General features: G+C 66.1%; 63 protein-coding genes (2 of these 63 running past the window's edge). 48 read left to right on the forward strand and 15 right to left on the reverse strand.

Going from position 1 to position 53,153, the window contains the following annotated elements; all coding sequences use genetic code 11:
• Positions 1–416 carry the end of a LysR family transcriptional regulator gene (locus E5CHR_RS01815; RefSeq protein WP_162578112.1) on the forward strand. Its footprint begins 487 nt before the window's first position, so the window shows 416 of its 903 coding nt (coding positions 488–903); its start codon lies off the left edge, out of view; the stop codon is at positions 414–416.
• A 12-nt stretch (positions 417–428) separates the two neighbouring features.
• Here E5CHR_RS01815 and E5CHR_RS01820 read toward each other — a convergent pair whose 3' ends face one another.
• Entirely contained in the window at positions 429–1,232 is an 804-nt protein-coding gene (locus tag E5CHR_RS01820; RefSeq protein ID WP_162578113.1) for an exodeoxyribonuclease III, read from the reverse strand.
• 13 nt (positions 1,233–1,245) lie between these two features.
• Between E5CHR_RS01820 and pyrE the strand changes: the two genes are divergently transcribed.
• Positions 1,246–1,938 (forward strand): orotate phosphoribosyltransferase, encoded by a 693-nt coding sequence (gene pyrE, locus E5CHR_RS01825; RefSeq protein ID WP_443083054.1) that lies wholly within the window; start codon positions 1,246–1,248, stop codon positions 1,936–1,938.
• Positions 1,939–1,971: 33 nt separating this feature from the next.
• Positions 1,972–2,628, forward strand: coding sequence for a DUF4124 domain-containing protein (locus tag E5CHR_RS01830; protein WP_162578114.1), 657 nt, complete (start codon positions 1,972–1,974; stop codon positions 2,626–2,628).
• Positions 2,629–2,635: 7 nt separating this feature from the next.
• On the opposite strand, the gene gatB is transcribed toward E5CHR_RS01830, so the two are convergent.
• The 3 genes from gatB to gatC are packed head-to-tail and all read right to left on the reverse strand — an operon-like array spanning position 2,636 to position 5,899.
• On the reverse strand, positions 2,636–4,114 hold the full coding sequence (gatB, locus tag E5CHR_RS01835; protein WP_162578115.1) for an Asp-tRNA(Asn)/Glu-tRNA(Gln) amidotransferase subunit GatB: 1,479 nt from the start codon (positions 4,112–4,114) through the stop codon (positions 2,636–2,638).
• A 1-nt stretch (position 4,115) separates the two neighbouring features.
• The gene (gene gatA / locus E5CHR_RS01840; RefSeq protein WP_162578116.1) at positions 4,116–5,603 is read right to left on the reverse strand and encodes an Asp-tRNA(Asn)/Glu-tRNA(Gln) amidotransferase subunit GatA; all 1,488 of its coding nucleotides are present in this window, start codon (positions 5,601–5,603) and stop codon (positions 4,116–4,118) included.
• Positions 5,600–5,899, reverse strand: a complete 300-nt coding sequence (gene gatC, locus E5CHR_RS01845; protein WP_162578117.1) for an Asp-tRNA(Asn)/Glu-tRNA(Gln) amidotransferase subunit GatC — start codon at positions 5,897–5,899, stop codon at positions 5,600–5,602. The genes gatA and gatC overlap by 4 nt, the downstream gene beginning before the upstream one ends.
• A 237-nt stretch (positions 5,900–6,136) precedes the next feature.
• Between gatC and E5CHR_RS01850 the strand changes: the two genes are divergently transcribed.
• From E5CHR_RS01850 to mrdA, 4 genes are all read left to right on the forward strand, one after another.
• A complete protein-coding gene (locus tag E5CHR_RS01850) occupies positions 6,137–7,180 on the forward strand; it encodes a rod shape-determining protein (protein WP_028249609.1) in 1,044 nt (347 codons plus the stop codon).
• A 129-nt stretch (positions 7,181–7,309) separates the two neighbouring features.
• Entirely contained in the window at positions 7,310–8,320 is a 1,011-nt protein-coding gene (gene mreC, locus E5CHR_RS01855) for a rod shape-determining protein MreC (protein WP_162578118.1), read from the forward strand.
• Entirely contained in the window at positions 8,317–8,838 is a 522-nt protein-coding gene (gene mreD, locus E5CHR_RS01860; RefSeq protein ID WP_162578119.1) for a rod shape-determining protein MreD, read from the forward strand. Before mreC ends, mreD begins: the two co-directional genes overlap by 4 nt.
• A 55-nt stretch (positions 8,839–8,893) precedes the next feature.
• Positions 8,894–10,861 (forward strand): penicillin-binding protein 2, encoded by a 1,968-nt coding sequence (gene mrdA / locus E5CHR_RS01865; protein WP_162578120.1) that lies wholly within the window; start codon positions 8,894–8,896, stop codon positions 10,859–10,861.
• A 320-nt stretch (positions 10,862–11,181) separates the two neighbouring features.
• Here mrdA and E5CHR_RS01870 read toward each other — a convergent pair whose 3' ends face one another.
• Positions 11,182–12,816, reverse strand: a complete 1,635-nt coding sequence (locus E5CHR_RS01870) for a GMC family oxidoreductase (RefSeq protein WP_162578121.1) — start codon at positions 12,814–12,816, stop codon at positions 11,182–11,184.
• Positions 12,817–12,950: 134 nt separating this feature from the next.
• On the opposite strand from E5CHR_RS01870, the gene E5CHR_RS01875 reads away from it, so the two are divergent.
• The 5 genes from E5CHR_RS01875 to E5CHR_RS01895 are packed head-to-tail and all read left to right on the forward strand — an operon-like array spanning position 12,951 to position 17,223.
• Positions 12,951–14,120: an MlaE family ABC transporter permease gene (locus tag E5CHR_RS01875; protein ID WP_162578122.1), complete on the forward strand. Its 1,170-nt coding sequence runs from the start codon at positions 12,951–12,953 to the stop codon at positions 14,118–14,120.
• A gap of 34 nt (positions 14,121–14,154) precedes the next feature.
• Positions 14,155–15,012, forward strand: a complete 858-nt coding sequence (locus E5CHR_RS01880) for an ABC transporter ATP-binding protein (protein WP_232061923.1) — start codon at positions 14,155–14,157, stop codon at positions 15,010–15,012.
• Positions 15,013–15,017: 5 nt separating this feature from the next.
• A complete protein-coding gene (locus tag E5CHR_RS01885) occupies positions 15,018–15,995 on the forward strand; it encodes an MlaD family protein (protein ID WP_162578124.1) in 978 nt (325 codons plus the stop codon).
• Positions 15,996–16,007: 12 nt separating this feature from the next.
• The gene (locus E5CHR_RS01890) at positions 16,008–16,688 is read left to right on the forward strand and encodes an ABC-type transport auxiliary lipoprotein family protein (protein ID WP_174255680.1); all 681 of its coding nucleotides are present in this window, start codon (positions 16,008–16,010) and stop codon (positions 16,686–16,688) included.
• Between the two features lie 10 nt (positions 16,689–16,698).
• Complete coding sequence (locus E5CHR_RS01895) at positions 16,699–17,223, forward strand: metallophosphoesterase family protein (protein WP_162578125.1); 525 nt, start codon at positions 16,699–16,701, stop codon at positions 17,221–17,223.
• A 4-nt stretch (positions 17,224–17,227) separates the two neighbouring features.
• On the opposite strand, the gene E5CHR_RS01900 is transcribed toward E5CHR_RS01895, so the two are convergent.
• Together E5CHR_RS01900 and E5CHR_RS01905 are read right to left on the reverse strand one after the other, a co-directional pair.
• The gene (locus tag E5CHR_RS01900; RefSeq protein WP_162578126.1) at positions 17,228–17,884 is read right to left on the reverse strand and encodes a MarC family protein; all 657 of its coding nucleotides are present in this window, start codon (positions 17,882–17,884) and stop codon (positions 17,228–17,230) included.
• Complete coding sequence (locus tag E5CHR_RS01905; RefSeq protein WP_162578127.1) at positions 17,884–18,630, reverse strand: SDR family oxidoreductase; 747 nt, start codon at positions 18,628–18,630, stop codon at positions 17,884–17,886. The genes E5CHR_RS01900 and E5CHR_RS01905 overlap by 1 nt, the downstream gene beginning before the upstream one ends.
• Before the next feature lie 73 nt (positions 18,631–18,703).
• Between E5CHR_RS01905 and E5CHR_RS01910 the strand changes: the two genes are divergently transcribed.
• From E5CHR_RS01910 to E5CHR_RS01920, 3 genes are all read left to right on the forward strand, one after another.
• Positions 18,704–19,306, forward strand: a complete 603-nt coding sequence (locus E5CHR_RS01910) for a 2-hydroxychromene-2-carboxylate isomerase (RefSeq protein WP_162578128.1) — start codon at positions 18,704–18,706, stop codon at positions 19,304–19,306.
• A gap of 32 nt (positions 19,307–19,338) precedes the next feature.
• On the forward strand, positions 19,339–20,022 hold the full coding sequence (locus E5CHR_RS01915) for a dienelactone hydrolase family protein (RefSeq protein ID WP_162578129.1): 684 nt from the start codon (positions 19,339–19,341) through the stop codon (positions 20,020–20,022).
• A 224-nt stretch (positions 20,023–20,246) separates the two neighbouring features.
• Entirely contained in the window at positions 20,247–20,615 is a 369-nt protein-coding gene (locus E5CHR_RS01920) for a DUF4148 domain-containing protein (RefSeq protein ID WP_162578130.1), read from the forward strand.
• A 67-nt stretch (positions 20,616–20,682) separates the two neighbouring features.
• Here the strand turns inward: E5CHR_RS01920 and E5CHR_RS01925 are convergent, their stop codons facing one another.
• Both E5CHR_RS01925 and hemB read right to left on the reverse strand, forming a co-directional pair.
• Positions 20,683–21,816 (reverse strand): magnesium transporter CorA family protein, encoded by a 1,134-nt coding sequence (locus tag E5CHR_RS01925; RefSeq protein WP_162578131.1) that lies wholly within the window; start codon positions 21,814–21,816, stop codon positions 20,683–20,685.
• 19 nt (positions 21,817–21,835) lie between these two features.
• On the reverse strand, positions 21,836–22,840 hold the full coding sequence (hemB, locus tag E5CHR_RS01930) for a porphobilinogen synthase (RefSeq protein ID WP_162578132.1): 1,005 nt from the start codon (positions 22,838–22,840) through the stop codon (positions 21,836–21,838).
• Positions 22,841–23,139: 299 nt separating this feature from the next.
• On the opposite strand from hemB, the gene E5CHR_RS01935 reads away from it, so the two are divergent.
• The 23 genes from E5CHR_RS01935 (at position 23,140) to E5CHR_RS02045 (ending at position 39,998) form a co-directional block, all read left to right on the forward strand.
• Entirely contained in the window at positions 23,140–23,568 is a 429-nt protein-coding gene (locus E5CHR_RS01935; RefSeq protein ID WP_162578133.1) for a CopD family protein, read from the forward strand.
• A 3-nt stretch (positions 23,569–23,571) separates the two neighbouring features.
• A complete protein-coding gene (locus E5CHR_RS01940) occupies positions 23,572–24,684 on the forward strand; it encodes a VanZ family protein (RefSeq protein ID WP_162578134.1) in 1,113 nt (370 codons plus the stop codon).
• Positions 24,685–24,728: 44 nt separating this feature from the next.
• Positions 24,729–25,082: a (2Fe-2S) ferredoxin domain-containing protein gene (locus E5CHR_RS01945; protein WP_162578135.1), complete on the forward strand. Its 354-nt coding sequence runs from the start codon at positions 24,729–24,731 to the stop codon at positions 25,080–25,082.
• A gap of 3 nt (positions 25,083–25,085) precedes the next feature.
• Entirely contained in the window at positions 25,086–25,718 is a 633-nt protein-coding gene (locus E5CHR_RS01950) for an alpha/beta hydrolase (RefSeq protein ID WP_162578136.1), read from the forward strand.
• A gap of 23 nt (positions 25,719–25,741) precedes the next feature.
• On the forward strand, positions 25,742–26,908 hold the full coding sequence (locus tag E5CHR_RS01955; protein WP_162578137.1) for a D-alanyl-D-alanine carboxypeptidase family protein: 1,167 nt from the start codon (positions 25,742–25,744) through the stop codon (positions 26,906–26,908).
• Between the two features lie 202 nt (positions 26,909–27,110).
• On the forward strand, positions 27,111–27,488 hold the full coding sequence (rpsL, locus tag E5CHR_RS01960) for a 30S ribosomal protein S12 (protein WP_028249584.1): 378 nt from the start codon (positions 27,111–27,113) through the stop codon (positions 27,486–27,488).
• 145 nt (positions 27,489–27,633) lie between these two features.
• Positions 27,634–28,107 (forward strand): 30S ribosomal protein S7, encoded by a 474-nt coding sequence (rpsG, locus tag E5CHR_RS01965; RefSeq protein WP_077002363.1) that lies wholly within the window; start codon positions 27,634–27,636, stop codon positions 28,105–28,107.
• Positions 28,108–28,190: 83 nt separating this feature from the next.
• Positions 28,191–30,290 (forward strand): elongation factor G, encoded by a 2,100-nt coding sequence (gene fusA, locus E5CHR_RS01970; RefSeq protein ID WP_162578138.1) that lies wholly within the window; start codon positions 28,191–28,193, stop codon positions 30,288–30,290.
• A gap of 150 nt (positions 30,291–30,440) precedes the next feature.
• Positions 30,441–31,634, forward strand: coding sequence for an elongation factor Tu (gene tuf, locus E5CHR_RS01975; protein WP_162578139.1), 1,194 nt, complete (start codon positions 30,441–30,443; stop codon positions 31,632–31,634).
• A 20-nt stretch (positions 31,635–31,654) separates the two neighbouring features.
• Positions 31,655–31,969 (forward strand): 30S ribosomal protein S10, encoded by a 315-nt coding sequence (gene rpsJ / locus E5CHR_RS01980; RefSeq protein ID WP_106560600.1) that lies wholly within the window; start codon positions 31,655–31,657, stop codon positions 31,967–31,969.
• A 125-nt stretch (positions 31,970–32,094) separates the two neighbouring features.
• Complete coding sequence (locus E5CHR_RS01985; RefSeq protein WP_162578140.1) at positions 32,095–33,699, forward strand: hypothetical protein; 1,605 nt, start codon at positions 32,095–32,097, stop codon at positions 33,697–33,699.
• Between the two features lie 43 nt (positions 33,700–33,742).
• Positions 33,743–34,225: a hypothetical protein gene (locus E5CHR_RS01990; RefSeq protein WP_162578141.1), complete on the forward strand. Its 483-nt coding sequence runs from the start codon at positions 33,743–33,745 to the stop codon at positions 34,223–34,225.
• A gap of 182 nt (positions 34,226–34,407) precedes the next feature.
• On the forward strand, positions 34,408–35,079 hold the full coding sequence (gene rplC / locus E5CHR_RS01995; RefSeq protein ID WP_162578142.1) for a 50S ribosomal protein L3: 672 nt from the start codon (positions 34,408–34,410) through the stop codon (positions 35,077–35,079).
• Between the two features lie 12 nt (positions 35,080–35,091).
• On the forward strand, positions 35,092–35,712 hold the full coding sequence (gene rplD, locus E5CHR_RS02000; RefSeq protein WP_162578143.1) for a 50S ribosomal protein L4: 621 nt from the start codon (positions 35,092–35,094) through the stop codon (positions 35,710–35,712).
• 5 nt (positions 35,713–35,717) lie between these two features.
• On the forward strand, positions 35,718–36,044 hold the full coding sequence (rplW, locus tag E5CHR_RS02005) for a 50S ribosomal protein L23 (protein ID WP_174255769.1): 327 nt from the start codon (positions 35,718–35,720) through the stop codon (positions 36,042–36,044).
• A gap of 2 nt (positions 36,045–36,046) precedes the next feature.
• On the forward strand, positions 36,047–36,871 hold the full coding sequence (gene rplB, locus E5CHR_RS02010) for a 50S ribosomal protein L2 (protein WP_162572536.1): 825 nt from the start codon (positions 36,047–36,049) through the stop codon (positions 36,869–36,871).
• 11 nt (positions 36,872–36,882) lie between these two features.
• The gene (gene rpsS, locus E5CHR_RS02015; protein ID WP_162578145.1) at positions 36,883–37,161 is read left to right on the forward strand and encodes a 30S ribosomal protein S19; all 279 of its coding nucleotides are present in this window, start codon (positions 36,883–36,885) and stop codon (positions 37,159–37,161) included.
• A 9-nt stretch (positions 37,162–37,170) separates the two neighbouring features.
• Positions 37,171–37,503 (forward strand): 50S ribosomal protein L22, encoded by a 333-nt coding sequence (rplV, locus tag E5CHR_RS02020; RefSeq protein WP_019657678.1) that lies wholly within the window; start codon positions 37,171–37,173, stop codon positions 37,501–37,503.
• 15 nt (positions 37,504–37,518) lie between these two features.
• Positions 37,519–38,433 carry a 30S ribosomal protein S3 gene (gene rpsC, locus E5CHR_RS02025; protein ID WP_162572537.1) on the forward strand — a complete coding sequence of 305 codons (915 nt, stop codon included), beginning with the start codon at positions 37,519–37,521 and terminating at the stop codon, positions 38,431–38,433.
• 29 nt (positions 38,434–38,462) lie between these two features.
• The gene (gene rplP, locus E5CHR_RS02030; RefSeq protein ID WP_068674864.1) at positions 38,463–38,879 is read left to right on the forward strand and encodes a 50S ribosomal protein L16; all 417 of its coding nucleotides are present in this window, start codon (positions 38,463–38,465) and stop codon (positions 38,877–38,879) included.
• 57 nt (positions 38,880–38,936) lie between these two features.
• Positions 38,937–39,140 carry a 50S ribosomal protein L29 gene (gene rpmC / locus E5CHR_RS02035; RefSeq protein ID WP_068674931.1) on the forward strand — a complete coding sequence of 68 codons (204 nt, stop codon included), beginning with the start codon at positions 38,937–38,939 and terminating at the stop codon, positions 39,138–39,140.
• Positions 39,141–39,149: 9 nt separating this feature from the next.
• Positions 39,150–39,419 (forward strand): 30S ribosomal protein S17, encoded by a 270-nt coding sequence (gene rpsQ / locus E5CHR_RS02040; RefSeq protein ID WP_162578146.1) that lies wholly within the window; start codon positions 39,150–39,152, stop codon positions 39,417–39,419.
• A gap of 72 nt (positions 39,420–39,491) precedes the next feature.
• Positions 39,492–39,998 (forward strand): peroxiredoxin, encoded by a 507-nt coding sequence (locus E5CHR_RS02045; RefSeq protein ID WP_162578147.1) that lies wholly within the window; start codon positions 39,492–39,494, stop codon positions 39,996–39,998.
• A gap of 20 nt (positions 39,999–40,018) precedes the next feature.
• Here E5CHR_RS02045 and E5CHR_RS02050 read toward each other — a convergent pair whose 3' ends face one another.
• Together E5CHR_RS02050 and E5CHR_RS02055 are read right to left on the reverse strand one after the other, a co-directional pair.
• Positions 40,019–40,609 (reverse strand): GNAT family N-acetyltransferase, encoded by a 591-nt coding sequence (locus E5CHR_RS02050; protein ID WP_162578148.1) that lies wholly within the window; start codon positions 40,607–40,609, stop codon positions 40,019–40,021.
• A complete protein-coding gene (locus E5CHR_RS02055) occupies positions 40,606–41,319 on the reverse strand; it encodes a cytochrome b/b6 domain-containing protein (RefSeq protein ID WP_162578149.1) in 714 nt (237 codons plus the stop codon). The genes E5CHR_RS02050 and E5CHR_RS02055 overlap by 4 nt, the downstream gene beginning before the upstream one ends.
• 155 nt (positions 41,320–41,474) lie before the next feature.
• On the opposite strand from E5CHR_RS02055, the gene E5CHR_RS02060 reads away from it, so the two are divergent.
• Positions 41,475–41,921: a c-type cytochrome gene (locus E5CHR_RS02060; RefSeq protein WP_162578150.1), complete on the forward strand. Its 447-nt coding sequence runs from the start codon at positions 41,475–41,477 to the stop codon at positions 41,919–41,921.
• A 44-nt stretch (positions 41,922–41,965) separates the two neighbouring features.
• On the opposite strand, the gene E5CHR_RS02065 is transcribed toward E5CHR_RS02060, so the two are convergent.
• Positions 41,966–42,463, reverse strand: coding sequence for a TlpA disulfide reductase family protein (locus tag E5CHR_RS02065; protein WP_162578151.1), 498 nt, complete (start codon positions 42,461–42,463; stop codon positions 41,966–41,968).
• 114 nt (positions 42,464–42,577) lie between these two features.
• Between E5CHR_RS02065 and E5CHR_RS02070 the strand changes: the two genes are divergently transcribed.
• From E5CHR_RS02070 to E5CHR_RS02110, 9 genes are all read left to right on the forward strand, one after another.
• Positions 42,578–43,123: a hypothetical protein gene (locus E5CHR_RS02070; protein ID WP_162578152.1), complete on the forward strand. Its 546-nt coding sequence runs from the start codon at positions 42,578–42,580 to the stop codon at positions 43,121–43,123.
• Positions 43,124–43,229: 106 nt separating this feature from the next.
• Positions 43,230–43,685 (forward strand): PTS sugar transporter subunit IIA, encoded by a 456-nt coding sequence (locus E5CHR_RS02075; RefSeq protein ID WP_162578153.1) that lies wholly within the window; start codon positions 43,230–43,232, stop codon positions 43,683–43,685.
• Positions 43,654–43,923, forward strand: a complete 270-nt coding sequence (locus E5CHR_RS02080) for an HPr family phosphocarrier protein (protein ID WP_162578154.1) — start codon at positions 43,654–43,656, stop codon at positions 43,921–43,923. Before E5CHR_RS02075 ends, E5CHR_RS02080 begins: the two co-directional genes overlap by 32 nt.
• The gene (ptsP, locus tag E5CHR_RS02085; RefSeq protein WP_162578155.1) at positions 43,920–45,731 is read left to right on the forward strand and encodes a phosphoenolpyruvate--protein phosphotransferase; all 1,812 of its coding nucleotides are present in this window, start codon (positions 43,920–43,922) and stop codon (positions 45,729–45,731) included. The genes E5CHR_RS02080 and ptsP overlap by 4 nt, the downstream gene beginning before the upstream one ends.
• A gap of 100 nt (positions 45,732–45,831) precedes the next feature.
• Positions 45,832–46,296: a Spy/CpxP family protein refolding chaperone gene (locus E5CHR_RS02090; RefSeq protein ID WP_162578156.1), complete on the forward strand. Its 465-nt coding sequence runs from the start codon at positions 45,832–45,834 to the stop codon at positions 46,294–46,296.
• Positions 46,289–46,762: a DUF4260 domain-containing protein gene (locus E5CHR_RS02095; protein WP_232061924.1), complete on the forward strand. Its 474-nt coding sequence runs from the start codon at positions 46,289–46,291 to the stop codon at positions 46,760–46,762. The genes E5CHR_RS02090 and E5CHR_RS02095 overlap by 8 nt, the downstream gene beginning before the upstream one ends.
• Positions 46,763–46,877: 115 nt before the next feature.
• Entirely contained in the window at positions 46,878–47,564 is a 687-nt protein-coding gene (locus E5CHR_RS02100) for a response regulator transcription factor (RefSeq protein ID WP_162578157.1), read from the forward strand.
• Positions 47,561–48,856 (forward strand): sensor histidine kinase, encoded by a 1,296-nt coding sequence (locus tag E5CHR_RS02105; RefSeq protein ID WP_232061925.1) that lies wholly within the window; start codon positions 47,561–47,563, stop codon positions 48,854–48,856. The genes E5CHR_RS02100 and E5CHR_RS02105 overlap by 4 nt, the downstream gene beginning before the upstream one ends.
• A 95-nt stretch (positions 48,857–48,951) precedes the next feature.
• Complete coding sequence (locus E5CHR_RS02110) at positions 48,952–49,995, forward strand: NADP-dependent oxidoreductase (RefSeq protein ID WP_162578158.1); 1,044 nt, start codon at positions 48,952–48,954, stop codon at positions 49,993–49,995.
• A gap of 20 nt (positions 49,996–50,015) precedes the next feature.
• Here the strand turns inward: E5CHR_RS02110 and E5CHR_RS02115 are convergent, their stop codons facing one another.
• The 3 genes in view from E5CHR_RS02115 to E5CHR_RS02125 are tightly spaced (at most 57 nt apart) and all read right to left on the reverse strand, a layout consistent with a single transcriptional unit that may run on beyond the window.
• Positions 50,016–50,867, reverse strand: a complete 852-nt coding sequence (locus E5CHR_RS02115; RefSeq protein WP_162578159.1) for a DMT family transporter — start codon at positions 50,865–50,867, stop codon at positions 50,016–50,018.
• Between the two features lie 57 nt (positions 50,868–50,924).
• Positions 50,925–52,043: an SLC13 family permease gene (locus E5CHR_RS02120; RefSeq protein WP_162578160.1), complete on the reverse strand. Its 1,119-nt coding sequence runs from the start codon at positions 52,041–52,043 to the stop codon at positions 50,925–50,927.
• Positions 52,024–53,153, reverse strand: the 3' portion of a protein-coding gene (locus E5CHR_RS02125; RefSeq protein WP_162583520.1) for a class I adenylate-forming enzyme family protein. The gene runs 394 nt beyond the window's last position; the window shows 1,130 of its 1,524 coding nt (coding positions 395–1,524); the start codon falls outside the window, past its right edge; it ends in the stop codon at positions 52,024–52,026. The genes E5CHR_RS02120 and E5CHR_RS02125 overlap by 20 nt, the downstream gene beginning before the upstream one ends.

A 53,153-nucleotide genomic window follows, 5' to 3' on the forward strand; every position in this document is an offset into this window, starting at 1 on the left:
GCCGTTTCCAGCTGATGCGCGTGACGCCGGCGCAGGACGACGCGACGCTGCCCGTCGGCAGCGCCCCTTGGTCCTCGCTGCGTGGCGCGCAGTTGCTGGGCCTGCCCCAAAGCAACCCGATCCAGAAGCTGATCGACGCCCACCTGGCCAGCCTCGGCCCGGCCGATCCGGACCGCCCGGCCTTCAATTTCTTCGGTACCCTGATCTCGATGGTCGAGGCCGGCTTCGGCAGCGCTGTGATGCCGACATTCGCACTCGCGGCCTGCCGGCGGCACCGGGTACGCACCGATCTGCTGGTCAAGCCGAAAGTCGAACTGGACTTCTACCGCATCACCAAGCGCGGCGTGCAGGAAACCCAGGCCATGCAGGCCTTCTGCAAGTCGCTGGTCAAGGCGTTGCCGGCCCTGTCGCGATAGCTCGCGTCGCCGTCAGAGCGCCAGGTCGTAGTCGACCGTGATCGGCGCGTGGTCGCTGAACTTGATGGTCTTGAAGATCTGCTCGTTGCGCGCGAGTTTGGCGATCGCCGGCGTAGCCAGGTGGTAGTCCAGCCGCCAACCCACGTTCTTCGCGTACGCTTGGCCGCGGTTGCTCCACCAGGTGTAGGCCTCGTCGGTGGTGTCGGGCTTGAGCAGGCGGTAGACGTCGACGAGGCCGGCACCCTCGGCGCCCTCGTCAAGCAGCCTCGTCATCCAGGCCCGCTCCTCGGGCAGGAAGCCGCTGTTCTTCTGGTTGCTGCGCCAGTTCTTGAGGTCGATTTCCTTGTGCGCGATGTTGATGTCGCCGCACAGCACGAACTCCCGCTCGCGCTTGAGCGCGATGAGATGCGGGAAGAAGCCCTTGAGGAATCGGTACTTCGCCGCCTGCCGTTCCTCGCCCGAAGAGCCGCTCGGGAAGTAGCAGCTGATCACCGAGAACTTGCGCTGCGGTGTGTCGAAGCGCAGCTCGAGGTAGCGGCCTTCGGCGTCGAATTCCCTGTCGCCCCAGCCCACCACGACTTCGCTCGGCGCGTGCCTGCTGTAGATCGCAGTGCCCGCGTAGCCCTTCTTTTCCGCAAAATGAAAGTAGCCCCTGAGGCCGGCCATGGCCTCGAAGCGGCCCTCGATGTCGCTCGCCTGGACGCGGATCTCCTGCATGCAAATACAATCCGGCGCCAGTTCGGCCACCCAGTCGGCGACGCCCTTGGTCGCAGCCGAGCGCAGGCCATTGAGGTTGAGGCTGGTGAGTTTGAACACGAGGACGTTCCAGATGGCTGAAAAGATGGCAATGACGGGAGAGGACGGCGCGCTGGCCCAGGCATTCGTGCAGTTCGCGCTCGAATCCGGGGTGCTGCGATTCGGTCAGTTCAAGACCAAGGCCGGCCGCCTGAGTCCCTACTTCTTCAACGCGGGGCTGTTCGACGACGGCGCCAAGCTCGCGCGGCTGGCGGCATTCTATGCAGACCGGTTGATCGCCAGCGGGCTCGAATTCGACATGATCTTCGGCCCGGCCTACAAGGGCATCCCGCTCGGCGCCACCCTGGCCGCCGAGCTGGCCAGGCGCGGGCGCAACGTGCCCTTTGCCTACAACCGCAAGGAAGCCAAGGACCACGGCGAAGGCGGAACGCTGGTCGGTGCGCCACTGTCGGGGCGGGTGCTGATCGTCGACGATGTGATGTCGGCCGGAACCGCGGTGCGCGAGTCGATCGCCGCCATCCGCAGCGCGGGCGCTACCCCGCACGCCGTCGCCATCGCACTGGACCGCCAGGAGAAGGCGACCGAGAACGGCGTCGATGTCGACCACAGCGCCGTGCAATATGTCCGCCAGCAGCTCGGAATGCAGGTGGTGGCAATTGCTACGCTTGACGACTTGTTACAGTATCTGTCGGGGCGCGCAGACGACGAGCTGCGCGCCTACCGGCAGGGAGTGCTGGACTATCGGGCCCGCTACGGCGCGGGTTGACCTCAACCGCTTGAAGGATCGACGGTGGCGCGCATGCAGTACACACGCATCGGACTACTCGCGCTGCTGCCGCTGGTTGCGGCGGGCGTGGTCCATGCCCAGCAGTCCACCGGCGGTGCCGGCATCTACAGCTGCACCGACGCCCGGGGACGCACGATCACGGCCGACCGGCCCATCCCCGATTGCGCCGACCGCGAACAGCGTGAGCTCAGCCCCAGCGGAAGCGTGCGGCGCAAGCTCGAACCCACCTATACGGCGCGCGAGCAGGCCGAACGCGAGGAGCGCGAGCGGCAGGTCCAGTTGCAGGCAGCCCGCCAGCGTGAGGAGCAGCGGCGCGAGCGTGCGCTGCTTATCCGGTATCCCAGCCCCGCCGCGCACGACCGTGAGCGCGCGGAGGCGCTGGTACAGATCGACGCGGTGATCACCGCCGCCCGCAAGCGCCTCAGTGAGCTCACCGAGGAGCGCCGCAAGATCGACGACGAACTCGAGTTCTACGCCAAGGACATTTCCAAGGCGCCGGCATCCCTTCGGCGAAAGGTCGAAGACAACACCAAGAGCATGACGGTGCAGAACCGGTTCATTGCCGAGCAGGACGACGAGAAGAAGCGCGTCAACGCGCGCTTCGACGAAGAGCGCGCGCGCCTGCGGCCGCTCTGGGCCGGCACCGCGCCGGCCATCACCACACGCTGACGCCTCGCTATTGCAGCTTGGCCTTCAGAAGCGCGTTGACCTGCGCCGGGTTGGCCTTGCCCTGGCTGGCCTTCATGACCTGGCCGACCAGGGCGTTGAAGGCCTTGTCCTTGCCCGCGCGGTATTCCTCGATGTTCTTCGGATTGGCGGCCAGCACCGTGTCGACGATCTTCTCGAGCGCGCCGGTGTCGCTGATCTGCTTCAGGCCCTTGGCGTCGATGATCGCGTCGACGTCGTGTCCCTCGCAAGTCCAAAGGGCATCGAAGACCTGGCGCGCGGCGTTGTTCGACACGGTGCCGTCGGCGATGCGCCCGATCAGCGCGGCGACCTGGATGGCCGTGACCGGTGCCTGGGCGATATCGATGTCCTGCTGGTTCAGGCGGCGGGCGATCTCGCCGGTGATCCAGTTGCTCGCAAGCTTGGGCGCCGCGCCCGCGCGCACGGCCTCGTCGAAGTAGCGCGCCAGAGCCGGGCTCTGGGTGAGCTGCGCGGCGTCATAGTCCGACAGCCCGTGCTCGCGGACGTAGCGCTCGGCCATGGCGCGCGGCAGCTCGGGCATTGCGGCGCGCACGCGCTCGATCCACTCGGGTGCGATCGCCAGCGGCGGCAGGTCCGGGTCGGGGAAGTAGCGGTAGTCGGCCGCGTCCTCCTTGGTGCGCATGGCGCGGGTTTCGCCGGTGTCGGGGTCGAATAGCACGGTGGCCTGCTGGATCGCGCGGCCGTCCTCCAGCTCGCCGATCTGCCAGCGGATCTCGTAGTCGATCGCCTGCTGCATGAACTTGAAGCTGTTGAGGTTCTTGATCTCGCGCCGCGTGCCCAGCGGCGCGCCGGGCCGCCGCACCGAGACGTTGGCGTCGCAGCGGAAGCTGCCTTCCTGCATGTTGCCGTCGCAGATGCCGATCCAGGTCACGATCTTGTGCAGCTCCCGCGCATAGGCCACGGCCTCGGCGGTGGAGCGCATGTCGGGCTCGGTCACGATCTCCAGCAGCGGCGTGCCGGCGCGGTTCAGGTCGATGCCGGACTGGCCGACGAAGTCCTCGTGCAGCGACTTGCCCGCGTCTTCCTCCAGGTGGGCGCGCACCAGGCGCACGGTCTTCTTCTCGTCGCCCAGGAAGAAGCTCACCGAGCCGCCCTGCACGACCGGGATCTCGTACTGGCTGATCTGGTAGCCCTTGGGCAGGTCGGGATAGAAGTAGTTCTTGCGCGCGAACACGCTGCGCGGCGCGATGTGCGAACCGAGCGCCAGCCCGAGCTTGATGGCACGCTCGACCGCGCCCTTGTTCATCACCGGCAGCGTGCCGGGCAGCGCCAGGTCGACCGCGCTGGCCTGGGTGTTCGGCTCGGCGCCGAACGCGGTGGAGGCGCGGCTGAAGATCTTGCTGGCGGTCGAGAGCTGCGCGTGGGTCTCGAAGCCGATGATGACCTCGTAGCCGTGCACCAGCGGGCCGGTCGGCCGGCCTTCCTGCATCTGTTCGAAGGAGTTCATGTCAAAAGCCTTGCGGCGTGCGCTGGTGCCAGTCGGTGGCTTGCTGAAAGCGGTGCGCCGCATTGAGCAGCTTTGCCTCGCCGAAGTAGTTGCCGATCAGCTGCAGGCCCACCGGCATGCCGCCGTCGAAGCCGGCCGGCACGCTCATGCCGGGCAGCCCGGCCAGCGAGGCGGGCAGGGTGAAGATGTCGGCCAGGTAGTCGGCCACCGGGTCGCCGCCATGCTCGCCCAGCTTCCACGCGACCGTGGGCGCCACCGGACCTGCGATCAAGTCGCATTGCGCGAAAGCCTGCTGGAAGTCGTCGGCGATCATCCGGCGCACTTTCTGCGCCTGCAGGTAGTAGGCGTCGTAGTAGCCATGCGAGAGCACGTAGGTGCCGATCATGATGCGGCGCTTGACCTCGTCGCCGAAACCTTCCTCGCGCGTCTTGGCGTACATGTCGGCCAGATCGCGGTAGTTGGTCGCGCGGTGGCCGAACTTGACTCCGTCGAAGCGGCTGAGGTTCGAGCTCGCCTCGGCCGCCGCGATGATGTAGTAGACGGGGATCGAAAGCTCGGTGCGCGGCAGGGTCACGTCGACGCGCTTGGCGCCCAGCTTCTCGTACTCGGCCAGCGCTGCCTCGACGGCGGCGCGCACGCCGGGTGCCACGCCGTCGCCCAGGAACTCGCGCGGCAGGCCGATGCGCAGGCCCTCGAGCGAATCGCCCAGGCCGCGGGTGAAGTCCTCGGCCGGCTTGTCGAGCGAGGTCGAGTCGCGCTCCGGGTCGGGACCGCAGAGCGCCGACAACATCAGGGCGCAGTCCTCGGCCGAGCGGGCGAAGGGGCCGGCCTGGTCCAGGCTGGAGGCGAACGCCACCATCCCATAGCGCGACGCGCGTCCGTAGGTGGGCTTGATGCCCGTGACGCCGCAGAAGGAGGCGGGCTGTCGGATCGAGCCGCCGGTGTCGGTGCCGGTGGCCGCCGGCACCAGGCGCGCAGCGACCGCGACGGCGCTGCCGCCGGACGAGCCGCCGGGGATGCGCGCACGATCCCACGGATTGCGCACGGGCACGGCATGGTCGAAGCCCACGGCGGGTACGGCCACGTTCTCGTTGGCCGAGCCCATCGCGAACTCGTCGCAGCTGAGCTTGCCGAGGTTGACGGCCCCCGCCTCGGCCAGCTTGCGCACCACGGTCGCGTCGAAGGGCGAGCGGTAGCCGGCCAGCATGCGCGAACCGGCGGTGGTCGGCAGGTCGGCGGTGACGAAGATGTCCTTGTGAGCGATGGGCACGCCGGCCAGCGGCGGCGCGTTGCCGGCCGCCAGGTGCGCATCGGCGGCCCGCGCCTGGGACAGGGCGAGATCCTCGTCCAGGGCCACGAAAGCGCCGAGATCCTGATGCTGCCGGATGCGGGCCAACTGGTGCTGGGCGGCCTCCACGGCCGAGACCTTGCGCTCGTGCAGTGCGCGGGCCAGCTCGGCCACGCCCATCTGGTGGAGTTCTGCGGTCATTCGATCACCTTCGGCACCAGGAACAGGCCGTTCTCGACGGCGGGCGCGCTGCGCTGGTTGAGTTCGCGCTGGTTCGGCTCACTGGCCAGGTCGTCGGCCAGGCGCAGCGTCACGTCCTGGATCGCCGCCACCGGATGGGACAGCGGCTCGAGGCCGGTGGTGTCGATGGCGCGCATGCGCTCCACCAATTCGAAAAAACCGTTGATCTGGCCGAGCATTCGTTCGCTCTCGTCGGGCGCGAGTTCGAGCCGGGCGAGCGATGCGATGCGCGCGATATCAGAAGAATTGAGGGGCATCGGAAACAGCGGGAAAGTGCAGAGCCCCCGGGTGCGCCAAAGGTCATGCTTTGCACCGTGGGAGGGTGCGCCGGAGGCGGGATGCGGAGGGGATTCGGGTATTATCCCGCCTTTGCCGCAACCCCCGCGAACGCGCCGGCATTTGCTGCAAAAACGTCCATCCATCCCGTCCAAAAACGACCCAGCAAGAGGGCGACGACATGCCGGCGCGCATGCCGTGCTCCAGAGGATTCCAGAATGTTCGGAGCTTTCCGTCGGTACTTCTCGACCGACCTCGCGATCGACCTCGGCACCGCCAACACCCTGATCTTTGCCCGCAACAAGGGGATCGTGCTCGACGAGCCTTCGGTCGTCGCCATCCGCCACGAAGGCGGGCCGCACGGCAAGAAGGTGATCCAGGCGGTCGGCCGGGAAGCCAAGGCGATGCTCGGCAAGGTACCCGGCAACATCGAGGCCATCCGTCCCATGAAGGACGGCGTGATCGCCGATTTCGTGATCACCGAGCAGATGATCAAGCAGTTCATCAAGATGGTGCACCCGCGATCGCTGCTCACGCCCAGCCCGCGCATCATCATCTGCGTGCCCTGCGGCTCGACCCAGGTCGAGCGGCGCGCCATCAAGGACGCGGCAGAAGCGGCCGGGGCCACCTCCGTCTACCTGATCGAGGAACCCATGGCCGCCGCCATCGGCGCCGGCCTGCCGGTCTCGGAAGCCAGCGGCTCGATGGTGGTGGACATCGGCGGCGGCACCACCGAGGTGGGCGTGATCTCGCTGGGAGGCATGGTCTACAAGGGCAGCGTGCGCGTCGGCGGCGATCGCTTCGACGAAGCCATCATCAACTACATCCGCCGCAACTACGGCATGCTGATCGGCGAGCCGACCGCGGAAGTGATCAAGAAAAGCATCGGCTCGGCCTTCCCCGGTTCCGAGGTCAAGGAGATGGAAGTCAAGGGCCGCAACCTCAGCGAGGGCGTGCCGCGCAGCTTCACCATCAGCAGCAACGAGGTGCTGGAGGCGCTGACCGATCCGCTCAACAACATCGTCTCGGCCGTCAAGAATGCCCTGGAGCAGACCCCGCCCGAGCTGGGTGCCGACATCGCCGAGCGCGGGATGATGCTGACCGGCGGCGGCGCCCTGCTGCGCGACCTGGATCGCCTCCTGGCCGAGGAAACCGGCCTGCCGGTCCTGGTGGCCGAAGACCCCTTGACCTGCGTGGTGCGCGGCTGCGGCATCGCCCTCGAGCGCATGGACCGCCTCGGCAGCATCTTCACGAGCGAGTAATGTTGCTCGCCCCCAGGTCGCGCGCACTTCGTGTCGCGCTCCCACCCCCGCCCGGGGGCGGCGCCTGCGGTCCGGCGAAGCCGGTCCCGCGGCACCCCCCGAACGGTCCGGCCCGTGGCATAAAGCAGCATGCCGCTCGGCACCCTTGACCGCACTGCGCCGCCCCTGTTCAACCAGGGACCCTCGGCACTCAGCAAGCTGATCTTCTTCAGCGCACTGGCGCTGTTCCTGATGGTGGCCGATGCCCGCTTCAACATCGTCCAGCCGCTGCGCGCGGCCCTCGGAGCGGTGCTCTATCCGGTGCAGTGGCTCGCCCTGAAGCCGGTGCAGCTCGCAATGGGCGGCGGTCGCTACCTCGAAGACCTGCAGACCGCGCAGGCCAAGGAGGCCGATGCGCGCAAGGCCCTCGCGCTGCAGTCCGAGCGCGCCAGCCAAGCCGACACCCTGGCCCAGGAGAACGCCCGGCTGCGCTCGCTGCTCGAGCTGCGCCAGATCACGCAGACGCCGGGCCGCGCGGCCGAGGTGCTGTACGACGCGGCCGACCCTTACACCCGCAAGCTGGTGATCGACCAGGGCCTCACCCACGGCATTGCGGCCGGCTCGCCGGTGATCGACGAGCATGGCGTCGTGGGGCAGGTCACGCAGGTCCAGCCCTTCACCAGCGAGATCACGCTGGTGATCGACCGCGACCTGTCGATCCCCGTGCAGAACGTGCGCACCGGCGCGCGCAGCGTGGCCTTCGGCGATGCGAGCGCCCATGGCGGCGGGCTGGAACTGCGCTTCACGGCCGCCAATGCCGACGTGCAGGAAGGTGACCTGCTCACCACCAGCGGCGTCGACGGCGTCTACCCGCCGGGCTTGCCGGTCGCGAAGATCGACCGCATCGACCGCCGCGCGGATTCGGCCTTCGCCCGCATCCACTGCTTACCCATGGCCCATGTAGCGGCCGCGCGCTATGTGCTGGTGCTGTCGCCCACCGGCAACCAGATGCCCAAGCCGGCGCCCCCCGCGGCGGCCGACGCCAATGCGGCAACGAAGAAGAAGGCGGATCGCGCCGGCGCCAAGGCGGAAAAGGCCGACAAGGCGGGAAAGGCGGGCAGGGCCGACAAGGCAGAGAAGAAGGAGGGCCGCACCCCATGATCATGCGTCCCGGCCACCAGCAGCTGCTGCTGCCCGTCAACCCCCTGTTCATCTGGTCGAGCCTGATCGTGGCGCTCCTGATCAACATGGTGCCGATCGGCCGCGCCGCGTGGCTGCCTGACCTGCTGGCGTTGGCCATCGTGTTCTGGAGCGTGCACCAGCCGGCGCGCATCGGCATCGGCGCGGCCTTCGCGTTCGGACTGCTGATGGATGTGCATCAGACCGCGCTTCTGGGGCAGCACGCGCTGTCGTACACCACGCTGGGCTTCTTCGCGATCATGGTCCACCGGCGGCTGCTCTGGTATCCGCTGCTCTCGCAGGCACTGCAGGTGCTGCCCCTGTTCGCCATCTCGCATCTGATCGAGGTGGCCATCCGCCTGATTGGCGGTGGGATCTTCCCCGGCTGGGGCATCCTGATCGCGCCGGTGGTCGAGGCGGCCCTCTGGCCCTTCGTGACCTTGCTGCTGCTGGCGCCGCAACGACGCGCCCCGGAACCCGATGCCAACCGGCCGCTGTAACAGCCCCGCTCGCCGTCTTGCTACGTGGCCGTGGGCAGCGTAGGCTTCGCGCGCCATGACCGAACTCCGCAACGTCGCCGCCGATCTCGCGCGCTTCAGGCACCGCGTGCTGGTGATCGGCCTGGTGGTGCTTGTGGCCTTCGGGCTGCTGTGCGCGCGCCTGTTCTTCCTGCAGGTGGTGCGGCACGAGGACCTGGCGGAGCAGGCCGAAAGCAACCGCACGGCAGTGGTGCCCGTGGTGCCGAACCGTGGCCTCATCCTGGACCGCAATGGCATCGTGCTGGCTTCCAACTACTCGGCCTACACGCTGGAGATCACGCCTTCCAAGGTCGACAACCTGGAGGACACCATCGACAGCCTGGGCGAGGTGGTGGAGGTCTCGCAGCGCGACCGCCGCCGTTTCAAGCGCTTGCGCGAAGACTCGCGCAGCTTCGACTCGATCCCCCTGCGCACCCGCCTGAGCGACGAGGAAGTCGCCCGCTTCGCGGCCCAGCGCTACCGCTTTCCCGGCGTCGAGATCAAGGCGCGCCTGTTCCGCAACTATCCCAACGGCGAGCTCGCCTCCCACGTGCTCGGCTACATCGGCCGCATCAACCAGCGCGAGAAGGCCGCGATGGAGGACTGGAGCGAGGAAGACCAGGCCAACTACAAGGGCACCGACTACATCGGCAAGCTGGGGATCGAGCAGAGCTACGAAAAGACGCTGCACGGCCAGACCGGGGTCGAGCAGATGGAAACCTCGGCGGGCGGCCGCGCAGTGCGCCGCCTCGGCAGCCATCCGGCCACGCCGGGCAACACAGTCAAGCTTTCGCTCGACATCAAGCTGCAGAAGCTGATCGAAGACATGTTCGGCGAGCGTCGCGGCGCGCTGGTGGCGATCGATCCCAACTCCGGCGAGATCCTGGCCTTCGTTTCCAAGCCCACCTTCGATCCCAATCTGTTCGTGGAGGGCATCGACAGCGAGAGTTGGCAGGCGCTCAACGAGTCGATCGACAAGCCGCTGCTGAACCGGGCGCTGCGCGGCACCTATCCGCCGGGTTCCACCTACAAGCCTTTCATGGCGCTCGCTGCGCTGCAACTCAACAAGCGCGCGCCCAGCCTGGTCGTCAACGATCCCGGCTTCTACACCTTCGGGGGCCACACTTTCCGAAGCCACGAGGGTGGGCTGGGCGGCGTGGACATGCACCGCGCCATCCAGATGTCGAGCAACACCTATTTCTATTCGCTCGCGGTGGACATGGGCGTCGATGCCATCCACGACTTCATGAAGCCGCTGGGTTTCGGCCAGATCACCGGCATCGACCTCCAGGGCGAGGTGCGGGGCCTGCTGCCCAGCACGACCTGGAAGCGGGAGGCCTACAAGCGTGCCGAGATGAAGAAGTGGTATCCGGGCGAGACCGTATCCCTGGGGATCGGCCAGGGCTACAACAGCTTCACCATGCTGCAGCTCGCGGTGGCCGAGGCCACGCTGGCCAATGGCGGCACCAAGTACCGCCCTCACGTGGTCAAGGCCATCAAGGACACGGTAACCGGCGAGACGAGCGAGCTCCCGCAGGCGCCGGGCGAGAGCCTCGGCTACCAGCCCAAGCACGTGGACCTGGTGCGCAACGCGCTGGTGGCGGTGAACAAGGGCGGCACCGGCACGCGCGTCTTCGCGGGCGCACCTTACAACTCGGCGGGCAAGACGGGAACCGCACAGGCAGTGACATGGGGCCAGAACACCAAGTACAACGCCAAGGCGCTTGAGGAGCACCAGCGCGACCACTCGCTGTTCGCGGCCTTCGCGCCGGCCGAGGCGCCGAAGATCGCGATCGCGGTCATCGTCGAGAACGCCGGCTTCGGCGCAGCAGCGGCGGCGCCCATCGTTCGACGCGTGTTCGACTACTGGCTGGCTGACCAATACCCGAACGAGCAGGACCTGGCGGCGGTGCAGGCCGGCAAGGCCGGGGCGCCCATCGGCAAGCCACGCGTGGCGAGCGAGCTGAGCTGGCCCATCGTCAGCGGCGCTGCGACGGCGCCCTGAACTGCGCGCCAGGCAATCGAATGGCCTCCGCAGAGGGAGGCGCTGAAGCGCCCTTTTCATGGGCGTTCGGCGAGTGCCTCCAAGCCGACCGCGGGCCAAAGAAAAAGGCGCCGACCAGCGGCGCCTTGTCAAAAAAACCGGCATCTCGTGCGGATGCCTTGTCTGTAGCCTCTGTTCTAGTTCTTCTCCAAGTTGTCTCCTCGGTCCCCCGCGCTGCGGGCAGGCCCGTTTGCGAGTGGCGAGACTTTAGGCGGATGCACCGTGGCAGTGCATCGGGGATTACCCGCCACTGCGCAACAAGTAGAAACAAAAGGTGCCACTCAGGCTCCTTCCGTGCCGATGATCCAGCCCGCCGCCTTCTCGGCGATCATCAGCGTGGGACTGTTGGTGTTGCCGCTCGTGATGGTCGGCATTGCGCTGGCATCGACCACCCGCAGGCCGGCAATGCCGCGCACCCGCAGCCGTGAATCCAGCACGGCCATCGGATCCCCATCGGCACCCATGCGGGTGGTGCCCACCGGATGGAAGATGGTGGTCGCGATGTCGCCGGCCAGCCGCGCCAGGTCCTCGTCGCTCTGGTACTCGGCGCCGGGCTTCCATTCCTCCGGCCGGTACTTCGCCAGCGCGGGCTGGGCCACGATGCGGCGCGTCACCCGCAGCGAGTCTGCGGCCACCTTGCGGTCTTCCTCGGTGCTCAGGTAGCAGGGGGCGATGGCCGGTGCATCGGAAAAGCGGTGGCTCTTGATCTGCACCGTGCCGCGGCTGGTCGGATTCAGGTTGCACACGCTCGCGGTGAAGGCCGGGAAGCCGTGCAGCGGCTCGCCGAATGCCTCGAGCGAGAGCGGCTGCACGTGGTATTCGAGGTTCGGCCACGCGTGCTCGGGCCCGCTGCGGGTGAAGGCGCCGAGCTGCGAGGGCGCCATGCTCATCGGGCCGCTGCGCTTCAGCAGGTACTCGAAAGCGATCTTCGCCTTGCCGTAATAGGAAGAAGCCAGCACGTTGAGCGTGGGGGCGTCCTTGATCTTGTAGACCGCGCGGATCTGCAGATGGTCCTGCAGGTTGGCGCCGACGCCCGGGGCGTCGAGCGCCACTTCGATGCCGTGACGGCGCAGCAGCTCGGCCGGCCCTACGCCCGAGAGCTGCAGGATCTGCGGCGAGCCGATGCTGCCGGCGCACAGGATCACTTCGCGGGCCGCGCGGGCGACGACCATCTCGTGGCCGTCCCAGACCTGCACGCCGCCGCAATGCCGGCGGCCATCGGGGGCGGGTTCGAGCAGCAGGCGCGACACCTGCGCGCCGGTCCACAGTTCGAAGTTGGGGCGGCCGTAGCAGGTAGGCCGCAGGAAGGCCTTGGCGGTGTTCCAGCGCCAGCCATTCTTCTGGTTGACTTGGAAATAGCCCACGCCCTCGTTGCTGCCGCGGTTGAAGTCGGTCGAATGCGGGATCCCGGCCTGCTCGGCGGCCTGGGCGAAGGCGTCCAGGATGTCCCAGCGCAGGCGCTGGCGCTCGACCCGCCACTCGCCGCCGGCGCCGTGCATTTCGTCGGCGCCCAGGTAGTAGTCCTCGTGCTGCTTGAAGGCGGGCAGCACCTGGTCCCAGCGCCAGGTCTCGTCGCCGGTGAGCTGCGCCCATTGCTCGTAGTCGCGCGACTGGCCGCGCATGTAGATCATGCCGTTGATGGAGGACGAGCCGCCCAGTGTCTTGCCGCGGGGATAGCGCAGGCTGCGGCCGTTGAGGCCGGCATCGGGCTCGGTCGTGTAGAGCCAGTCGGTACGCGGGTTGCCGATGCAGTAGAGATAGCCCACGGGAATGTGGATCCAGTGGTAGTCGTCCTTGCGGCCGGCTTCGATCAGCAGCACGCGTCGGTTCCTGTCGGCACTCAGGCGGTTGGCCATCAGGGCCCCGGCGGTGCCGGCGCCGACGATGATGTAGTCGAAGGTGGTGTCGTCGTTCATGGGGGTTGGGCATTGTGGCAAAGGCCCGCCCATTGCGCGACCGCCTACGCCTGGGCGCGGCGAAAGGGTGGGAGCCTGTCAAGTGCGGCGGTTACGATGTTGCGATCTCCGTTCTGCAGAAGCGCCCACCCTCCATGTCGACTGTTCCGCCGCCGACCGCCTCCGCGCAAGACGCCGACAGTGTGCGCCCTCGCGTCGAGCAGCGCGAGGAGGCCGGCGCCGAGTGGGCGGTCGCCAGCGGCTGCTGGACAGCGATGGCCATGTCCTCGCGGACCAGCTGGGACGCTCTCGAGAAGAGCCTCAAGGGCGCGCCGGCACAGGACGGCCGGGCCTGGGACCTGCGTCCCATCGACCAGCTCGACCACATCGGCGCCCAGCTGCTGTGGAACCACTGGCAGCACGCATGGCCGGCGCGACTGGAGCTGGAGTCGCAGCACAAGGCCGTGCTCGACCAGGTGGCGCAATACACCTGCCGCGCGCCGGCCGAGCCGGGCAAGACCCTGGCCGAGCGCCTGCGCGACTTCGCCCACATCGGCCCGCGCATCTTCTTCGTCGCGCGCGACTTCCTGCGCCTGATCGGCCAGCTCACCCTCGACATCGGCAGGCTGCTGCGCGCGCCGCACCGCGCGCCCTGGCGCGATTTCTCGGGCCACCTCTACCACTTCGGTGCCACTGCGCTGCCGATCACCGCGCTGGTGGGCCTGCTGATCGGCGTGGTGCTGGCCTACCTGACCTCCCAGCAATTGCGCCAATACGGGGGCGAGGCTTTCATCGTCAACATCCTCGGCCTGTCGCTGATCCGGGAACTCGGGCCGGTGCTGGCGGCGGTGCTGATCGCCGGCCGCTCCGGCTCGGCGATCACCGCTCAGATCGGCGTGATGCGCGTGACCGAGGAACTCGACGCGATGCGCGTGATGGGCATCCCGCACGGCTTCCGCCTGGTCATGCCGCGGGTGCTGGCGCTCGCCATCGCGATGCCGCTGATCAGCATGTGGACCTCGATGGCGGCACTGTTGGGCGGCATGATCGCGGCCGATCTCACGCTGGACATCGGGCCGGCGTATTTCATGACGGCGCTGCCGCGCGCGGTGCCGTTGAGCAATCTGTGGCTCGCGATGGGCAAGTCGGCGGTTTTCGGCGTGATGATTGCCCTGATCGCCTGCTACTTCGGCATGAAGGTCAAGCCCAACACCGAGAGTCTGGGCCGCGGCACCACGTCTTCCGTCGTGGCCTCGATTACGGTCGTCATCCTGGTCGATGCACTGTTCGCGGTGCTGTTCAGAGGCGTGGGGTTCAGGGCATGAGACGCCCGGCCGCTCCGAAGGCGAAGGTGCTCCTGTGAGCAGCACAAACAGCGCCAGCCAGGCACCGGCGGTCGTCGAGATCCGCAAGCTCTGGACCGTTTTCGAGTCGCCGGAGGGCGACCAGGTGGTGCACCGCGACCTCAACCTGACCATCCATCGCGGCGAGGTGCTGTCGCTGGTGGGCGGCTCGGGCACCGGGAAGACCGTGCTCCTGCGCCAGATCCTGGGACTGGAGCATCCCGACCGGGGCGAAGTTTCGGTGCTCGGTCATCCGCCCGGCCGGATGAGTGCGACGGGCGCAGCCAACGTCGGCATGCTGTTCCAGCACGGCGCCTTGTTCTCGGCCTTCAGCGTGCTCGACAACATCGCCTTTCCGCTGCGAGAGCTCAAGCTGCTGCCCGATGACCTGATCCGCGATGCAGCGCTGGTCAAGCTGCAGATGGTCGGCCTCGAGCCGCAGCACGCCACCAAGAGCCCGTCCGACCTCTCGGGCGGCATGATCAAGCGGGTGGCGCTGGCGCGTGCGCTGATCATGGATCCGCCGCTGCTCCTGCTCGACGAGCCCACCGCGGGACTGGACCCGGAAAGCGCCGACGGCTTCTGCAACCTGCTGCGGGGCCTGCACAAGGAGCTTGGGCTCACTGTGGTCATGGTCACGCACGACCTCGACACCCTGTTCGACCTCAGCACCCGCATCGCCGTGCTGGCCGACCAGCGCGTGATCGTCGCGGGCACCGCGCGCGACGTGATTGCGTATCCGCATCCCTTCATCCACGAATATTTCCTCGGCGGCCGCGGCCAGCGTGCCATGGAAGCCCTGCACGAAGGCGCGCCCTCGGCGCTTGTCGCGGGGCGCCCCGGCGCGCGCGTGGCCTCATTCACTGAAAGGTAGCTGCCATGGAAAACAAGGCCCATGCCATCGCCGCCGGCGCCTTCGTGCTCGGCCTGATCGCGGCGCTGATCGCGCTGGTGCTCTGGCTCACGCGGGACAACACGGTGCGCAATATCTACGAGCTGTCCACGCGCGACGCCGTGAGCGGCCTGCAGCCGCAGGCCATGGTGCGCTACCGCGGCATCGCCGTCGGCAAGGTGACGTCGATCGACTTCGATCCCAAGGTCAAGGGCAATGTGCGGGTGCGCATCACGGTCGACCAGCGGGTGCCGCTCACCACGTCGAGCTATGCCACGCTGGCTTACCAGGGTGTGACCGGCCTGGCCTTCATTGCGCTGGACGACAAGGGCGAATCGCAGGCGACCCTGACGCCCAACAACGACGACCCGCCACGCATCCCGCTCAAGCCCTCGATGCTGGCCCAGCTCCAGGACCGCGGCGAAGCCATCATCGGCCAGATCGAGGAGGTGACGAAGCGCGCCAACGTGCTGCTGGGCGACCCCAACCAGAAGCGCATTGCCGATGCGCTGGAGAACATCGCGCAAGCCACGGCCAGCGCCAACCAGCTCACGCGCTCGCTCGACAACACGGTCAAGAACGGGCTCAACCCGGCGCTGGCGGCGCTTCCGCCGCTGATGGAACGCACGAGGGACACGCTGGGCACCGTGAAGACGGCGGCCACCGACGTCTCGCGCGTGGCGAACAACGCGAACACCACGGTGACGCGCCTGAACGCCAAGGACGGCCCGGTCGAGCGCCTGAGCGAGGGCACCCGGGCGTTGGCGCAGGCGGTCGACTCCTTCAACGCCGCGACCCTGCCGCGCGTGAACCGCGTGGCCGACGACACCTCGCGCGCGGTGCGTCGGCTCGGCCGCACGGCGGACAGCATCAACGACAACCCGCAATCGCTGCTCTTCGGCAACGGCGGCGTGGTGGCCGGGCCGGGCGAGCCCGGCTTCTCCGCGCCCGCCGCGCGCCGCTGAACCGTCACGAACATGAAGAACAACGCACACCTTTGCACGCCGACGCGCGCCCGGCGCCTTTCCGCTATGGCCGCGCTTGCAGGCGCCGCGCTGCTCATGGGGGGCTGCGGCGCGTTGCCCGACAAGCCCGCCCGCGCGACGCTCTACGACTTCGGGCCCAACCTTGCGGCGGCCGTCGCGCCATCATCGGCAAACGCTTCGGTTCTGCCGCCGATCGCGCTGGCCGAGATCGACGCCAGCATGCGGCTCGAAGGCACGCAACTGCTCTATCGGCTGGGCTACAGCGACCCCAACGAGCTGAGGCCCTATGGCCAGGCGCGTTGGAGCCTCGCGCCTGCGCAGCTGCTGCACCAGCGGCTGCGCGATGCGCTCGCCGCCCGCCGTACCGTGCTGGGCCCGGAGGAGAGCGCGACCATCGCACGTTCCGAGGGGCGGACGCCGGACACCCTGCGCGTGACACTCGATGAATTCAGCCACTACTTCGAATCGCCGTCCACGAGCGCGGGCCTGGTGCGGCTGCGTGCCACGCTGATCCGCGGCGGCAGCGGGGGCGACCGCGTGCTGGCGCAGCGCAGCTTCGCGGTGCAGCGTCCGGCGCCAACCGCCGACGCGGCCGGCGGCGTGAAGGGCCTGGCGGCGGCAAGCGATGCGGCAGTGGCCGAAATCGTGGCCTGGGTGGATCAGCCTCGCTGAGGCCCTCGCCATGGGCCACCCGGCTGCTCGGAAGGCCAATAGCACCTTGGCTGAAGGCGGAGGTTCAACAGTCAGCCGCATCGGCCTGATATCGGACACGCACGGGCTGCTGCGGCCCGAGGCGCTGGCCTTCCTGCAGGGCTGCGAGCACATCGTGCATGGCGGCGATATCGGGCACCCGCACATCCTCGAGCAACTGGCGGCGATCGCGCCCGTGACGGCGGTGCGCGGCAACAACGACCGCAGTCCCTGGGCCGATGCCGTGCCCGACACGGCGAGCTTGCAACTGCACGGGGTGCGGCTCTATGTCATTCATGATCTCGCCGAGCTGCAGATCGATCCCGCGGAAGAGGGGGTGCGGGTGGTGGTGTGCGGGCATTCGCACCAGCCCAAGGCCGAGGAGCGCGGGGGCGTCTGGTACGTCAATCCCGGCAGTGCCGGCCCGCCGCGCTTCCGGCTGCCGATTTCGGCGGCGGAACTGAAGCTCGACGGCGGCGTCGTCACCCCGCGGATCGTCGAGCTGGTAAAGCGCTGAGGGCTCAGTGCGTGCGGCCCAGCGCCGGGAACAGCGTGGACAGCCCGTCCGCCATCACCTCGACCGCCAGCGCCGCGAGGATCAGGCCCATGAGGCGGGTCATGACATTGATGCCGGTCTTGCCGAGCACGCGCGCGATCGGGTCGGCCAGGGAAAAGATGACGCCGGTCACTGCGCCGATCACCATGCCGTAGCCCACCAGGATCGCGAGTTCCCAGATGTGCTGCGTCTTGTCTGCGTAGATCACGACGGTCGACATGGTGGCTGGGCCTGTCAGCAGCGGGATCGTGAGCGGCACCACGGCGATCGATGCGCCCAGCGAGGCCTTGATCTCCGTGGCGCGGAGCTCCTCCTGGTTGGTCTTCGCCTCCGCCGGCTGCGCGTTGAGCATGCTGAGCGAACTGATCAGCAGCAGCATGCCGCCGCCCACCTGAAAGCTCGCGATCGAGATGCCGAAAAAAGAGAGAAGCTGCAGCCCGAGCAGCGCGCTGATCGCGATGACCACGAAAGCGCTGAAGGCCGACACCCAGGCCGTGCGCTTGCGTTGCGCCTCGGTGTAGCCCTGCGTGTAGTGAATGAAGAAGGGCACGATCGCCAGCGGGTTGACGATGGCCAGCAGCGTGATGAGCGGCTTGACCAGGTCCATGGCGGGCGTCGCCATTACCTGCCTCCGGCGATGTCCATGAAGGTCCCGGTGACGTAGCTCGCTTCCTCGGTGAGCAGCCACACGATCCCGTTGGCGACCTCCTGCGCGCTGCCGGTACGCTTCATCGGCACGGTGGAGGCGAGCTGCGAGGCGCGATCGGGCATGCCGCCCGAGGCGTGGATCTCCGTGTCGATGAGGCCGGGGCGCACCGCGTTCACGCGGATGCCTTCCTCCGCGACCTCCTTGGCCAGGCCGATGGTGAAGCTGTCGATCGCGCCCTTGCTCGCGGCGTAGTCGACATACTGGCCCGGCGAACCCAGGCGCGCGGCAGCGCTGGAGAGGTTGACGATGGCGCCGCCGCTGCCGCCGTGTTTCTTGCTCATGCGGCGCACCGCCTCGCGCGCGCAGAGGAAGCTGCCGATCACGTTGACGCGGAACATGCGTTCGAGCCGCTGCAGGCTCATGCCGTCGACCCTTGCCTGCACATCGACCACTCCGGCGTTGTTGACCAGCGCGCCGAGTCGGCCGAACTTGGCATCGAGCTTGTCGAACATCGCCTTGACCTGGGCCTCGTCCCCGACATCGGCCTGCACGCTGGTGGCGCGGCCGCCGCGCTCGCGGATCGTGCGAACCACTTCGTCTGCCGCCAGCGAATTGCTGGCATAGTTGACGGCTACCGCAAAGCCGCGCTGCGCCGCGAGCAGTGCGGTGGCGGCGCCGATGCCGCGGCTGCCGCCGGTAATCAAGAGTACCTGGTCCAAATCCCGCCTCCTGCACGAAAGCCGTGCCTCAGTTAAAACCGTTCGCGTCGATTACATCACCGAGGAGAGGCTTGTGACCCGCAGCATCGACTACTACTTCACACCCCAGAGCCCCTGGACCTACCTGGGCCACGCGCGCTTTGCCGCGCTCGCCAAGGGGGCCGGCGCCACCGTGCGAGTGCGACCGGTCGATTTCGGCGCCATCTTTCCGGTCTCCGGTGGCCTGCCGCTCGGCAAGCGCGCGCCTCAGCGCCAGGCCTACCGGCTGGTGGACCTGGCGCGCTTCTCGCGACATCTGGACATTCCGCTCAACCCGAAGCCGAAGTTCTTTCCGGTCGCGGGCGAGGACGCTGCCAAGCTCATCATCGCCGTCGACCTCCACGACGGCTGCGAGGCCGCGATGAAGCTGTGCGGCGCGGTGTTCGCCGCGGTCTGGGCCCAGGAGCGCAACATCGCGGACCCGAAGGTGCTGGAGCTGCTGGCTGCCGAATGCGGCCTGCCTGCCAAGCGCATCGAGCAATCGTTGAGCCAGACGGTGCAGGAGCGCTACGAGGACTACACGCAGCAGGCGATCGACGCCAAGGTCTTCGGTGCGCCCAGCTATGTGATCGACGGCGAGATCTTCTGGGGCCAGGACCGGCTCGATTTCGTCGCCCGGGCGTTGAACGCGTATTGAACAGACCCCCACATCAACACAGGAGCATGACCATGGGCCAATTCATCGATCTCACCGCCAAGGATGGCTTCAGCTTTCCCGCCTATGTGGCGGAGCCCTCGGGCAAGCCGAAAGGCGCGGTGGTTGTCGTGCAGGAGATCTTCGGCGTCAACTCGCATATCCGGTCGGTGGCGGACGGCTATGCGGCAGAAGGCTATCTTGCTGTCGCGCCTTCGACTTTCCATCGGGTCAAGCCTGGCGTCGATCTCGGCTACAGCGAAGACGACATGAAGGCGGGCTTCGCCCTCAAGACCGCCGTCGAAGCCCTGCCCGCACCGGGCGTGCTGCAGGACCTCCAGGCCGCGGTGGAGTACGCGGCGCGTGGCGGGAAGGTCGGCATCGTGGGCTATTGCTGGGGCGGGCTCCTGACTTGGCGCGCGTCAGCGAAGTTGCAGGGGCTCTCGGCCGCAGTGCCCTACTATGGCGGCGGGATGACCACGCCCGAGGAAAGCGCGATCACCCCCAAGGTGCCGGTGCTGGCGCATTTCGGCAACAACGACCACTGGATTCCGCTCGACACCATCGAGGCCTTCAAGAAGGCGCACCCCGAGGTCGAGGTGCATGTCTATGAATCCGGCCACGGCTTCAATTGCGACCAGCGCGGCTCATACAACGCCGAGGCCGCCAAGCTGGCGCGCGAGCGCACGCTCGCATTCTTCGCCAAGCACCTCGGCTGATCGGAAGCTCGGGCCGCAGCACCCGGTTGTGGGCGGCCGCGCTTCTGGCGGGACGATGCCCTCACACACGGCATCATCACCGGCGTGAGATTGTTTCGATCCGGGAAACGCCGTGTCTCATTTCTAGGTAGTTGCCCGAGGATGTTGGACAGCACACTCGCTCGCACAGGCCAGCCCTGCTGCAAGCCTGCTTTGCAACACCTTCGACGAATCAAGGACCTGAAATGAAGACCTCTCACATCCTCGCCGCCGCCACGCTCTCCTTTCTGGCTGCCGCCGGCGCTCATGCGGAAACCTACCATGGCGTGCAAGCGCCGGTTTCCGCCCTGGCTCGTGCCGATGTCGAAGCCGAAGCCGCTCGCACGGCCGTTGCCCCTAATCAAAACGTGGTGCGCGGCTCGCGCGGCGCCGAGTCCTTCAAGTCGGTCGCCAACCCCGAGGCTGTGTACGCCCAAGCCGTTGCGACCGCCAATGCGCCGGACCAGAACGTGACCGGCGGCTCCCGCGTCAACAGCCGCGTGATCTCGACGATGCCGAACCGCGCGGATACGCTGCAACAAGCACAAAAGCAGGGTGCCCCCGCGGCCAAGTAATCCTCGTTCAAGGGACTGCGAAAGACCGGCAGCGTTCAGCGCTGCCCGGTCTTTCTTTTGTCTGTCGCTACCTGTTTCGCTCCAGATAGCGCTTGCGCCAGAACACGAGCACCAGGAGCAGTGCGATCGTGGCCATTGCGGCCATGGCAATCCAGAAGCCGCCGGCTTTGTGGACCAGCGGCACGAATTCGAAGTTCATGCCGAAGATGCCGGCAATCAGGTTCAGCGGCAGGAACACCGCGGTGAGCACCGTGAGCACCCGCATGATGTCGTTCGTACGGTGGCTTTGCACGCTGAAATGCAGTTGCACCGCGGTCTCTGCGTTCTGCTCCAGCCGTCGCACGTGATGCACCACGCGCTGGATGTGCTCGAGCACGTCGCGGCTGCGCACCATGATCAGCTCGCGGTCGCGCGACTCGGCCGTGCCATGGGGCTGCGGCAGGGTTTCGAGGGCGTCGATCCAATCCTGCACCGCACTGCGCTGGTCTTCGCAGATCTCGTCCAGATGATAGAGCGATTGCCGCGCCTGCATCAGGGCGCTCCAGTTCATGAAGCGGCTGCGCGGATCGATCAGCTCGGCCTGCCAATGGTCCAGCTGCCGGGTCAGGTCGCGACGCAGATCCAGGTAGGCATCGACGATCAGGTTGATGACCCGCAGCATCAGGTCCGCCGGACCCGCCGGGACGCGGGTGGAGACGGCGCGCACATCGAGCGCAGGCATGGATGCGCGCCCGCGCGTATCGGGCGCCGCCGCATTCAGCAGGCGGGCCGCGAACGCGTCGCGCACCGTTCCGTCTTCCGGGTGCACGGACAGCAGCACCCGGTCGAAGATGGCGAAGCCAACCGGCCGCGTGTCGATACGCCGCAGCACCGGTGGCCCGCCGCGCGGTGGGCCGGTGTCGGCAATTCCCGAAGCAGAGCCATTGGTGGTGGCCAGCCGGCGAAACACCAGCACATCGTACTGTGAGGTGAAGTCGTACCGGGATGGCAACTGATCGTTGAGCAGGTCCGCGACGTGGAGGTCGACCAGGTGCGTGCCGCAGAGGGACTGCAGGATGCCCTGTACCTCGCCCAGCGCGCTGCGGAATTCATCCCGCGTGAGCGACAGCCACAGATAGCCCTCGCAGGCGCCCGGCACGGCCATCGGTGCGAGCGCCCGATGTTCCTTGACCCGGGAGCCGCTGATCTCGAAGATGCGCATGCGTGCGGTGCCCCGGAAGCTATCGCTTCAGCAGCAGCCGCGCGGCGTCGAGCGCGAAGTAGGTGAGTACGCCATCGGCGCCGGCGCGCTTGAAGGCCAGCAGACTCTCGAGCATCACGGCGTCGTGGTCCAGCCAGCCGTTCTGCGCCGCGGCCTTGAGCATCGCGTATTCGCCGCTGACCTGGTAGGCGAAGGTCGGCACGTGAAATTCGTCTTTTACCCTGCGCACGATGTCCAGGTAGGGCATGCCAGGCTTCACCATCACCATATCGGCGCCTTCCGCGATGTCGATGCCGACCTCGCGCAGCGCCTCGTCGCTGTTACCCGGGTCCATCTGGTAGACCTTCTTGTCGCTCTTGCCCAGGTTGGCCGCCGAGCCCACGGCATCGCGGAACGGGCCGTAGAACGCGCTCGCGTACTTGGCGCTGTAGGCCATGATGCGGGTATGGACGCGGCCAGCCGATTCGAGGGCTCCACGGATCGCGCCGATGCGGCCATCCATCATGTCGCTGGGCGCCACGATGTCCACGCCGGCTTCGGCCTGCACCAACGCTTGCTTGACCAGCACCTCGACGGTGGGGTCGTTGAGGATGTAGCCGGTGTCGTCGAGCAGCCCGTCCTGGCCATGGCTGGTGTAAGGGTCGAGCGCGACGTCGGTCATCACGCCCAACTCGGGAAAGCGCGACTTGAGCTCGGCCACCACACGCGGGATCAGGCCGTCGGGGTTGAACGCCTCATCGCCCGCCGGGCTCTTGAGGCCGGTGTCGATCACCGGGAACAGCGCCATGACCGGGATGCCCAGGGAAAGGCACTGCTCGGCCACCGGCAGCAGCAGGTCCAGGCTGAGCCGCTCGACCCCAGGCATTGACGCCACGGCATCGCGCCGCCCGTGGCCTTCCTGCACGAACACCGGATAAATGAGGTCATGAACGCTGAGCGTGTGCTCACATACCAGCTTGCGCGTAAATGGGTCCCGGCGCAGCCGGCGCGGCCGGCCCGACGGAAAGGGGGCGTGGAGGGTCATGCCGAAAATTGTGCCTTAAGTGCTTTCGGGACACTGAAGCGCAGAACTGCTCGATTTAGTAATACCTTAGAACTAAGACATGTGCCAAAAATCTACAGAAAATTAGAACTTGCTTGATCGCAAGTAATGCCTTTGCTAAATTCCGCGGTGGGCGGCTTGCCGCTCCCCGCTTTTCCTCCCTGAGCGGGTGCCTTGATGTGTGACAGCAAAAGGGCTTCCCAGCCCGGCGTTTTGGCGCCGGGCTTTTTTTTGCCCGAATGGCTGCCGGCCTGCCAAAGTGGCCCCACTAAACTGCCGGCATGCTCTGGGTCAAATCGCTGCACATCGTCTTCATCGCAAGCTGGTTCGCGGGACTGTTCTATCTCCCCCGGATCTTCGTGAACCTGGCCATGGTGGCGCCGGAGTCGGTCGCGGAGCGTGCCCGGCTGGTCCTGATGGCGCGCAAGCTGTTCCGCTTCACGACGTTTCTTGCCGTCCCGGCGATCGGGTTTGGCCTCTGGCTCTGGCTGGGCTACGGCATCGGGCGCGGTTCGGGGAACGGCTGGATGCATGCGAAGCTGGCACTGGTGCTGGCGGTCATCGGCTACCACCACGGATGCGGGGTGCTGCTGCGCCGGTTCGTGGCGGGCGAGTACCGCCGCAGCGAGCGCTGGTACCGGTGGTTCAACGAGGTTCCCGTGCTGCTGCTGTTGGCCATCGTGGTGCTGGTCGTGGTCAAGCCCTTCTGAGCGGTGGCCCCCCAGCAACACAAATCGGCAGCCCTGCCCCTGGCGTTCGCCTATGCGGCGCTGATCGTCTACGCGAGCCTCTATCCCTTTGCCGACTGGCGCGACCAGGGCATTGCGCCCTGGTCCTATCTGACGGCACCTTGGTCCAGGTACTGGACGGGGTTCGACTTCGGGATCAACGTGGCCGGCTATATGCCGTTCGGCTTCCTGATGGCGATCGCCGTGCTGCGCACTCAACCCGGGATCGGATCGGTGCGCGCGGTGCTGGTAGCGACCCTGATCGGCGCCGCAATCGCCTTTCTCATGGAGACATTGCAGAGCTACCTGCCAGCACGCATTCCGTCCAACGTGGACCTTGGCCTCAACAGCCTGGGCGCGCTGGCGGGCGCAGTGCTGGCGGTGGCACTCGAACGTTTTGGTGCGGTGGCGCACTGGCACCGCACCCGCTCGAACTGGTTCGTCGAGGATTCGCGCGGCGCGCTGGTGCTACTGGCCTTGTGGCCGCTGGCGCTGCTGTTTCCAGCCGCGGTCACCTTCGGGCTCGGCCAGGTCTTCGAGCGTCTCGAAGTGGCGATCTCCGAATGGTTGCTGGATACGCCATTCATTGACTGGATGCCAGTACGGCAGTTCGAACTGGAGCCGCTCGTGCCCGCCGTCGAACTCCTGTGCGTCGCGCTCGGCGCACTGGTGCCGTGCCTGCTGGGCTTCCTTGTGACGCGATCCATCGCCCGCCGTGCCGTGCTGCTGCCGCTGGTGGTGCTCAGCGGAGTGGCCGCCTCCGCCTTGTCGGCGGCCCTGAGCTACGGCCCCGAGCATGCCTGGACCTGGCTCAACCTCCCGGTGCAGGTCGGCATCGCGGCGGCCTTCTTCCTGGGCGTGCTGCTGCTGTCGGCGCCCCGCCGCCTGTGCGGGGCGCTGCTGCTGGTCGCGCTCGTCGTGCATCTGAGCCTGCTGAATCAGGCACCCGAGAGTGCCTATTTCGCGCAGACCCTGGCGACCTGGGAGCAGGGGCGTTTCATTCGCTTCCACGGACTGGCGCAGTGGCTGGGCTGGCTCTGGCCCTTCGCCACGCTGCTATACGTGCTCGCGGCCTTGTCGCGCAGGACGCGGGCGTAGGCCCTTCGCGGGGCGCGGGCAGTGCCGCTCAATAGAATGCGCCGATGTCCACCTCCAGCACGGCGCAGCCGCGCGGCTACTACGGCCGCCACATCTTCTTTTGCCTGAACGAACGCAAGAACGGCGAAGATTCCTGCTCACAGCACAACGCGCAGCAGGGCTTTGAGCGCTGCAAGGCGCGCGTCAAGCAAGCGGGGCTGGCAGGGCCCGGCAAGGTGCGGGTCAACAAGGCCGGCTGTCTCGACCGCTGTGCCGGCGGGCCTGTGGCGGTGGTCTATCCGGAAGCCGTCTGGTACACCTTCGTTGACGAGCAGGACATCGACGAGATCGTCGATTCCCACCTGCGCGAGGGAAAGGTGGTTGAGCGCTTGCTCCTGCCCCCCGACGTTGGGCGGTGAGACATGAATTCGCAAACTGAAAAGATCCAGTTGCAGGGCGCCGCAGGCGCGATCGCCGCCTTGCGCGATGCCGCGGGCGAGGGCGTTGCCGCTCGCGGCGTCGCCGTGATCGCGCATCCTCATCCGCTCTTCGGTGGCACGATGGACAACAAGGTGGTCCAGACGCTGGCGCGCGCCTTCGTCGCGTGCGGCTGGACCGCGGTGCGTTTCAATTTTCGCGGAGTGGACGGCAGTGGGGGCGTGCACGACGAGGGCCGCGGTGAGCGTGAGGACATGCTCCAGGTCATCGAGCAGGTGGCGCCCGACGGGCCGCTTGCCATCGCCGGCTTTTCCTTCGGGGCTTTCGTGGCGAGCCGCGCGGCCGAGCCGCTGTGGGCGCGGCGGGACATCCGACAACTGGTGCTGGTGGGCACCGCCGCTGCCCGCTTCTCGGTGGCGACTCTGCCGGCGGAGGCGCACGAGCGCACGCTCGTCGTGCATGGCGAGCAGGACGACACCGTTCCGTTGGCGGCCGTGTTGGATTGGGCGCGGCCGCAGTCGCTTCCCGTCACAGTCGTTCCTGGGGGCGGCCATTTCTTCCATGGGCAATTGCCGCTGCTCAAAGGCTTGGTCGTTCGCCATCTGCGCGCTGGCTAGCGTTTGTCTCTCTTCGCATCGTCATGAATCGTCTTCTTGGCGCGCTTCGCGCCTTCGCGGCCGCCGCCGCATGCTTCTGCCTGATGGCCGCGGCCCAGGTGCCGCAACCCCCGGAGGTCGCCGCGCGCAGCTACCTGCTGCTGGACGTAACGGCCAACCAGATGCTTGCACAGAAGGACATCGATACGGCTATCGAACCGGCTTCGCTTACCAAGCTCATGTCGGCTTACCTCGTCTTCGACGCGCTCAGGGCCAGGAAGATCACTCTGCAGCAATCCCTGCCGGTCAGCGCCCGCGCCTGGAAGATGCCCGGTTCGCGCATGTTCATTGACCCGAAGATGCAGGTTCCGGTCGAGGACCTGATCAAGGGGGTGATCGTGCAGTCAGGCAACGACGCGACCGTTGCACTGGCCGAGAGCGTGGGGGGCACGGTGGAGCATTTCGTCGATCTCATGAACGACCAGGCCAAGGCGCTGGGCATGAAGAACACGACCTACAAGAACCCCGAAGGCACGCCTGCACCGGGCCATACGACCACGGCGCGCGACCTGAGCATCCTTGCGACGCGGTTGATGCGCGACTTTCCCGAGTATGTGCACTACTACTCGATCAAGAAGTACCGCTATCCCGGAACGCCCTCCACCAACGACACAAACCGTAACCTGCTGCTGTTTCGCGACCCGACAGTCGATGGGCTCGAGACGGGCCATACCGATTCGGCAGGCTATTGCATGGTCGTGACCTCCAAGCGCGACTTCCCCAACCTTGCAGGTGGCCGGCGCCTGCTGTCGATCATGCTCGGGGCGGCCAGTGAGAACGCGCGCGCCAACGAATCGCAAAAGCTGCTCAACTGGGGCTACACCGCGTACGATGCGGTCCGTCTGTTCGACGCCAATCAGCCAGTCGCCACGCCACCTGTCTGGAAAGGCAAGGAGAACACAGTCAAGCTCGGTCGTGCCGAGCCGATCGTGGTGGCGGTGCCCGCCGGCTCTGCAGGCAAGATCAAGACGCAAGTGGCCCGGCGCGATCCCCTTGTCGCCCCCTTTTCGCGCAACCAGCCGGTCGGCTCACTCAGGATCACGCTGGCCGACCAGCCAGTCGCCGAGGTGCCGCTGGTCGCGCTGGAGCCGGTAGAGCAGGCCGGCATCCCGGGCCGGGCCTGGGATGCCATTCGCCTTTGGATCAAGTAGAGATTGCCCTGGCGCGTTCCTCTTCGCCTTGCTGCCGCCGGCCCCAAGGTAGCCCTGATCGCGTGAAGTGGGCCGCTCGAGTCCAAGTGCTATACTCGCGGGCTTTTCGGAAATTTCCGAAGGGTTTCACGTTTTCGTATCTCTCGGTTGCCTCATGTCACGGTGAGGGGCTCGGCCGGGGTGTTTTGGGACTAATTCATTCATGCCAACCATCAATCAACTGGTGCGTCAGGGTCGCGAGGTCGAGAAGATCAAGTCGAAGAGCCCTGCCATGCAGAACTCGCCGCAACGCCGCGGTGTCTGCACCCGGGTCTACACCACGACCCCGAAGAAGCCCAACTCGGCGCTTCGCAAAGTCGCCAAGGTGCGTCTCACCAACGGGTTCGAAGTCATTTCCTACATCGGCGGTGAAGGCCACAACCTCCAGGAGCACAGCGTGGTGCTGGTTCGCGGCGGTCGCGTCAAGGACCTGCCGGGCGTGCGCTACCACATCGTGCGCGGTTCGCTGGACCTTCAGGGCGTCAAGGATCGCAAGCAGTCGCGTTCCAAGTACGGCGCAAAGCGTCCAAAGAAGGCTTGAGCCTAGAGTGTTCCATCGGTGTTGGGCGCGCCTGGCGGGTGCGTCGAACGAAGTGACCCGCTGTCGGGTCGAGTAAGTGAGAGCTCCTGTTAGTTCTCGCGGTGCCTCTTGAAGAGGCGCCAACTGAAGCAAAGAGGTTAGAAAAATGCCACGTCGTCGCGAAGTCCCTAAACGTGAAATCCTGCCGGATCCAAAGTACGGCAATGTCGAGCTGTCCAAATTCATGAACGTGATCATGGAAGGCGGCAAGAAGGCTGTTGCCGAGCGCATCATCTACGGTGCCCTCGACCAGATCGAGAAAAAGAACCCGGGCAAGGACCCGCTCGAGGCCTTCACCATCGCGATCAACAACGTCAAGCCGATGGTCGAAGTGAAGTCGCGCCGCGTCGGCGGGGCGAACTACCAGGTGCCCGTGGAAGTGCGCCCGGTGCGTCGCTTGGCGCTGTCGATGCGCTGGATCAAGGAAGCCGCGCGCAAACGCGGCGAGAAGTCGATGGCCCTGCGCCTGGCCAACGAACTCATGGAGGCCACGGAGGGTCGTGGCGGCGCCATGAAGAAGCGAGACGAAGTGCATCGCATGGCCGAGGCCAACAAGGCCTTCAGCCACTTCCGCTTCTAGAAACCGCCTTCAACAAGAGCATTGGCTGGAAGCCCGACCCACCGTGTGGTGGGCGGGCTTTCATCCGTTAATGGAGTAATTTCATGTCCCGCAAGACCCCCATCGAGCGCTACCGCAATATCGGTATCTCTGCGCACATCGACGCCGGCAAGACGACCACCACCGAGCGCATCCTGTTCTACACCGGCGTTAACCACAAGATCGGCGAAGTGCACGACGGCGCCGCCACGATGGACTGGATGGAGCAGGAGCAAGAGCGCGGCATCACCATCACCTCGGCTGCGACCACCTGCTTCTGGAAAGGCATGGCGCAGAACTTCCCCGAGCACCGCATCAACATCATCGACACGCCCGGCCACGTGGACTTCACCATCGAGGTTGAGCGTTCCATGCGCGTGCTGGACGGCGCAGTGATGGTCTATGACGCTGTTGGCGGCGTGCAGCCTCAATCCGAAACCGTCTGGCGCCAAGCCAACAAGTACAAGGTGCCCCGCCTCGCGTTCGTCAACAAGATGGATCGCACCGGTGCCAACTTCCTGCGCGTTCGCCAGATGATGATCGATCGCCTGAAGGCGAATCCGGTCGTGATCCAGATCCCGATTGGCGCCGAAGACAAATTTCGCGGCATTGTCGACCTGGTGAAGATGAAGGCCATCATCTGGGACGAGGACAAGGGCGTGACCTTCACCTACGGTGAGATCCCGGCCGATTTGGTCGATGTCTGCAACGAATACCATGAAAAGCTCGTGGAAGCCGCTGCCGAAGCCAGCGAAGAGCTGATGAACAAGTACCTCGAAGGCGAAGCGCTGTCCGAGGAAGAAATCAAGAAGGCCATTCGCCAGCGGACCATTGCCGGCGAGATCCAGCCGATGCTGTGCGGCTCGGCCTTCAAGAACAAAGGCGTACAGGCCATGCTGGACGCCGTCATCGAATACATGCCGGCACCGACCGACATTCCTCCGGTCGCCGGCACCGACGAAGACGAAGCACCGGTGGTGCGCAAGGCTGACGACGAAGAAAAATTCTCGGCCCTCGCGTTCAAGCTGATGACCGATCCTTTCGTCGGCCAGCTGACCTTCGTGCGCGTGTATTCGGGCGTGCTTTCAAAGGGCGACAGCGTCTACAACCCGGTGCGTGGCAAGAAGGAACGCATCGGCCGCATCGTGCAGATGCACGCCAATAATCGCGAAGAAGTGAGTGAAATTCGGGCCGGCGACATCGCGGCGTGCGTGGGCTTGAAGGAAGTCACGACGGGCGAAACCCTGTGCGACCCGAACGCCATCGTCATGCTCGAGCGCATGGTTTTCCCTGAGTCGGTTATTTCGCAGGCTGTCGAGCCCAAGACGAAGGCCGACCAGGAAAAGATGGGCATTGCCCTGCAGCGTCTCGCGCAGGAAGACCCGTCGTTCCGCGTCAAGACCGACGAGGAGTCAGGCCAAACCATCATTTCGGGCATGGGCGAACTGCACCTCGAAATCATCGTGGATCGCATGAAGCGCGAGTTCGGTGTGGAAGCCAATGTGGGCAAACCGCAAGTGGCCTACCGCGAAACCATTCGCAAGACCGTCGAAGAGGCTGAAGGCAAGTTCGTGCGGCAATCAGGCGGCAAGGGCCAATACGGCCATGTCGTGCTCAAGATCGAACCGCAGGAAGCTGGCAAGGGCTTCGAGTTTGTCGATGCCATCAAGGGCGGCGTGGTGCCGCGCGAGTACATTCCCGCGGTGGAAAAGGGCGTGCAAGAAGCGCTGACGCAAGGCGTGCTGGCCGGTTACCCGGTCGTGGACGTCAAGGTCACGCTGCACTTCGGCTCGTACCACGACGTCGACTCGAACGAAATGGCCTTCAAGATGGCCGCCATCTTCGGTTTCAAGGAGGGTGCCCGCAAGGCCAGCCCGGTAATTCTCGAGCCGATGATGGCCGTGGAAGTCGAGACGCCTGAGGATTACGCCGGCAACGTGATGGGCGACCTGTCCTCCCGCCGCGGCATGGTTCAAGGCATGGACGACATGGTCGGCGGCGGCAAGGCCATCAAGGCCGAAGTTCCGCTGTCGGAGATGTTCGGCTACTCGACGACGTTGCGCTCGATGTCGCAAGGCCGCGCCACCTATACGATGGAATTCAAGCAATACGCCGAAGCTCCGCGAAACGTTGCTGAAGCCATTGTCGCCGCGCGCACGAAGTAGCGTGGCGCCCCGAACAAGGTTCGTCCAGCCGTCCTTGTTCTTTCCAGTTCTGTCTGCGATTTTGTGCCCTTCGTTGCCCGTGGCGGAGGAATCAGCAACAAGATGCAGACGTAAAACCACACACGGGCCTGCTCTTTCAAGGATTGAAAAATGGCAAAAGGAAAATTCACCCGCACGAAGCCGCACGTGAACGTGGGCACGATCGGTCACGTGGACCACGGCAAGACGACCTTGACGGCGGCGATTGCCACGGTGCTGTCGGCCAAGTTCGGCGGTGAGGCCAAGGCCTACGACCAGATCGACGCGGCGCCCGAAGAAAAGGCGCGCGGCATCACCATCAACACCGCCCACGTCGAGTACGAGACGGCCAACCGCCACTACGCGCACGTTGACTGCCCCGGCCACGCCGACTACGTCAAGAACATGATTACCGGTGCCGCCCAGATGGACGGTGCCATCCTGGTGTGCTCGGCCGCTGACGGCCCGATGCCCCAGACCCGCGAGCACATCCTGCTGGCGCGCCAGGTGGGTGTGGGCTACATCATTGTTTACCTCAACAAGTGCGACATGGTCGACGACAAGGAGCTGCTGGAGCTCGTCGAGATGGAAGTGCGCGAGTTGCTGGACAAGTACGAGTTCCCGGGCGACGACACCCCGATCATCCACGGCTCGGCCAAGCTGGCCCTGGAAGGCGACAAGGGCGAACTCGGCGAAGGCTCCATCATGAAGCTGGCCGAGGCCCTGGACAGCTACATCCCCACCCCTGAGCGTGCGGTGGACGGCACCTTCCTCATGCCGGTGGAAGACGTTTTCTCCATCTCTGGTCGCGGTACGGTGGTGACTGGGGCGGTCGAGCGCGGCGTCATCAAGGTTGGCGAGGAAATCGAGATCGTGGGCATTCGCCCGACCCAGAAGACGACCTGCACGGGCGTGGAGATGTTCCGCAAGCTGCTGGACCAGGGCCAGGCTGGCGACAACGTGGGTGTGCTGCTGCGCGGCACCAAGCGCGAAGAAGTCGAGCGCGGGCAGGTGCTGTGCAAGCCGGGGTCCATCAAGCCCCACACGCACTTCACTGCCGAGGTGTACGTGCTGAGCAAGGACGAGGGCGGGCGTCATACGCCGTTTTTCAACAACTACCGCCCGCAGTTCTACTTCCGCACCACCGACGTGACGGGTGCGATCGAGCTGCCCCAGGACAAGGAAATGGTCATGCCCGGTGACAACGTGTCCATCACGGTGAAGCTGATCAACCCCATCGCCATGGAAGAAGGCCTGCGCTTCGCCATTCGCGAGGGTGGCCGCACCGTGGGCTCGGGCGTGGTGGCGAAGATCCTCGACATCTGATCGAACGCAAAGGAATCACCATGGCTGCCAAGCAAAAAATTCGTATCCGCCTGAAGGCATTCGACTACAAGTTGATCGACCAGTCGGCTGCCGAGATCGTGGACACCGCCAAGCGCACTGGCGCAATCGTCAAGGGCCCAGTGCCCCTGCCGACCCGCATGAAGCGTTTCGACATTCTGCGTTCGCCGCACGTCAACAAGACGAGCCGCGACCAGTTCGAGATTCGCACACACCAGCGCCTCATGGACATCGTCGACCCGACTGACAAGACCGTCGATGCGCTGATGAAGCTCGATCTGCCAGCCGGCGTGGACGTCGAAATCAAGCTGCAGTAAAGCCAATTTGGCTTGTAGGAATAAGCTCGCTTGCGGAAACGCTGGCGGGCTTTTTTTTTTGACCTGTGATGTGGCATCCTTTGCCAACGGCGATCGGCCGGGCATGCTCTGGGGAGTAAGAGATCATGAAAACTTGGTTCCTGCGGAGCGTGGCGCTGCTTGCCCTCGCGGTTCTCGGCGCGTGCGGGGGGGGCGGAGGAGGCGGGGGCGCGGGCTTCTTTCCGATCGCCGCGGTACCTGGCGCAACAACGGTGACGTTGAGCGGCAACGTGACATTTGATTCAGTGCCCAATGCGACTGGTGGTCTGAGCTATGGAGCGATGAGCGCCAAGCCTATTCGCGGCGCCAGCGTCGAAGTTCTCGATGTCGGCGGAGCTGTGCTGGCCAGCACATCAGCCGACGGTAATGGCGCCTATTCTGTGTCAGTGCCTGCCAACACGACCGTCAACGTACGGGTCAAGGCCCAACTGCTGCAGACTGGCTCAGGCGCTAGTTGGGACGTCAGCGTGCGCGATAACACCCAGGGTGAGGCACTCTACTCCATGGAAAGCGGGAGTTTTTCCACTGGCAGTGCGGCAGTGACGCGCAACGTCCATGCACCTTCGGGGTGGAACGGTTCGAGCTACGACTCCACGCGCGTTGCAGGGCCCTTCGCCGTGCTCGACGCTGTCTACGCCACCCAGGCCAAGGTCCTCTCAGTTGCGCCAGGCACGGCATTCCCGCCGCTGCGCATTTTCTGGAGCGTCAACAACGTGCCAGCTTCAGGGAATCCGGCGCTTGGGCAGATCGGAACGACCTTCTTCACCAGTTCGAACGCGACGGGCACTGTTCGTGCCATTTATGTGCTGGGAAAGGAGAACGTCGATACCGACGAGTACGACAGCTCTGTGGTCGCGCACGAATGGGGGCACTACTACCAGTCGGCTTTCAGCCGTGACGATTCACCCGGCGGCAGCCATTCCCTGAGCGAGCGCTTGGACCGGCGCTTGGCTTTTTCGGAGGGCTGGGGCAATGCCTGGTCAGGCATCGCTCTGGCGCGCAGCAACTACACCGATTCTGCCGGTGCCAACCAGGCCTTGGGGTCCAATCTCGATCTGACTTCGGGAACGACGTCCAATCCTGGCTGGTTCCGCGAAGTCTCGATCCAGTCGATCCTCTGGAATCTGAACAGCCAGGTTGGCTTCAAGCCGATTCACGATGCGCTCACGGCGCCATCCTTCAAGGCCGGTGTGGCAGTTACCTCGATCCACCCGTTTTCGGTGGCCTTCAATGCCGTCGCGCCTGGAAGTGCCGCAGCGTTGAATTCGCTGCTAGCCAACCAGAATATCGCAGTCCCGAATGATCCGTTCGCGGGCAACGAGACGAACGATGGTGGCCTTGGCACATTTGCCCTTCCGATGTACAAGCCCGCGGCGCTGGGCGCCGGCGCCCCGGCCTGCGTGACCACCGACGCAGACCCGGCGCATGCTGGCAACAAGTTGGGCAGCTATGCTTATCTGCGCTTTACTGCTCCGGCGCAGCGCACCTACAGCATCGCCGTTACCGGTGGGCCGGCCGGCTCCGATCCGGACTTCGTGGTGTACCAGGGGCGGCGTGCCGGCGAGGGCCTGTCCACCGTGGCCGGCAGCGAAACAGGCTCTGTCAGCTTGGCCGCGGGCGAGGCCGTTCTGGTGGTCAATGACTTCAACAACTCGGCGGCGAGCACATGCTTCACCGTCACCATCAACTAGGAGCACAGCCATGCGTGCATCTCGCAGCCTCGGAGCCGTTGCCATGGCGGCGCTGGCCATAGGCCTGTCCTTGCAGGCTTGCGCGCACAACGCGAAGCCCGGGAATGCTGCTTTCACAGGAATGACTGCCGCGCCTATGAAGCCCGGTGGCTCTGGTATCGCAGTCCAATACCGTATTGACGGCACGCCTCAGCCCGGGAGCCAAGTCGCGGTAGTGCTGAACTTTGACGGGGTCAGCGATCCCGCGGGCGGCACCGTCAAGCTAACGGCAGACGGCGGCTTGGCGATTGTCGGCTCCGCGGGGCCCCACATGCTGCCGGCGGGCCAGGCATCTGCCTTGACCGTGCAGGTCGTTCCCGACGCCGATGGCACCGGCTATCTTCACGTGTTCACGACCCAGAATGGCGCGACCAGCGCGAACTCAATTGCCGTGCAGGTCGGAAAGGCGCCCTCCGCGATGCCGGCCAGCAGCGGCTTGAAGCAGGCGCCAGACGGCGACAAGATTCTCTCGATGCCGGTCAAGTGAGCAGGACCGGCCGCGACCGCCGGCGGCTTGCGCTCTAAACGCCCTGGGAGCTATAATCTTTGGCTCTGCCCAATCTGCGCCTACCAGGCGCTTTTTGGTGTGGGGCTTTATCAACCTTCTTCCGCATATCAAACGCTGTCGCCAATTGAAGTGGCAGCGGCGGGAGTCTTGGAGAAAAAATCATGAGTCTGAGCAACTCCCTCGGGTTGCTGGGCCGCAAGGTGGGGATGATGCGTCTCTTCACCGATGATGGGGACGCAGTTCCTGTCACGGTGGTGGATGTATCCGACAACCGTGTGACCCAGGTCAAAACCCAAGAGACCGATGGCTACGTCGCGCTGCAAGTGACGTTCGGCTCGCGCAAGGCGTCTCGCGTCACCAAGCCCGAAGCAGGCCATCTTGCCAAAGCTGGCGTCGAAGCTGGCGAAATCATTCAAGAATTCCGTGTCCCCGCCGATGCGGCTGCCCAGCACAAGGCTGGCGGCGCAATCGCTGTGGGCAGCGTGTTCACCGTGGGTCAGAAGGTGGACGTCCGGGGCACTTCCATTGGCAAGGGCTACGCCGGCACCATCAAGCGCCACAACATGTCCTCGCAACGCGCTTCGCACGGTAACAGCCGTTCGCACAATGTGCCGGGTTCCATCGGCATGGCGCAAGACCCCGGGCGCGTGTTTCCGGGCAAGCGCATGACGGGCCATTTGGGCGACGTCACCGTGACGACCCAGAACCTCGTCGTGATCCGTATCGACGAAGCACGTCAGCTGCTTCTGATCAAGGGCGCGATTCCGGGTGCCAAGGGTGGCTTCGTCACCGTGCGCCCGGCCGTCAAGGCCAAAGCCACGACGGCGGCCTAAGGAGCAAAAGCAATGCAACTCGAACTCCTGAACGAACAAGGCCAAGCTGCGTCCAAGTATGACGCGCCAGAGACTGTGTTCGGCCGTGACTACAACGAAGACCTGGTGCACCAAGTCGTTGTTGCCTACCAGGCCAATGCCCGCCAGGGTACGCGTGCCCAGAAGGACCGCGAGCAGGTCAAGCACTCCACCAAGAAGCCGTTCAAGCAAAAGGGAACGGGCCGCGCCCGTGCTGGTATGACGTCCTCGCCGCTGTGGCGCGGGGGTGGCCGCATCTTCCCGAACATGCCTGACGAGAACTTCTCGCAGAAGATCAACAAGAAGATGTATCGCGCCGGCATGGCGTCCATCTTCTCGCAGCTCGCTCGCGAAGGACGCGTGGCCGTGGTCGAATCGATCACTGTCGATTCGCCCAAGACCAAGGCGCTGGCTGCCAAGTTCAAGGCAATGAATCTCGAGTCCGTGCTCGTGATCGCCGAGGAAGTCGACGAGAACCTGTACCTGGCCTCGCGCAACCTGATGAACGTGCTCGTGGTCGAGCCGCGCTACGCTGACCCTGTGTCACTGGTTCACTACAAGAAGGTGCTGGTCACCAAGGGTGCCGTCGACAAGCTCAAGGAGATGTTCGCATGAGCCGCATGAATCCTACGCCCCAGCAGCGTCAGTTTGACGAAGGTCGTCTGATGAACGTGCTGGTTGCGCCGGTCGTGTCCGAGAAGGCCACGATGGTCGGCGAGAAGTCGAATGCCGTTACTTTCAAGGTGTTGCAAGACGCCACCAAGCCCGAGATCAAGGCGGCCGTCGAACTCATGTTCAAGGTCGAAGTGAAGGGCGTGTCCGTGCTCAACACCAAGGGCAAGACCAAGCGCTTTGGCAAGTCGGTTGGCCGTCGCGACAACGTTCGCAAGGCCTACGTCACGCTCAAGGCCGGTCAAGAGCTCAACTTGGTCGGGGAAGGCGCTTAATCATGGCCGTTATTAAAATGAAACCGACTTCGCCGGGCCAACGCGGCGCGGTGAAGGTCTCTCGTGACCACCTGTACAAGGGTGCGCCGCACGCTGCTCTCCTGGAGCCCCAGTTCCAGAAAGCCGGCCGCAACAACAACGGCCACATCACGACCCGCCACAAGGGCGGCGGCCACAAGCACCACTATCGCGTGGTGGACTTCGTGCGCAACAAGGACGGAATCCCGGCCAAGGTCGAGCGCATCGAGTACGACCCGAACCGCACCGCCCACATCGCGCTCGTGTGCTACGCCGATGGCGAGCGCCGGTACATCATTGCTCCGCGGGGGTTGGAAGCCGGTGCGACGCTGCTGAGTGGTGCGGAAGCGCCGATCCGCGCTGGCAACACGCTGCCTATCCGGAACATTCCCGTCGGTTCAACAATCCATTGCATCGAACTGCAGCCCGGCAAGGGTGCGCAGATCGCTCGCTCGGCCGGTACCTCGGCCACGCTGCTGGCCCGCGAAGGCGTCTACGCCCAGGTCCGTATGCGGTCGGGCGAAGTGCGCCGCGTGCACGTCGAGTGCCGCGCGACCATCGGCGAGGTCGCTAACGAAGAGCACAGCCTGCGCCAGCTCGGCAAGGCCGGCGTGAAGCGTTGGATGGGTATTCGCCCGACCGTTCGCGGCGTGGTCATGAACCCGGTCGACCATCCACACGGTGGCGGCGAAGGCAAGACCGGCGAAGGCCGCCATCCTGTCGATCCGTGGGGCAACCTCACCAAGGGTTATCGCACGCGCAACAACAAGCGCACGCAGGTCTTCATCGTGTCGCGTCGCAAGAAGTAAGGGACAGCATAATGACTCGCTCTCTCAAGAAAGGTCCCTTCGTCGACCACCATCTGGTGGTCAAGGCCGACAAGGCCGTGACGAACAAGGACAAGAAGCCGATCAAGACCTGGTCGCGCCGCTCGATGGTTTTGCCCGAATTCATCGGCCTGACCATCGCCGTTCACAACGGCAAGCAGCACGTGCCTGTTTACATTACCGACCAGATGGTCGGCCACAAGCTCGGCGAATTTGCGCTCACGCGCACGTTCAAGGGGCACCCCGCGGACAAGAAAGTCCAGAAGAAATAAGGAACGACCATGTCTGAAACACGTGCAGTCCTCCGCGGCGTCCGCCTTTCGGTCGACAAGGGCCGTCTGGTCGCCGATCTGATCCGCGGCAAGAAGGTCGATCAGGCGCTCAATATCCTGCAGTTCACGCAGAAGAAGGCCGCCGTGATCGTGAAGAAGGTGCTCGAATCGGCCATCGCCAACGCCGAGCACAACGATGGCGCAGACATCGACGAACTGAAGGTCAAGACCATCTACGTCGAGCAGGGCGCTACGCTCAAGCGCTTCACCGCGCGCGCCAAGGGCCGCGGCAACCGCATCAGCAAGCCCACGTGCCACGTGTACGTGACGGTGGGCAACTAACAGCCTGGAACACATATGGGACAGAAAATCCACCCGACCGGCTTCCGCCTTGCGGTCAGCCGTAACTGGTCCAGCCGCTGGTACGCGAGCAACCGCGATTTCGCGGGCATGCTGGCCGAAGACATCAAGGTGCGCGAGTACCTGAAGAAGAAGCTCAAGAACGCGTCCGTGTCGCGCGTCATGATCGAGCGCCCCGCCAAGAACGCTCGTATCACGATCTACTCGGCACGTCCGGGCGTCGTGATCGGCAAAAAGGGCGAAGACATCGAGAACCTGAAGCGCGAGCTCGGCAAGCAGCTGGGCGTGCCGGTCGCGGTAAACATCGAGGAAGTGCGCAAGCCGGAAATCGATGCACAACTGATTGCCGACAGCATCACGCAGCAGCTCGAGAAGCGGATCATGTTCCGCCGCGCCATGAAGCGCGCCATGCAGAATGCCATGCGTTTGGGCGCCCAGGGCATCAAGATCATGTCTGCAGGCCGATTGAACGGCATCGAAATTGCTCGCACCGAGTGGTATCGCGAAGGCCGGGTGCCGCTGCACACGCTCCGCGCTGACATTGACTACGGCACCTCGGAAGCAAAGACCACCTACGGCGTCATTGGCGTCAAGGTCTGGGTCTACAAGGGTGACACGCTGGGTCGTAACGACCTGCCGGCCGTCGAGACCCCGCGCCCCGAAGAAGAGCGCCGCCCGCGTGGACCTCGCCGAGATGGCCGCCCCGGTGGCGACCGGCCGGGCTCGGACCGTCGCGGCGGCCCTCGCGCCGGTGCCCGCGGCCCGATCGGTGGCAACGTTGCCCCGGCCGACGGCAGCGACAAGCCCGCAGAAGCTACCGGCGCACAGCCGGGTGCAGACTCGAAACCCGCCGTTAAGCGCGTCCGCAAAGCCGCGCCCGCTGCAGCAGCGGACGGTGCCAAGAACGAGTGATCGTTCTTAGAACTACGGAGTAAGAAAACATGCTGCAACCTGCACGCAGAAAGTTCCGCAAGGAGCAAAAGGGCCGCAACACCGGCATCGCGACCCGCGGCAACGCGGTGTCCTTCGGTGACTTCGGCCTCAAGTCGATCGACCGTGGCCGTCTGACGGCACGCCAGATTGAAGCCGCTCGCCGAGCGATTTCACGCCACGTGAAGCGGGGCGGCCGCATTTGGATTCGCGTGTTTCCCGATAAGCCGATCTCCACCAAACCCGCTGAGGTGCGGATGGGTAACGGCAAGGGCAACCCAGAGTACTACGTGGCCGAGATCCAGCCCGGCAAGGTGATTTACGAGATCGTCGGTGTGCCCGAGGAACTCGCCCGCGAAGCGTTTCGACTGGCCGCCGCCAAGCTGCCGCTGCGCACCACCTTCGTCGCGCGCCAGCTCGGCGCCTGATCGAGGAGAACACTGATGGCAACACGTAAGAAGAAGGACGCGGCGGCTTCGGCCAAGGTGTCGAAGGCCGCAGCTCTGCGCGACAAGGACGTCGCCGCGCTGCAGACCGAGATCAAGGATCTGCAGAAGGCTCATTTCGGCCTGCGCATGCAGAAGGCTACTCAGCAGCTGTCGAACACGGCCACGCTGCGCGTCACGCGTCGCGATATTGCCCGTGCCAAAACCATCCTTGCGCAGAAGCAGCAAGAATCCGCGAAGTAAGGAGTGACCATGACGGAAGCTAAAAAATCCCTCAAGCGCACCCTGATCGGCAAGGTGGTCAGCGACAAGCGTGAAAAAACCGTGACGGTGCTCGTCGAGCGTCGTGTGAAGCACCCGATCTACGACAAGATCGTGATGCGCTCGAGCAAGTACCACGCCCATGACGAAAATGGCGAGTACAAGATCGGCGACCTGATCGAGATCACCGAGAGCCGGCCGATCTCCAAGTCGAAGAACTGGGTGGTGACCCGCTTGGTCGAGAAGGCTGTGCTGGTCTGATCGCGGCGGTAACGCAGTCACAGTAAAAGCGGCCCACAATGTGGGCCGTTTTTCTTTTTCAGGAGCAGTTTTATGATCCAAGTCGGCGACACCCTTCCTTCCGCCACCCTGCAGGAATATTCCGAGGTCGAAGGCGAGGGCTGCAGCATCGGGCCCAACCCGGTCGACGTGACCAAGGCCGCGGCGGGCAAGACGATCGCGATCTTCGGCTTGCCCGGCGCCTTCACGCCGACTTGCTCGGCCAAGCACGTGCCAGGCTATGTGCAAAACCACGAAGCGCTCAAGGCCGCAGGCGTGGACGAAATCTGGTGTGTGAGTGTCAACGACGCTTTCGTGATGGGCGCCTGGGCACGTGACCAGAAGACCGGCACCAAGGTGCGTATGCTGGCCGACGGCAGCGGCGCCTTCGCGAACGCGACCGGACTCACGCTGGACCTGACGGCGCGCGGCATGGGGGTGCGCAGCAACCGCTACTCGATGCTGGTGAAGGATGGCAAGGTCGTCTCGCTCAATGTCGAGGCGCCCGGGAAATTCGAAGTCAGCGACGCCGAAACGCTGCTCAAGCAGGCTCGCGCCTGAGCGCCTGAGCGCCTGAGCGCCTAGAGCTCCGCCTTGAGGTAGTGCGCCCCGGCAATGGGATTGTGATAGTAGGGCGGGACCTCTACGAAGCCCAGGTCTTCGTAGAGGGCGCGGGCCGATTCCATGTCGTCGAGCGTATCCAGCAGCACGCACGCGTAGCCAGCGCCACGTGCTGCGTCCAGCATGGCCTCCGCCATCTGGCGGCCCAGCCCGAGGCCGCGAAACCCCGGGCGCACATAAAGCCGTTTCATCTCGGCGGCGTTGGGATAGTCGGCCGTGTCCAGCGGCCGCAGCGCGCAGCAGCCGGCGACGTAGGCCATGCCGCCGTTTTCGCGCCGGATCATGGGTGCGTCGACCTGCGGCTGGAGGGCGCCGCCGCCTACCGCGTCTACCAGCGCCAGCAGCAGCGCGCCGCGCGGCTCGGCGTAGTCCCCAGGGAGCGTGGCCAGTTCCCTGTCAAAGTTTTGAAAGCACAGGTCGATGTCCAGCGATGCCGCGTAGTCCCTGAAGATCGCCTGAGTGGCCTCGATCTCGTGTGGCGCGTCCGGCGTCATCAGCACGATATCCGGCGTGCCTTCCAGCGGAAGCGGGCGGGAGAAGGAAAAGCTCATGCTCGCAGTGACGCAACCCACGCCGCGAAGGCTGCGCAGGCCGCGAACACCACCAAGGCCAGCAACCGGGAAGCGGCGTCGTCGCGGCTGGGCGCCGCGCTGCCATCCGCAACCGGCTTGTCGCCGGAGATCATCGGCCGTACCAGTCGATGACGCTTGACCGCCACGTAGAAGAGCACTGCCAGCACGTGGAGGCTCACCAACGCAATCGAAATCCACTTGACGAAGGTGGTGTGCCAAGCCGTGGCCAGGCTCACTGTCGCGCCCGAAACGAAACGGGTGAGCGGCCCTGAAGCCATAACCTCGTCGTCAGCCACCAAACCGGTCGCCACCTGCAGCGCAAGAATGGCCAGCAGCGCGTAAACGGAGAGCGCGCCAAGGGGTGTATGCCCGATCAGGTGGTCCGGGTGCGAACGTCCGCGCAGGTAGTTCAGGATCGAGCCCGGCGAATAGGTGAAGGCGGTGAAGCGCGACCAGCGCCCACCGATGAAGCCCCAGACGACACGGAACAGCAGCAGCGAAAGCACCGCGTAGCCCACCCGGAAATGCCACTCCATGGCCCCGCCGAAGCCGGTCGCGAGCTGTCCGATCACCGTCGCCGCGAGCGCCCAGTGAAACACGCGCGTTGGCAGGTCCCATACGCGGGTATCGGCCACCGTGGGATCGCCCAGGCCCGCAGGGTGCGTTGAGGACTCAAGGGCTGGCGGCATCGAGGGGAGTGGGCGCGAAGCGTCGGAAGGCGCAGATTAGCAAAGTCGGAGCCGGCGCGCCTACGGGTTGTCGCTATGCACGTCCGACGATGACACGCCCCTAAACTGGCGCGCCGCAAATCTCCCCGGCGCTGCTCCAACAAGAAGGACCCACGATGAACCGCCTTGTCTCCTTGACCCTTGCTGCGGCCGCCGCCGCGTTGTCGCTGCCCGCCATCGCCCAGTTTGCCAAGCCTGAAGACGCCATCAAGTACCGCCAGAGTGCCATGTTCATTCAGGGCTATCACATGGGCCGCCTCGGGGCCATGGCCAGTGGCCGCGCGCCCTATGAGGCCGCGAGTGCCATCTCCAATGCCGAGGTGGTGGCGCAGATCTCGAAGCTGCCGTGGATCGGCTTCGGCGCCGGAACGGAGGGCGGCAAGGCCAAGCCGGAGATCTGGAAAGAGCAGGCGAAGTTCAAGGAGCTCAGTGACAAGCTCATGAGCGAAACCGACAAGCTCCTCGTTGCGTCGAAAGCGGGCAACCTGGACTCACTCAAGGCGGCAGTTTCGGCGGTCGGCGAGACTTGCAAGTCCTGCCACGACACCTTCCGCAGCAAATGAAAGCAGGCAGCGCCGTCGAATGACACCGCCCCGCCGCGGGCGGGCTAAGCTTCGGCCAGCAGCTTCTCGATCAGCCGGTGCAGCTCGGCAAAGTCGGGCTCGCCCACATAGCGCTTCACGATCTCGCCGCGCTTGTTGACGATGTAGGTGGTAGGCGTCAGCTTCACATCACCCCAGGCCTGCGCCACCGCGCCGGTGTTGTCGATCGCCACCTTGAACGGCAACTTGCGCGTCTGGGCAAAGTTCACGACATAGCTGGGCGGGTCGTAGCTCATCGCGACTGCCAGGGTGTCGTAGCCTCGGGCCTTGTATTTGTCGTAGGTGGCAATCACCTTCGGCATCTCGGCCACGCAGGTGACACAGCTGGTGGCCCAGAAATTCACCAGCGTGACCTTGCCCTTCAGATCTTCCGTGCTCTTCTTGCTCCCGTCGAGCAGCACGAAGGTCGATGGGGGGGCCGCCGAGACGCCTGTACTCAGGTACACACCGACGCCCGCAATCAGAGCGATCGCGACAGCTGCGGCGGGGACGAGCTTTTTCATGGGCAAGAAGATGGAGGAGCGGCTGCCATTTTAGTTCCGGCTGCCATGCCGCGCTCGGGCCCGCGCTGGCATTTTGGTGGCCACGCCGACGGCGCCTCGATAATGGCCCTTCCGATGCCCTTACCGTTCCGTGCCCGAGTGGCGCCCCTCGTCCTTGTCGCCGCTGCACTCGGCGCCTGCAGCCCGGTCTTCAACTGGCGCGAAGTTCCGATCGCGGATGAAGGCCTGGTCGCGCTGCTGCCTTGCAAGCCCGACCGCGCGACCCGCAACCTGCCGCTCGGCGGTGGCAGCCTGTCCATCGCGGTAGACATGACCGGCTGCGAAGCCGGGGGCGCCACCTTCGCGGTGGCTCATGCCACCGCCGAGAACCCGGCCCAGGCCGAAGGCTGGATGCGCGCCTGGCGCAGTGCCACCCGCAGTCAGGTGGCTGGCGGGACGATTGCAGAAACTCCTGCCACGCTGCCTCGCGCGGCAACGTCCCCCGCGCCGGTGCGCCTCGAAGTTCGGCAGCAGGTCGCCGGCGACCCCGCGCCCGCACAGATGCTCTGGTTCGCCCAGCAACGAGGCGGCAAGATGGCGCTCTACCAGGCGACCGTGCTGGGAAGCCCGGCCTCAGCGGACGCCGCAACCGTCTTTTTCGAGGGCCTTCGGCTCCCATGAGCCGACCTCCCGCTGGTGCTGCCTCCAGCATCGCCGGCCGTTTGTTATCTTATTTCTACTTCCTCTGGGCGCCCCCGCATAATCGACGAACCCGTCTTCGCCCCGCATGAACAGCATCTTCATCATTGCCCATTCGCCGCTCGCCCAGGCATTGCGGCAATGCGCTTTGCATGTGTTCCCCGACAGCGAGCCGTCGATCGCAGCGCTCGACGTGCTGCCCAACGTATCGCCGGACGAAACCCTGGCGGCGGCGCGCATCATCCTGGCCCAGCTCGAGCGCACGCCTCGCTCGCAGGTGCTGGTGCTGGCCGACGTGTTCGGCGCCACCCCCTGCAACGTAGCGCAGAAGCTCGTCGACGGCGTGCGCTCTCGGTTGGTGGCCGGCGTCAATCTGCCGATGCTGCTGCGTGCCGTAAGCTACCGTAACGAGCCCCTCGAGACGCTCGTGCAGCGCGCGCTCACCGGCGGCACCGCGGGGGTGATGCAGGTGGCCGTGGCGGCACCCCAGAATCAGGCAAGAAGAAAGCACAGTGATCAAGACATCCGTGACCATCAGCAATAAGCTGGGTCTGCACGCGCGGGCCTCGGCCAAACTCACCAAGCTCGCAGGCAGCTATCCATGCGAGGTCTGGCTCGCGCGCGGCGACCGCCGCGTCAATGCCAAGAGCATCATGGGCGTGATGATGCTGGCTGCGGGCCTCGGGGTAACGGTTGAAGTCGAGACGGATGGCGAGCGGGAGCAGGAAGCGATGGATGCCATCGTTGCGCTGATGAACGACAAGTTCGGAGAAGGCGAATGACTTTTGCCGTCCATGGGCTGCCGGTGGCCCGTGGCATTGCGATCGGACGCGCCGTGCTCGTGGTCTCGAGCCGCCTCGACGTCGCCCACTACTTCATCAGGCCGGAAGAGGTCGAAACGGAGATCGACCGCGTGCGCATCGCGCGCAACGCTGTCGCCGAGGAGCTCCAGAAGCTGCAGGCCAGCGTCGCGCTGATGGGCCCCAACGACGCGCCGCATGAACTCGCCGCCCTGCTCGAGGTGCACCTGATGCTGCTGCAGGACGAGGTGCTGACCGGCGGCGTCAAGCACTGGATCGTGGAGCGCCTCTACAACGCCGAGTGGGCGCTGACCACCCAGCTGGAGGTGGTCGCGCGCCAGTTCGACGAGATGGAGGACGAGTACCTGCGCGAGCGCAAGGCCGACCTCGAGCAGGTGGTCGAGCGCCTGCTGCATCGCATGAAGGGCACGGCGGCGGTGCTGGCGCCTACGCCGCCGCGTCGCAAGCGCACCGAGGACGACGAGGACAGCGACCCGACCGCCCGCGACGCCATCGACGCTCCCCTGGTTTTGATCGCCCACGACCTCTCTCCGGCCGACATGCTCCAGTTCAAGAAGAGCGTGTTCGCCGGCTTCGTCACCGACGTGGGCGGGCGCACCTCGCACACAGCGATCGTCGCGCGCAGCATGGACATCCCGGCCGTGGTCGGCGCGCGCAGTGCCAGCCAGTTGGTGCGGCAGGACGACTGGGTCATCATCGACGGGGATGCCGGCGTCGTGATCGTCGATCCCTCTCCGATCATCCTGGCCGAATACGGTTTCAAGCAGCGCCAGGGCGACCTCGAGCGCGGCCGGCTGGCACGCCTGCGCCACAAGCCGGCCGTCACGCTCGACGGCCAGAAGGTCGACCTGTTGGCCAACATCGAGATGCCCGAGGACACCCTGGGCGCGGTCAAGGCCGGCGCGGTGGGCGTCGGCTTGTTCCGCAGCGAGTTCCTCTTCATGGGCCGCGAGGCCCAGCGCATGACCCGCCTGCCCGACGAGGAAGAGCAGTACCAGGCGTATCGGCGCGCGATCGAAGGCATGCAGGGGATGCCCGTCACCATCCGCACTATCGACGTCGGCGCCGACAAGCCGCTCGATGGGCGAGTCGTGCGCGACGACGAGGCCCACCTCAACCCGGCGCTCGGCCTGCGCGCGATCCGCTGGAGCCTGGCCGACCCCGCGATGTTCCTGACCCAGATCCGCGCGATCCTGCGCGCGGCGGCGCATGGCGAGATCCACCTGCTGATCCCCATGCTTGCGCACGCCAGCGAGATCCGCCAGACCCTGGCGCTGATCGACTTCGCACGCGCCGAGCTCGACAACCGCGGCGTCGTGCACGGAAAGGTCAAGCTGGGCGCGATGATCGAAGTACCGGCCGCGGCGCTCACGCTCAAGATCTTCCTCAAGCATTTCGACTTTCTGTCGATCGGCACCAACGACCTGATCCAGTACACCCTGGCCATCGACCGCGCGGACGAATCGGTGGCCCACCTCTACGACCCCGCCCATCCGGCCGTGCTGCGCCTGGTGGCCGAAACAATTGCCGAGTGCCGGCGCCAAGGCAAGGGCGTGAGCGTTTGCGGCGAGATGGCGGGCGACGTGGCCTTCACTCGCCTGCTGTTAGGCATGGGCCTGCGCAGCTTCTCGATGCACCCGTCGCAGATCCTGGCAGTCAAGCAGGAGGTGCTGCGAGCGGACACGAGCAAGCTGCAGGCGTGGGCGCAGCAGGTGCTCGAGGCCGACGACCCGGCCAGCCTCATGACGCTCGCGGCGCCGCCGCAATAAAACGAAACACGCCGAAACTGCCGCGAAAGGACTTTGCGGCGGCTGGATTGCACCATCGAGTCTCCCTGATCGATCCGATCGCAATGGAAGGAAGACTCTCATGAAACCCTGGTTCAAACGCTCTCTCTTTGGCTTTGCCGGCGCGGCGCTGGTTGCTGGCAGCCTCGCCGGCTGCTCCAGCCACCGCCATGGCTGGGGCGGCAGCTCCGAGCAGGACCGCGCCGAGTTCCGCGCCCGCATGGTTGAACGCGTAGGCAGCAAGCTGGAGCTCGATGCGACGCAGAAGCAGAAGCTCGATGTGCTCGCCGAGAAGATCCAGGCCCAGCGCCAGGCGCTGCGCGGCGGCGGCGATCCGCGCGCGGAGTTCCGCGCCCTTTTCGCCGGCGCCAAGCTCGACCAGCAGCGCGCGAAGAAGCTGGTCGAGGACAAGACGGCCGCGATCCAGTCGGGCAGCCCCGAGGTGATTGCGGCGGCAGCCGACTTCTTCGACAACCTGAACCCCACGCAGCAGCAGAAGGTGCGCGACTTCATGGAGCGTGGCCGTCGCTGGGGACACCGTGGTTGACCTGTCTGTGCCGCGGCTTCCGGCCGCAAGGGCGTCGATCTCGGCGTGGGCGCACCCGGCGCCCAGCGCGCAGAACGCCGTGTCCGGCGCCGCGCAGGGCGGCGTGCGCATCCTGCTGCGCCTCGAAGGCCTGGTTGTGGTCGCAGCGGCCGTGGCCGCCTACGTGCACCTGGGCGCAAGCTGGGGTGCCTTCGCCATGCTGTTCCTGCTGCCCGACCTGAGCTTCCTCGGCTACCTCGCCGGATCGCGCGCGGGCGCCATCGCGTACAACACGGCGCACTCGTACATCGGCCCGGTTGCCTTGCTGGGCCTGGGCCTGATCGGCGGCATGCCGGCCGCGCTGGCGCTCGGGCTGATCTGGAGTGCGCACATCGGCCTGGACCATGCCTTGGGCTACGGCCTCAAGTACGGGAGCGAGTTCGGTGTCACCCACCTCGGCCGCGTCGGTCCCACCGACCCGTGGTGAGCACCGCGCCGCAGGATGGGATCCGCCGGCCGCTTCCGTGCCCGGCCTTGGCGCTCCAATGGCGGCCGGCCTGATCACCAGCCTGCTGTTCGTCCGTAGGCACAATCCCCACCGCATGCCCCGCATCCTTCTGATCGACGACGACGAGCAACTGGCAACGCCGCTGGCGAGCTACTTCGCGCGCTTCGACTGCGTGCTGGACAGCGCGCAGCGGCCCAGCGAGGGGCTGGCCAAGCTGCGGGCCGAGGCCTACGACTGCGCCATCCTCGACGTCATGCTGCCCGAAATGGACGGCTTCGCGCTGTGCCGCGAAATTCGCAAGGACAGCGACATCCCCATCGTGATGTTGACCGCCCGCGGCGACGTGATGGACCGGGTGGTCGGCCTCGAGCTCGGCGCCGACGACTATCTGCCCAAGCCCTTCGAGCCACGCGAGCTGGTGGCGCGGGTGCAGACCATCCTGCGCCGCCAGCGCGCGGTGCCGGCCGCGACACCTGCCCAGCGCCGGGTCTTCGAAGGCCTGTCCATCGATCTCGACCGGCGCGAGGTGCTGCGCCAGGGCGAGCGCGTGGAGCTGACCGGCACCGAGTTCGAGCTGCTTGCCCTCCTGGCCGACCCCCCCGGCAAGGTCTGGAGCCGCGACGACATCCTGAACCGGCTGCGCGGCCACGAGGCCGAGCTCTACACCCGCGCCGTCGACATCGTGGTGAGTCGCCTGCGCAAGAAGCTGGAGCCGCTGGACTGCATCAAGACCCTGCGCAACGCCGGCTACATGCTCGCAGTCGGCAAGAGCGATCCGTGAACCGGCGCCCGCGTTCGCCCCGGCACTGGCGGCGCCGCTGGCGCCATTCGCTGCGACTGCGGCTGATCACTGTCTTCGTGCTGCTCGCCATGGCGATGGCGGCGGTGTTCCTGGGCGGCATGCAGCGCGCCTTCTCCAACGGCTGGCGCGAGGCGGCGCAGCCATTGGTGGGGGACTACATGGACCGGCTGGTGGCCGAGCTCGGCACCCCGCCCGACGTGGCGCGCGCCGAGGCGCTGGTCACACGCCTGCCGATCTCGATCCGCATCGAGGGCCCTGCGGTCAACTGGGATTCGCATCCGCAGCGCCGCTGGCGCAACTTCGGTCCCGGCCGGGGCGACTGGCTCACGCGCAGCACCATCGACGGCCATCGCATCAGCTTCGGGCTCGGCACGCTGCCGTGGCAGCGTGAGCCGCACGGCATTGGCTGGATCACGCTGGCCCTGCTGCTCGCGTTGATTGCGCTTGCCTATGCCTACGTGCGCCGCTTGCTCCGGCCGCTGGACGACATCCGCGACGGCGCCGAGCGCTTCGGCCGCGGCGCCTTCGACCAGCCGATCCCATTGCGCCGGCGCGACGAGCTGGGCGACCTGGCGCAGCGCATCAACACCATGGCGCACGACATCCAGGGCATGCTGGACGCCAAGCGCGCGCTGCTGCTCGCGCTGAGCCACGAGCTGCGCTCGCCGCTGACCCGCGCCCGCCTCAACGCCGAGCTGCTGCCCGCCACGGCCGAAGGCGAGACGGAGCGCGCCGCGCTCCTGCGCGACCTCGCTGAGATGCGCGACCTGATCAGCGACCTGCTCGAGAGCGAGCGCCTCGCCAGCCCGCATGTGGCGCTTCAGCGCGAGCCCGTCGACCTGGCGGCGCTGGTGCGCGATGTGGTGGCCGAGCATCCCGAGGGTGGGCGTGTCGCGCTCGACCTCGCCGAAGGCCTGCCCGCGGTCGCGGTGGACCGCTCGCGCATCCGCCTGCTGGTGCGAAACCTTCTCGAGAACGCATTGCGCTACGGCGTCGATGCACCCGAGCCTCCGCGCATCGCGCTGCGCCGGGCGGAGCAGGGCGGCATCGAGCTCGAGGTGCGCGACTTCGGTCCCGGCGTCGATGCCGCTCAGCTGGAGCACCTGACCGAGCCGTTCTTCCGCACCGACAGCGCACGGCAGCGCGCTACTGGCGGCGTCGGCCTGGGCATGTACCTCTGTCGCCTGGTGGCTCAGGCGCATGGCGGCACGCTCACGGTGCGCAACGCCCAGCCCGGCCTGGGTGTCAGTGTCACGCTGCCCGGCGCCTGACCGAACTCGTCGCTTGTCGCCTGTGCTACCGCCGTGCCGTCTGGCCGGGGCTACGATGCTTCCCCCATCCATCCATCCAGGCAGGAGACAAACCCATGAGCAGCACCCTCCGCAATCGGCAAGTCCGCCTCGCCAAGCGCCCTGAAGGCGCCGCCACGCGCGACAACTGGCAGTTCACCACCGAGCCGGTCGGGGAACCGGCCGAAGGCGGCGTGCTGGTCAAGACGCTCTCACTCTCGCTCGACCCCGCCATGCGCGGCTGGATGAACGAGGGCAAGAGCTACATCCCGCCGGTGGAGATCGGCGCCGTGATGCGTGCCGGCGGCGTCGGCCGGGTGATCGCCACACGCGACCCGGCCTTCGCAGTCGGTGACACGGTGTACGGCTCCTTGGGTGTCCAGGAGTACATCCTGATCCCGCAGGAAGAGGTCAAGCGCACCGGGCTCACCAAGATCGACTTGAACGCCGGCACCATCACCCAATGGCTCAACGTGCTGGGCATGCCGGGCATGACCGGCTACTTCGGCCTGATGGACATCGGCCAGCCGAAGCCCGGCGAGACCGTCGTGGTCTCGGGCGCCGCCGGCGCGGTCGGCCAGACGGTGGGCCAGCTCGCGAAGATCAAGGGCTGCCGCGCGGTCGGCATCGCCGGCGGCCCGGAGAAATGCGACTGGGTGGTCAAGGAGCTCGGCTTCGACGCATGCATCGACTACAAGGCGGGCCCCTCGGCCGTGCGCGACGGCCTCAAGGCGCACTGCCCGAAGGGCATCGACATCTACTTCGACAACGTCGGGGGCGAAATACTCGATGCGGCGCTGGCGCGGCTGGCGCGAGGCGCGCGCATCATCATTTGCGGCGCAATCAGCCAGTACAACAACGCCAACAGCGCGCCTGCGCAAGGCCCCAAGAACTACCTGAGCCTGCTGGTGAACCGGGCGCGCATGCAGGGCATGGTCGTTTTCGACTATGCCGACCGCTACCACGTTGCCGTGGCCGAGATGGCGACCTACCTGAAGGACGGCCGCATGAAGAGCCGCGAGGACGTGGTCGAGGGCATCGACACCTTTCCGGAGGCGCTCACGCGGCTGTTCACGGGGCAGAACTTCGGCAAGCTGGTGCTGCAGGTGGCCAAAGACTGATCAAAAGCGGTGCCGGCTGCTCAAGCCCGTACCCGCGATCCCATGACGGCTGCCGACAGGATCAGGAACGCAGCCAGGGCAATGGTCCAGCTCAGCGGCCGCTGCGTGACCACCATCAGCAGCGCCGTCGAGGCAAGCGGCGTGATGTAGCTCAGGATCCCGATCTGCCGCGCGTCGCCCCGTTTCAGCGCCATGTCCCAGAGGAAAAAGGCCGCGCCCAGCGGCCCCAGGCCGCACAGCGCGACCAGCAGCCAGTCGCGCGCCGACAGCGACGCCTGCGGCTCCAGCAGCGCATGGCAAACGAGCGCGAGCCCACCCGACACCAGGCCGAACAACCCGATGGCCGTGGTTGGAAAAGCGGCCACGCGCTTGGTCCATAGCGAGTAGCTGGCCCAGATGAAGGCCGAGCCCAGTGCGGGCAAGAAGCCCCAGTAGCTGGTATCGGTCGCCGCCACCTGGGCGTTGCGCGCGCCCAGTATTGCGATCGCTGCGCCCGCGAAGCCGAGCAGGGCTGCCATCAGATGGAGCGGGCGCAGCGACAGACCCGGCAGCAGCGCCGGTGCCAGCACGACCATAAAGAGCGGCCACAGGTAGTTCACGAGGTTCGCCTCGACGGGCGGTGCGTGGCGCAGTGCGATGAAGAGCAGGAAGTGGAAGCCGAACAGGCCGTAGATCCCCAACGCCAGCGTGCGCGCCGGCACCGTCCAGGCCTGGCGGTTGCGCAGCACGGCCGGCCAGCTCATCACGCTGCCGATCATCAGCGCGAGCCCGGTCAGGAGGAAGGGCGGCAGGTGCGAAAGCGACGTGCCCAGCGAGGCGAGTGTGCCCCAGAGGGCGATGGCAGCGAGTGCGTACAACGTGGCGGCAGACATGCGCCCGAGCTTAAGCGCAGAGCGCCTCGTCACCCGAGGCCATGCTGTCGTGGTCGGCTAAAGCCTGAGCAGCAGCGCCGAGGCTGCGCACACCAGCAGGAACGGGATGCTGATTCGATGGAATTCGCGCAGCCCGTGCTCCACCTTCGCGAGCCGCAGCGCGATCAGGTTGGCCAGCGAACCCAGCACGCAGCCGAAACCCCCCACGCTGACACCGGCGGCGAGCGCGGGCAGGTCGTGCACGTAGCGGTCGAGCAGGATCGTGGCCGGCACATTGCTGATGAACTGCGAGATGCCGATGGCGGCCAGGTAGGCGCGCCAGCCTTCGCCGATCGGCCATTGCTGCAGCAGCGCCGCAACGGCAGGCAGCTCGGCCAGCTGGCGCAGATCGATGAACATCAGCGCGATGATCGCGAGCAGCGCCCAGTCGATGCCCAGCAGCACGCGCGGGCGCAGCAGCAGGAAGGTGCCGAACACCAGCCCGAGGCCGGCGGCCAGCCAATGCCGGTCGAGCGCGATCACGAAGGCGATGAAGAGCAGCCCCGACAACGCCAGCAAGCGCGGCTGCACCGGCTCGGCATCGCTCGCGGGCTTGAGGTGGATCTCCACGCGCGGCACCAGCAAGCGCGCTGCGGCGAACAGCCAGAACAGCATCACGGCCACGGTGGGCGCCATCATGCCCATGAACCCGAGAAAGCTTTCGCCGGAGCGGTGCCACAGATACAGGTTCTGCGGATTGCCGATCGGCGTGAGGGCAGAGCCGGCGTTGACGGCCAGCGCCTCCAGCACCACCAGCCGCGCCAACGGCAGGTGAGCCTGTGCCGCCAGCACCCTTGTAAGCGGAACCAGCAGGAACAGGCTGACGTCATTGGTGACCAGCGCAGAGAGCCCTGCGGCGGTGGCGACGAGAAAGAAGACCAGGTGGCGCAGTTCGGTGGTGCGCGCGAGCAGTCGCGCGGCCACGCGTTGAAGCATGCCGCTGCGCTCGACGCCCTGTGTGATGGCGAGCAGGCCGGCCAGGGCGCCCAGCGTCTCCCAGTCGACCAGCTTCAGATAGTCCAGCGGCGCGCGCGGGCGCACGAACGCAAAGACCACGGCCGCCGCCAGCAGCACCCACAGCAGGCCGTGTCCGCCGCCATGCTCGGGCGCCCCGGCTTCAGCGGGAGTCGCGCTCACGAAGCTCGCGCTTGAGGACCTTGCCGATCGCGCTGCGCGGAAGCTCGTCGAGCAGGTGCAGGCGCGCGAGCCGTTGTGTCTTGCCGAGCTGGGCGTTGGTCCATTGCAGCAGCGTCTCACCCGGCGTCTCGTCGCCGGCACTGCGCACCACGAAGGCCACCGGCGTTTCGCCCCATTGCTCCGAGGGCACTCCGACCACCGCCGCTTCGGCCACCGCAGGATGGCCGCGCAGCACCGCCTCGAGATCGCTCGGGTAGATGTTGAAGCCGCCGCTGATGATCATGTCCTTCCTGCGATCGAGAAGGATGAGGAAGCCGTCCTCGTCGAAGCGGCCGATGTCGCCGGTGCGGATGAAGCGCTTGCCCGCCGGGTCGAACCACTCGGCCTCGCGCGTCTTCTCGGCCTGGCGGTGGTAGCCGACCATCATGCCGGCCGAATGGCCCACCACCTCGCCTGCCTCGGTGCGTGCGACTTCACGGCCGGTTTCATAGATCAGGCGGATGTCGCTGCCCTCGGCCGGCCGGCCGACGGTGTGCAGCTTGCCCGGGTTCAGATGCGCTTCCAGGATGCAGGTGCCGCCGCCCTCGGTCATGCCGTAGAACTCGACCAGCCCGCCGGGCCAGCGCTTGAGCACGTCGGCCTTGAGCGCTGCGCCAAACGGCGCGCTCGTGCTGAACTTGAAGCGGAAACTGGAGAGGTCGTACGTGCCGAAGTCGGGATGCGCCATCAGGCGCTGGTACTGCACCGGCACCAGCATGGTGTGCGTCACGCGGTGCTGCTCGGCGAGCTTCAGGTAGCCGGCCGCGTCGAACTTCGACATCAGGACCACGCAGCCGCCGTGGGCCAGGGTCGGGAAGAAGACCACGAGCGTGGTGTTGGAGTACAGCGGCGTCGACAGTAGCGTCACGGTGTCCGGCCCATAGCCGTACCTTGCGCCGCGCTGTACATGGGCCCAGCGCATGCCGTGGCCCTGCACGATGCCCTTGGGCTCACCCGTGGTGCCGGACGAATAGATGATGTTGAAGGGCCACGAGGGCTGCGGCTCGACGGGCACGGGCTGCGACCCCGCCGGCGCAAGCCATGCCTCGAAAGCCCGCCCTGCCTCGCAGC

This window comes from Variovorax sp. PBS-H4 (assembly GCF_901827205.1).
In the GTDB taxonomy this organism is placed as follows: Bacteria; Pseudomonadota; Gammaproteobacteria; order Burkholderiales; family Burkholderiaceae_C; genus Variovorax.

What these genes read in the sequence shown, in the direction of transcription:
- pyrE (WP_443083054.1), top strand. Translation starts at nt 1,246, where the DNA reads ATGGCTGAAAAGATGGCAATGACGGGAGAGGACGGCGCGCTGGCCCAG.
- E5CHR_RS01830 (WP_162578114.1), top strand. Translation starts at nt 1,972, where the DNA reads ATGCAGTACACACGCATCGGACTACTCGCGCTGCTGCCGCTGGTTGCG.
- gatB (WP_162578115.1), bottom strand. Translation starts at nt 4,114, where the DNA reads ATGAACTCCTTCGAACAGATGCAGGAAGGCCGGCCGACCGGCCCGCTG.
- gatA (WP_162578116.1), bottom strand. Translation starts at nt 5,603, where the DNA reads ATGACCGCAGAACTCCACCAGATGGGCGTGGCCGAGCTGGCCCGCGCA.
- gatC (WP_162578117.1), bottom strand. Translation starts at nt 5,899, where the DNA reads ATGCCCCTCAATTCTTCTGATATCGCGCGCATCGCATCGCTCGCCCGG.
- E5CHR_RS01850 (WP_028249609.1), top strand. Translation starts at nt 6,137, where the DNA reads ATGTTCGGAGCTTTCCGTCGGTACTTCTCGACCGACCTCGCGATCGAC.
- mreC (WP_162578118.1), top strand. Translation starts at nt 7,310, where the DNA reads ATGCCGCTCGGCACCCTTGACCGCACTGCGCCGCCCCTGTTCAACCAG.
- mreD (WP_162578119.1), top strand. Translation starts at nt 8,317, where the DNA reads ATGATCATGCGTCCCGGCCACCAGCAGCTGCTGCTGCCCGTCAACCCC.
- mrdA (WP_162578120.1), top strand. Translation starts at nt 8,894, where the DNA reads ATGACCGAACTCCGCAACGTCGCCGCCGATCTCGCGCGCTTCAGGCAC.
- E5CHR_RS01870 (WP_162578121.1), bottom strand. Translation starts at nt 12,816, where the DNA reads ATGAACGACGACACCACCTTCGACTACATCATCGTCGGCGCCGGCACC.
- E5CHR_RS01875 (WP_162578122.1), top strand. Translation starts at nt 12,951, where the DNA reads ATGTCGACTGTTCCGCCGCCGACCGCCTCCGCGCAAGACGCCGACAGT.
- E5CHR_RS01885 (WP_162578124.1), top strand. Translation starts at nt 15,018, where the DNA reads ATGGAAAACAAGGCCCATGCCATCGCCGCCGGCGCCTTCGTGCTCGGC.
- E5CHR_RS01890 (WP_174255680.1), top strand. Translation starts at nt 16,008, where the DNA reads ATGAAGAACAACGCACACCTTTGCACGCCGACGCGCGCCCGGCGCCTT.
- E5CHR_RS01895 (WP_162578125.1), top strand. Translation starts at nt 16,699, where the DNA reads ATGGGCCACCCGGCTGCTCGGAAGGCCAATAGCACCTTGGCTGAAGGC.
- E5CHR_RS01900 (WP_162578126.1), bottom strand. Translation starts at nt 17,884, where the DNA reads ATGGCGACGCCCGCCATGGACCTGGTCAAGCCGCTCATCACGCTGCTG.
- E5CHR_RS01915 (WP_162578129.1), top strand. Translation starts at nt 19,339, where the DNA reads ATGGGCCAATTCATCGATCTCACCGCCAAGGATGGCTTCAGCTTTCCC.
- E5CHR_RS01920 (WP_162578130.1), top strand. Translation starts at nt 20,247, where the DNA reads ATGAAGACCTCTCACATCCTCGCCGCCGCCACGCTCTCCTTTCTGGCT.
- E5CHR_RS01925 (WP_162578131.1), bottom strand. Translation starts at nt 21,816, where the DNA reads ATGCGCATCTTCGAGATCAGCGGCTCCCGGGTCAAGGAACATCGGGCG.
- hemB (WP_162578132.1), bottom strand. Translation starts at nt 22,840, where the DNA reads ATGACCCTCCACGCCCCCTTTCCGTCGGGCCGGCCGCGCCGGCTGCGC.
- E5CHR_RS01935 (WP_162578133.1), top strand. Translation starts at nt 23,140, where the DNA reads ATGCTCTGGGTCAAATCGCTGCACATCGTCTTCATCGCAAGCTGGTTC.
- E5CHR_RS01945 (WP_162578135.1), top strand. Translation starts at nt 24,729, where the DNA reads ATGTCCACCTCCAGCACGGCGCAGCCGCGCGGCTACTACGGCCGCCAC.
- E5CHR_RS01950 (WP_162578136.1), top strand. Translation starts at nt 25,086, where the DNA reads ATGAATTCGCAAACTGAAAAGATCCAGTTGCAGGGCGCCGCAGGCGCG.
- E5CHR_RS01955 (WP_162578137.1), top strand. Translation starts at nt 25,742, where the DNA reads ATGAATCGTCTTCTTGGCGCGCTTCGCGCCTTCGCGGCCGCCGCCGCA.
- rpsL (WP_028249584.1), top strand. Translation starts at nt 27,111, where the DNA reads ATGCCAACCATCAATCAACTGGTGCGTCAGGGTCGCGAGGTCGAGAAG.
- rpsG (WP_077002363.1), top strand. Translation starts at nt 27,634, where the DNA reads ATGCCACGTCGTCGCGAAGTCCCTAAACGTGAAATCCTGCCGGATCCA.
- fusA (WP_162578138.1), top strand. Translation starts at nt 28,191, where the DNA reads ATGTCCCGCAAGACCCCCATCGAGCGCTACCGCAATATCGGTATCTCT.
- tuf (WP_162578139.1), top strand. Translation starts at nt 30,441, where the DNA reads ATGGCAAAAGGAAAATTCACCCGCACGAAGCCGCACGTGAACGTGGGC.
- rpsJ (WP_106560600.1), top strand. Translation starts at nt 31,655, where the DNA reads ATGGCTGCCAAGCAAAAAATTCGTATCCGCCTGAAGGCATTCGACTAC.
- E5CHR_RS01985 (WP_162578140.1), top strand. Translation starts at nt 32,095, where the DNA reads ATGAAAACTTGGTTCCTGCGGAGCGTGGCGCTGCTTGCCCTCGCGGTT.
- E5CHR_RS01990 (WP_162578141.1), top strand. Translation starts at nt 33,743, where the DNA reads ATGGCGGCGCTGGCCATAGGCCTGTCCTTGCAGGCTTGCGCGCACAAC.
- rplC (WP_162578142.1), top strand. Translation starts at nt 34,408, where the DNA reads ATGAGTCTGAGCAACTCCCTCGGGTTGCTGGGCCGCAAGGTGGGGATG.
- rplD (WP_162578143.1), top strand. Translation starts at nt 35,092, where the DNA reads ATGCAACTCGAACTCCTGAACGAACAAGGCCAAGCTGCGTCCAAGTAT.
- rplW (WP_174255769.1), top strand. Translation starts at nt 35,718, where the DNA reads ATGAATCCTACGCCCCAGCAGCGTCAGTTTGACGAAGGTCGTCTGATG.
- rplB (WP_162572536.1), top strand. Translation starts at nt 36,047, where the DNA reads ATGGCCGTTATTAAAATGAAACCGACTTCGCCGGGCCAACGCGGCGCG.
- rpsS (WP_162578145.1), top strand. Translation starts at nt 36,883, where the DNA reads ATGACTCGCTCTCTCAAGAAAGGTCCCTTCGTCGACCACCATCTGGTG.
- rplV (WP_019657678.1), top strand. Translation starts at nt 37,171, where the DNA reads ATGTCTGAAACACGTGCAGTCCTCCGCGGCGTCCGCCTTTCGGTCGAC.
- rpsC (WP_162572537.1), top strand. Translation starts at nt 37,519, where the DNA reads ATGGGACAGAAAATCCACCCGACCGGCTTCCGCCTTGCGGTCAGCCGT.
- rplP (WP_068674864.1), top strand. Translation starts at nt 38,463, where the DNA reads ATGCTGCAACCTGCACGCAGAAAGTTCCGCAAGGAGCAAAAGGGCCGC.
- rpsQ (WP_162578146.1), top strand. Translation starts at nt 39,150, where the DNA reads ATGACGGAAGCTAAAAAATCCCTCAAGCGCACCCTGATCGGCAAGGTG.
- E5CHR_RS02045 (WP_162578147.1), top strand. Translation starts at nt 39,492, where the DNA reads ATGATCCAAGTCGGCGACACCCTTCCTTCCGCCACCCTGCAGGAATAT.
- E5CHR_RS02050 (WP_162578148.1), bottom strand. Translation starts at nt 40,609, where the DNA reads ATGAGCTTTTCCTTCTCCCGCCCGCTTCCGCTGGAAGGCACGCCGGAT.
- E5CHR_RS02055 (WP_162578149.1), bottom strand. Translation starts at nt 41,319, where the DNA reads ATGCCGCCAGCCCTTGAGTCCTCAACGCACCCTGCGGGCCTGGGCGAT.
- E5CHR_RS02060 (WP_162578150.1), top strand. Translation starts at nt 41,475, where the DNA reads ATGAACCGCCTTGTCTCCTTGACCCTTGCTGCGGCCGCCGCCGCGTTG.
- E5CHR_RS02065 (WP_162578151.1), bottom strand. Translation starts at nt 42,463, where the DNA reads ATGAAAAAGCTCGTCCCCGCCGCAGCTGTCGCGATCGCTCTGATTGCG.
- E5CHR_RS02070 (WP_162578152.1), top strand. Translation starts at nt 42,578, where the DNA reads ATGCCCTTACCGTTCCGTGCCCGAGTGGCGCCCCTCGTCCTTGTCGCC.
- E5CHR_RS02075 (WP_162578153.1), top strand. Translation starts at nt 43,230, where the DNA reads ATGAACAGCATCTTCATCATTGCCCATTCGCCGCTCGCCCAGGCATTG.
- ptsP (WP_162578155.1), top strand. Translation starts at nt 43,920, where the DNA reads ATGACTTTTGCCGTCCATGGGCTGCCGGTGGCCCGTGGCATTGCGATC.
- E5CHR_RS02090 (WP_162578156.1), top strand. Translation starts at nt 45,832, where the DNA reads ATGAAACCCTGGTTCAAACGCTCTCTCTTTGGCTTTGCCGGCGCGGCG.
- E5CHR_RS02100 (WP_162578157.1), top strand. Translation starts at nt 46,878, where the DNA reads ATGCCCCGCATCCTTCTGATCGACGACGACGAGCAACTGGCAACGCCG.
- E5CHR_RS02110 (WP_162578158.1), top strand. Translation starts at nt 48,952, where the DNA reads ATGAGCAGCACCCTCCGCAATCGGCAAGTCCGCCTCGCCAAGCGCCCT.
- E5CHR_RS02115 (WP_162578159.1), bottom strand. Translation starts at nt 50,867, where the DNA reads ATGTCTGCCGCCACGTTGTACGCACTCGCTGCCATCGCCCTCTGGGGC.